Origin of the sequence: Aeromonas simiae (assembly GCF_014892695.1) — a bacterium.
GTDB lineage: Bacteria > Pseudomonadota > Gammaproteobacteria > Enterobacterales > Aeromonadaceae > Aeromonas > Aeromonas simiae.
The window spans coordinates 247,501-303,001 of the sequence record NZ_CP040449.1 but is presented as its reverse complement, the minus strand read 5'-3'; the positions used below and the strand labels follow the sequence as shown (position 1 = coordinate 303,001).

At 61.7% G+C, this 55,501-nt stretch carries 52 protein-coding genes, 9 tRNA genes, 2 rRNA genes and 1 riboswitch (2 of these 64 running past the window's edge); of the genes, 23 read left to right on the top strand and 40 right to left on the bottom strand.

The features are described from left to right. The 4 genes from FE240_RS01425 to rplU form a co-directional block, all read right to left on the bottom strand. Positions 1 to 7: the beginning of a threonine/serine exporter family protein gene (locus FE240_RS01425; RefSeq protein WP_042044988.1), read on the bottom strand. The gene continues 791 nt to the left of window position 1, outside the view; 7 of the gene's 798 nt are visible here — the first part of the coding sequence; the start codon lies at positions 5 to 7; the stop codon falls past the left edge of the window. Between the two features lie 111 nt (positions 8 to 118). Next, positions 119 to 1,303: an Obg family GTPase CgtA gene (cgtA, locus tag FE240_RS01420; protein ID WP_193003088.1), complete on the bottom strand. Its 1,185-nt coding sequence runs from the start codon at positions 1,301 to 1,303 to the stop codon at positions 119 to 121. A 141-nt stretch (positions 1,304 to 1,444) separates the two neighbouring features. Further along, a complete protein-coding gene (gene rpmA, locus FE240_RS01415; protein ID WP_005345817.1) occupies positions 1,445 to 1,702 on the bottom strand; it encodes a 50S ribosomal protein L27 in 258 nt (85 codons plus the stop codon). Positions 1,703 to 1,720: 18 nt separating this feature from the next. Continuing rightward, the gene (gene rplU, locus FE240_RS01410; RefSeq protein ID WP_042044986.1) at positions 1,721 to 2,032 is read right to left on the bottom strand and encodes a 50S ribosomal protein L21; all 312 of its coding nucleotides are present in this window, start codon (positions 2,030 to 2,032) and stop codon (positions 1,721 to 1,723) included. 242 nt (positions 2,033 to 2,274) lie between these two features. Here rplU and ispB point away from each other — a divergent pair, with 242 nt between their 5' ends. Beyond that, on the top strand, positions 2,275 to 3,246 hold the full coding sequence (ispB, locus tag FE240_RS01405) for an octaprenyl diphosphate synthase (RefSeq protein ID WP_193003087.1): 972 nt from the start codon (positions 2,275 to 2,277) through the stop codon (positions 3,244 to 3,246). Between the two features lie 44 nt (positions 3,247 to 3,290). Here ispB and FE240_RS01400 read toward each other — a convergent pair whose 3' ends face one another. From FE240_RS01400 to FE240_RS01355, 10 genes are all read right to left on the bottom strand, one after another. Further along, the gene (locus FE240_RS01400) at positions 3,291 to 3,479 is read right to left on the bottom strand and encodes a DUF2065 domain-containing protein (RefSeq protein ID WP_193003086.1); all 189 of its coding nucleotides are present in this window, start codon (positions 3,477 to 3,479) and stop codon (positions 3,291 to 3,293) included. Between the two features lie 55 nt (positions 3,480 to 3,534). Next, complete coding sequence (gene hflC, locus FE240_RS01395; RefSeq protein ID WP_193003085.1) at positions 3,535 to 4,416, bottom strand: protease modulator HflC; 882 nt, start codon at positions 4,414 to 4,416, stop codon at positions 3,535 to 3,537. Between the two features lie 4 nt (positions 4,417 to 4,420). After that, positions 4,421 to 5,575: an FtsH protease activity modulator HflK gene (gene hflK / locus FE240_RS01390; RefSeq protein ID WP_193003084.1), complete on the bottom strand. Its 1,155-nt coding sequence runs from the start codon at positions 5,573 to 5,575 to the stop codon at positions 4,421 to 4,423. A 47-nt stretch (positions 5,576 to 5,622) separates the two neighbouring features. Continuing rightward, entirely contained in the window at positions 5,623 to 6,909 is a 1,287-nt protein-coding gene (gene hflX / locus FE240_RS01385) for a ribosome rescue GTPase HflX (RefSeq protein ID WP_193003083.1), read from the bottom strand. Between the two features lie 53 nt (positions 6,910 to 6,962). Next, the gene (gene hfq / locus FE240_RS01380) at positions 6,963 to 7,232 is read right to left on the bottom strand and encodes an RNA chaperone Hfq (protein WP_042044979.1); all 270 of its coding nucleotides are present in this window, start codon (positions 7,230 to 7,232) and stop codon (positions 6,963 to 6,965) included. A gap of 74 nt (positions 7,233 to 7,306) precedes the next feature. Beyond that, positions 7,307 to 8,224: a tRNA (adenosine(37)-N6)-dimethylallyltransferase MiaA gene (miaA, locus tag FE240_RS01375; RefSeq protein WP_404800071.1), complete on the bottom strand. Its 918-nt coding sequence runs from the start codon at positions 8,222 to 8,224 to the stop codon at positions 7,307 to 7,309. 1 nt (position 8,225) lies between these two features. Next, a complete protein-coding gene (gene mutL / locus FE240_RS01370) occupies positions 8,226 to 10,076 on the bottom strand; it encodes a DNA mismatch repair endonuclease MutL (protein ID WP_193003082.1) in 1,851 nt (616 codons plus the stop codon). A 3-nt stretch (positions 10,077 to 10,079) separates the two neighbouring features. Continuing rightward, positions 10,080 to 11,738 (bottom strand): N-acetylmuramoyl-L-alanine amidase, encoded by a 1,659-nt coding sequence (locus FE240_RS01365; protein ID WP_193003081.1) that lies wholly within the window; start codon positions 11,736 to 11,738, stop codon positions 10,080 to 10,082. 3 nt (positions 11,739 to 11,741) lie between these two features. Then, positions 11,742 to 12,200, bottom strand: coding sequence for a tRNA (adenosine(37)-N6)-threonylcarbamoyltransferase complex ATPase subunit type 1 TsaE (tsaE, locus tag FE240_RS01360; RefSeq protein ID WP_193003080.1), 459 nt, complete (start codon positions 12,198 to 12,200; stop codon positions 11,742 to 11,744). Positions 12,201 to 12,205: 5 nt separating this feature from the next. Continuing rightward, complete coding sequence (locus FE240_RS01355; protein ID WP_193003079.1) at positions 12,206 to 13,714, bottom strand: NAD(P)H-hydrate dehydratase; 1,509 nt, start codon at positions 13,712 to 13,714, stop codon at positions 12,206 to 12,208. Between FE240_RS01355 and queG the strand changes: the two genes are divergently transcribed. Beyond that, positions 13,713 to 14,861, top strand: a complete 1,149-nt coding sequence (queG, locus tag FE240_RS01350; protein WP_193003078.1) for a tRNA epoxyqueuosine(34) reductase QueG — start codon at positions 13,713 to 13,715, stop codon at positions 14,859 to 14,861. The genes FE240_RS01355 and queG overlap by 2 nt on opposite strands. A gap of 73 nt (positions 14,862 to 14,934) precedes the next feature. Beyond that, entirely contained in the window at positions 14,935 to 15,693 is a 759-nt protein-coding gene (gene ppgK, locus FE240_RS01345; RefSeq protein WP_193003077.1) for a polyphosphate--glucose phosphotransferase, read from the top strand. Between the two features lie 51 nt (positions 15,694 to 15,744). On the opposite strand, the gene FE240_RS01340 is transcribed toward ppgK, so the two are convergent. From FE240_RS01340 to orn, 9 genes are all read right to left on the bottom strand, one after another. After that, positions 15,745 to 16,200 carry a hypothetical protein gene (locus tag FE240_RS01340; RefSeq protein ID WP_193003076.1) on the bottom strand — a complete coding sequence of 152 codons (456 nt, stop codon included), beginning with the start codon at positions 16,198 to 16,200 and terminating at the stop codon, positions 15,745 to 15,747. Between the two features lie 173 nt (positions 16,201 to 16,373). After that, a tRNA-Gly gene (locus tag FE240_RS01335) sits at positions 16,374 to 16,449 on the bottom strand. A 25-nt stretch (positions 16,450 to 16,474) separates the two neighbouring features. Further along, positions 16,475 to 16,550, bottom strand: a tRNA-Gly gene (locus FE240_RS01330). A gap of 25 nt (positions 16,551 to 16,575) precedes the next feature. Further along, positions 16,576 to 16,651: transfer RNA gene (locus FE240_RS01325), tRNA-Gly, on the bottom strand. 25 nt (positions 16,652 to 16,676) lie between these two features. Then, positions 16,677 to 16,752: transfer RNA gene (locus FE240_RS01320), tRNA-Gly, on the bottom strand. A gap of 23 nt (positions 16,753 to 16,775) precedes the next feature. Beyond that, positions 16,776 to 16,851 (bottom strand) — tRNA-Gly (locus FE240_RS01315). 22 nt (positions 16,852 to 16,873) lie between these two features. Further along, positions 16,874 to 16,949, bottom strand: a tRNA-Gly gene (locus tag FE240_RS01310). Positions 16,950 to 16,973: 24 nt separating this feature from the next. Then, positions 16,974 to 17,049: transfer RNA gene (locus FE240_RS01305), tRNA-Gly, on the bottom strand. A gap of 141 nt (positions 17,050 to 17,190) precedes the next feature. Further along, entirely contained in the window at positions 17,191 to 17,736 is a 546-nt protein-coding gene (orn, locus tag FE240_RS01300) for an oligoribonuclease (RefSeq protein ID WP_193003075.1), read from the bottom strand. An 80-nt stretch (positions 17,737 to 17,816) separates the two neighbouring features. Here orn and rsgA point away from each other — a divergent pair, with 80 nt between their 5' ends. Genes rsgA through FE240_RS01275 form a run of 5 tightly spaced genes read left to right on the top strand, consistent with a single transcriptional unit; the run spans position 17,817 to position 20,662 of the window. Continuing rightward, positions 17,817 to 18,857, top strand: coding sequence for a small ribosomal subunit biogenesis GTPase RsgA (gene rsgA, locus FE240_RS01295; protein ID WP_226798930.1), 1,041 nt, complete (start codon positions 17,817 to 17,819; stop codon positions 18,855 to 18,857). A gap of 23 nt (positions 18,858 to 18,880) precedes the next feature. Next, positions 18,881 to 19,747 carry an archaetidylserine decarboxylase gene (gene asd, locus FE240_RS01290; protein ID WP_193003073.1) on the top strand — a complete coding sequence of 289 codons (867 nt, stop codon included), beginning with the start codon at positions 18,881 to 18,883 and terminating at the stop codon, positions 19,745 to 19,747. Positions 19,748 to 19,750: 3 nt separating this feature from the next. Continuing rightward, positions 19,751 to 19,987: a VF530 family protein gene (locus FE240_RS01285; RefSeq protein WP_193003072.1), complete on the top strand. Its 237-nt coding sequence runs from the start codon at positions 19,751 to 19,753 to the stop codon at positions 19,985 to 19,987. Between the two features lie 15 nt (positions 19,988 to 20,002). After that, complete coding sequence (locus tag FE240_RS01280; RefSeq protein WP_042044966.1) at positions 20,003 to 20,254, top strand: DUF2960 family protein; 252 nt, start codon at positions 20,003 to 20,005, stop codon at positions 20,252 to 20,254. Positions 20,255 to 20,257: 3 nt separating this feature from the next. Beyond that, positions 20,258 to 20,662 (top strand): hypothetical protein, encoded by a 405-nt coding sequence (locus tag FE240_RS01275; protein ID WP_193003071.1) that lies wholly within the window; start codon positions 20,258 to 20,260, stop codon positions 20,660 to 20,662. 69 nt (positions 20,663 to 20,731) lie between these two features. Here FE240_RS01275 and FE240_RS01270 read toward each other — a convergent pair whose 3' ends face one another. Continuing rightward, positions 20,732 to 21,229: a hypothetical protein gene (locus tag FE240_RS01270; RefSeq protein WP_193003070.1), complete on the bottom strand. Its 498-nt coding sequence runs from the start codon at positions 21,227 to 21,229 to the stop codon at positions 20,732 to 20,734. Positions 21,230 to 21,397: 168 nt separating this feature from the next. On the opposite strand from FE240_RS01270, the gene FE240_RS01265 reads away from it, so the two are divergent. Next, a complete protein-coding gene (locus FE240_RS01265) occupies positions 21,398 to 23,362 on the top strand; it encodes a sensor domain-containing protein (RefSeq protein ID WP_193004395.1) in 1,965 nt (654 codons plus the stop codon). Positions 23,363 to 23,409: 47 nt separating this feature from the next. Here the strand turns inward: FE240_RS01265 and rraB are convergent, their stop codons facing one another. After that, complete coding sequence (rraB, locus tag FE240_RS01260) at positions 23,410 to 23,757, bottom strand: ribonuclease E inhibitor RraB (RefSeq protein ID WP_042044963.1); 348 nt, start codon at positions 23,755 to 23,757, stop codon at positions 23,410 to 23,412. A 187-nt stretch (positions 23,758 to 23,944) separates the two neighbouring features. Between rraB and FE240_RS01255 the strand changes: the two genes are divergently transcribed. The 4 genes from FE240_RS01255 (at position 23,945) to FE240_RS01240 (ending at position 28,523) form a co-directional block, all read left to right on the top strand. Then, positions 23,945 to 24,020, top strand: a tRNA-Phe gene (locus FE240_RS01255). 7 nt (positions 24,021 to 24,027) lie between these two features. Beyond that, positions 24,028 to 24,103: transfer RNA gene (locus tag FE240_RS01250), tRNA-Asn, on the top strand. Between the two features lie 139 nt (positions 24,104 to 24,242). After that, on the top strand, positions 24,243 to 25,508 hold the full coding sequence (locus FE240_RS01245) for an alpha/beta fold hydrolase (RefSeq protein WP_404800043.1): 1,266 nt from the start codon (positions 24,243 to 24,245) through the stop codon (positions 25,506 to 25,508). Between the two features lie 132 nt (positions 25,509 to 25,640). Continuing rightward, entirely contained in the window at positions 25,641 to 28,523 is a 2,883-nt protein-coding gene (locus tag FE240_RS01240; RefSeq protein WP_193003069.1) for an HD domain-containing phosphohydrolase, read from the top strand. Positions 28,524 to 28,578: 55 nt separating this feature from the next. Here FE240_RS01240 and FE240_RS01235 read toward each other — a convergent pair whose 3' ends face one another. The 4 genes from FE240_RS01235 to trmB form a co-directional block, all read right to left on the bottom strand. Continuing rightward, positions 28,579 to 29,880, bottom strand: coding sequence for a rhodanese-like domain-containing protein (locus tag FE240_RS01235; RefSeq protein ID WP_193003068.1), 1,302 nt, complete (start codon positions 29,878 to 29,880; stop codon positions 28,579 to 28,581). Between the two features lie 25 nt (positions 29,881 to 29,905). Then, positions 29,906 to 30,820 carry a glutaminase B gene (gene glsB / locus FE240_RS01230; protein ID WP_193003067.1) on the bottom strand — a complete coding sequence of 305 codons (915 nt, stop codon included), beginning with the start codon at positions 30,818 to 30,820 and terminating at the stop codon, positions 29,906 to 29,908. A 63-nt stretch (positions 30,821 to 30,883) separates the two neighbouring features. After that, a complete protein-coding gene (locus FE240_RS01225) occupies positions 30,884 to 31,216 on the bottom strand; it encodes a YggL family protein (RefSeq protein WP_193003066.1) in 333 nt (110 codons plus the stop codon). A gap of 18 nt (positions 31,217 to 31,234) precedes the next feature. Further along, the gene (trmB, locus tag FE240_RS01220) at positions 31,235 to 31,948 is read right to left on the bottom strand and encodes a tRNA (guanosine(46)-N7)-methyltransferase TrmB (protein ID WP_193004391.1); all 714 of its coding nucleotides are present in this window, start codon (positions 31,946 to 31,948) and stop codon (positions 31,235 to 31,237) included. A 380-nt stretch (positions 31,949 to 32,328) separates the two neighbouring features. On the opposite strand from trmB, the gene FE240_RS01215 reads away from it, so the two are divergent. Together FE240_RS01215 and FE240_RS01210 are read left to right on the top strand one after the other, a co-directional pair. Beyond that, a complete protein-coding gene (locus tag FE240_RS01215; protein ID WP_193003065.1) occupies positions 32,329 to 33,408 on the top strand; it encodes a M28 family metallopeptidase in 1,080 nt (359 codons plus the stop codon). 158 nt (positions 33,409 to 33,566) lie between these two features. Next, the gene (locus FE240_RS01210; RefSeq protein ID WP_193003064.1) at positions 33,567 to 34,748 is read left to right on the top strand and encodes an aminotransferase-like domain-containing protein; all 1,182 of its coding nucleotides are present in this window, start codon (positions 33,567 to 33,569) and stop codon (positions 34,746 to 34,748) included. Positions 34,749 to 34,803: 55 nt separating this feature from the next. Here the strand turns inward: FE240_RS01210 and FE240_RS01205 are convergent, their stop codons facing one another. From FE240_RS01205 to FE240_RS01180, 6 genes are all read right to left on the bottom strand, one after another. Next, entirely contained in the window at positions 34,804 to 36,321 is a 1,518-nt protein-coding gene (locus tag FE240_RS01205; RefSeq protein ID WP_193003063.1) for an EAL domain-containing protein, read from the bottom strand. Between the two features lie 107 nt (positions 36,322 to 36,428). After that, positions 36,429 to 36,923 carry an acetolactate synthase small subunit gene (ilvN, locus tag FE240_RS01200; RefSeq protein WP_193003062.1) on the bottom strand — a complete coding sequence of 165 codons (495 nt, stop codon included), beginning with the start codon at positions 36,921 to 36,923 and terminating at the stop codon, positions 36,429 to 36,431. After that, positions 36,923 to 38,641, bottom strand: coding sequence for an acetolactate synthase 3 large subunit (locus FE240_RS01195; RefSeq protein WP_193003061.1), 1,719 nt, complete (start codon positions 38,639 to 38,641; stop codon positions 36,923 to 36,925). The genes ilvN and FE240_RS01195 overlap by 1 nt, the downstream gene beginning before the upstream one ends. Before the next feature lie 362 nt (positions 38,642 to 39,003). After that, positions 39,004 to 39,156, bottom strand: a complete 153-nt coding sequence (locus tag FE240_RS01190; protein ID WP_156991857.1) for a hypothetical protein — start codon at positions 39,154 to 39,156, stop codon at positions 39,004 to 39,006. A 48-nt stretch (positions 39,157 to 39,204) separates the two neighbouring features. Then, entirely contained in the window at positions 39,205 to 40,314 is a 1,110-nt protein-coding gene (locus FE240_RS01185) for an MJ1255/VC2487 family glycosyltransferase (RefSeq protein ID WP_193003060.1), read from the bottom strand. Between the two features lie 315 nt (positions 40,315 to 40,629). Next, positions 40,630 to 41,259 (bottom strand): TetR/AcrR family transcriptional regulator, encoded by a 630-nt coding sequence (locus tag FE240_RS01180; RefSeq protein ID WP_193003059.1) that lies wholly within the window; start codon positions 41,257 to 41,259, stop codon positions 40,630 to 40,632. Between the two features lie 415 nt (positions 41,260 to 41,674). Between FE240_RS01180 and leuA the strand changes: the two genes are divergently transcribed. From leuA to FE240_RS01155, 5 genes are read left to right on the top strand one after another with little or no spacing between them, the layout of a single operon-like run. Beyond that, on the top strand, positions 41,675 to 43,237 hold the full coding sequence (leuA, locus tag FE240_RS01175; RefSeq protein WP_193003058.1) for a 2-isopropylmalate synthase: 1,563 nt from the start codon (positions 41,675 to 41,677) through the stop codon (positions 43,235 to 43,237). 2 nt (positions 43,238 to 43,239) lie between these two features. After that, positions 43,240 to 44,325, top strand: a complete 1,086-nt coding sequence (leuB, locus tag FE240_RS01170; RefSeq protein WP_193003057.1) for a 3-isopropylmalate dehydrogenase — start codon at positions 43,240 to 43,242, stop codon at positions 44,323 to 44,325. A gap of 28 nt (positions 44,326 to 44,353) precedes the next feature. Beyond that, a complete protein-coding gene (gene leuC / locus FE240_RS01165; RefSeq protein ID WP_193003056.1) occupies positions 44,354 to 45,751 on the top strand; it encodes a 3-isopropylmalate dehydratase large subunit in 1,398 nt (465 codons plus the stop codon). 10 nt (positions 45,752 to 45,761) lie between these two features. Then, positions 45,762 to 46,361 carry a 3-isopropylmalate dehydratase small subunit gene (gene leuD, locus FE240_RS01160; RefSeq protein ID WP_193003055.1) on the top strand — a complete coding sequence of 200 codons (600 nt, stop codon included), beginning with the start codon at positions 45,762 to 45,764 and terminating at the stop codon, positions 46,359 to 46,361. Between the two features lie 55 nt (positions 46,362 to 46,416). Beyond that, complete coding sequence (locus FE240_RS01155) at positions 46,417 to 47,346, top strand: transglutaminase domain-containing protein (RefSeq protein WP_193003054.1); 930 nt, start codon at positions 46,417 to 46,419, stop codon at positions 47,344 to 47,346. On the opposite strand, the gene FE240_RS01150 is transcribed toward FE240_RS01155, so the two are convergent. Continuing rightward, positions 47,310 to 47,600 carry a PilZ domain-containing protein gene (locus FE240_RS01150; protein ID WP_193003053.1) on the bottom strand — a complete coding sequence of 97 codons (291 nt, stop codon included), beginning with the start codon at positions 47,598 to 47,600 and terminating at the stop codon, positions 47,310 to 47,312. The two genes, FE240_RS01155 and FE240_RS01150, sit on opposite strands and share 37 nt — an antisense overlap. 61 nt (positions 47,601 to 47,661) lie before the next feature. Next, positions 47,662 to 47,752: riboswitch (TPP riboswitch) on the top strand. Between the two features lie 42 nt (positions 47,753 to 47,794). Here FE240_RS01150 and thiB point away from each other — a divergent pair. From thiB to thiQ, 3 genes are read left to right on the top strand one after another with little or no spacing between them, the layout of a single operon-like run. Further along, positions 47,795 to 48,781, top strand: a complete 987-nt coding sequence (thiB, locus tag FE240_RS01145; protein WP_193004389.1) for a thiamine ABC transporter substrate binding subunit — start codon at positions 47,795 to 47,797, stop codon at positions 48,779 to 48,781. Further along, on the top strand, positions 48,781 to 50,379 hold the full coding sequence (gene thiP / locus FE240_RS01140; protein WP_193004390.1) for a thiamine/thiamine pyrophosphate ABC transporter permease: 1,599 nt from the start codon (positions 48,781 to 48,783) through the stop codon (positions 50,377 to 50,379). Before thiB ends, thiP begins: the two co-directional genes overlap by 1 nt. Further along, a complete protein-coding gene (gene thiQ, locus FE240_RS01135) occupies positions 50,363 to 51,079 on the top strand; it encodes a thiamine ABC transporter ATP-binding protein (protein WP_193003052.1) in 717 nt (238 codons plus the stop codon). The genes thiP and thiQ overlap by 17 nt, the downstream gene beginning before the upstream one ends. Positions 51,080 to 51,118: 39 nt before the next feature. Here thiQ and FE240_RS01130 read toward each other — a convergent pair whose 3' ends face one another. From FE240_RS01130 to FE240_RS01115, 4 genes are all read right to left on the bottom strand, one after another. After that, positions 51,119 to 52,489, bottom strand: a complete 1,371-nt coding sequence (locus FE240_RS01130) for a PhoH family protein (RefSeq protein WP_193003051.1) — start codon at positions 52,487 to 52,489, stop codon at positions 51,119 to 51,121. A gap of 246 nt (positions 52,490 to 52,735) precedes the next feature. Then, the gene (locus FE240_RS01125) at positions 52,736 to 53,176 is read right to left on the bottom strand and encodes a pullulanase (RefSeq protein WP_042048762.1); all 441 of its coding nucleotides are present in this window, start codon (positions 53,174 to 53,176) and stop codon (positions 52,736 to 52,738) included. A 364-nt stretch (positions 53,177 to 53,540) separates the two neighbouring features. Then, positions 53,541 to 53,655 (bottom strand): 5S ribosomal RNA (rrf, locus tag FE240_RS01120). Between the two features lie 104 nt (positions 53,656 to 53,759). Further along, a 23S ribosomal RNA gene (locus tag FE240_RS01115) occupies positions 53,760 to 55,501 on the bottom strand (it continues 1,148 nt past the right edge of the window).

The window sequence follows — 55,501 nt, the reverse complement described above, 5'->3', positions numbered from 1 at the left end:
GTTTCATCTTCCCTGAAGTCCTTGCCAGTAGAGAACGCTCATTCTACGTCAGCCAGCGCGAGGGAGGATTGCACTAAAACAAAAAAGCCGCCTCATGAGAGGCGGCTTCTGGTGAGGATCAGTCTCGAACGTAGATGATTTCGACCCCGTCATCATCCTCATCGTCCCAGTCATCATCATCAAGGTCGTCAACGGCGGCCGCCTCTTCGATCTGGGCGAGCTGGTTGCGATGATAGTCATCCCACTTGAACTCGGCCTTCTCGATGGCGTCACGGGCATCCTGCTCCATCTGGCGCGGCATGGTGTCCAGCAGATCCATGATGTCGTAGCAGACCTTCTGGGTCCCTTCCTTGCTGATGGCGGTGATGGCGTAGGTGGGGCCTTCGTGACCGAGTGCCGCCTTAACGCGATCCATCACTTCCTGCGCCTCTTCCTCGAGGATGAGATCCAGCTTGTTGAACACCAGCCAGCGCGGCTTGGCGGCCAGCTCGGGGCTGTACTTCTCCAGCTCCTGGACTATGGTCACGGCATTTTCGGCCGGATCCGAGCCATCGAACGGGCAGATATCGACCAGGTGCAGCAACACGCGGCAGCGCTCAAGGTGCTTGAGGAAGCGGATGCCCAGACCAGCCCCTTCGGCAGCCCCCTCGATCAGCCCCGGAATATCGGCGATGACGAAGGAGCGGCTATTCTCCCCACGCACCACACCGAGGTTCGGCACCAGGGTGGTGAAGGGATAATCAGCCACCTTGGGCTTGGCGGCAGAGACGGCGCGGATGAAGGTGGACTTGCCGGCATTGGGCAGGCCCAGCATCCCAACGTCGGCCAGCAGCAGCAGCTCAAGGCGCAGATTACGCACTTCACCCGGGGTGCCGTTGCTCTTCTGACGCGGGGCTCGGTTGACCGAACTCTTGAAACGGGTGTTGCCGAGGCCATGGAAGCCCCCCTTGGCCACCAGCAGCTTCTGTTCATGACGGGTCAGATCGCCCAGCAGTTCGCCGGTATCTTCATCCGTCGCACGGCTACCGACCGGGACGCGCAGGATCAAATCCTTGCCACGACGGCCAGTACAGTTGGCGCCCCGACCATTTTCCCCGCGCTCGGCAGCGTGGAAACGCTCGAAACGGTAGTCGATCAGGGTGTTGAGGTTCTCATCGGCCATCAGGTAGACGTCACCGCCATCCCCGCCGTCGCCACCATCTGGCCCGCCGTTGGGGATGTACTTCTCACGACGGAAGCTCACGCAACCGTTGCCACCGTCACCGGCGTCGACCCGAATCAGGGCTTCATCAACAAACTTCATGGATAACCATCACCTCAACTCGAAAACCGATACGCCATTATAGTAATGCCCGCTGTCAGGGGAGAACCCTTCGCGTTCCGTTTTCCTGCACAAACAAAAGCCCCGCCAGTTGGCGGGGCCTCGGGTCCTTGCGGTCCGTAATTACTCAGCAACGATGCTGACGTACTTACGGTTCTTCGGACCTTTAACTTCGAACTTCACCTTGCCGTTCGCGGTAGCGAACAGGGTGTGGTCCTTGCCCAGACCAACATTGTCACCAGCGTGGAACTTGGTACCACGTTGACGAACGATGATGTTGCCAGCCAGAACAGACTCGCCACCGAAACGCTTCACGCCCAGGCGTTTGGCTTCGGAATCGCGACCGTTGCGGGAAGAACCGCCAGCTTTTTTGTGTGCCATTTATCGGACTCCTTAAGATTAAGCGCTGATGCCAGTGATCTTGACTTCAGTGAACCACTGACGATGGCCCATCTGCTTACGATGGTGCTTACGACGACGGAACTTGATGATCATGACCTTGTCGCCACGGCCGTGGGCAACGACTTCAGCCGTTACCTTGCCGCCTTCTACGAAGGGAGCGCCAACCTTGAAAGTGTCGCCTTCGGCAACCATCAGAACTTTATCGAACTCGATGGCAGCACCGGTCTCGACGTCCAGCTTTTCCAGACGAACGACTTGACCTTCGGCTACACGGTGTTGTTTTCCGCCGCTTTGGAATACCGCGTACATTTTTTAACTCCGTATAGGCACATCTTTTGCTCTTGGCAGACGTGCGCAAAAACTGAATAACAATGGGCCGGCATTTTACGCAAATTGATCCTCTCAAGCAAGGTCAATTTAAAAGAAAGTTTATTTTGTGCGCACCTCTGCCGGCACACCAAACGCTTAACTGTAACCCATAGTGAATTCGTGTAAAATCCCCGCAACCGCAATCTAGGGCAGTCACGACTGCCGTCAAGACAACGAGAACTATGGACCAACAGGGAATTCGCGCGCTGGCCGATGCCGACATGACGGCGGTCAACGCTTTGATCATCGACCGGTTGCAGTCTGATGTCAGCCTGATCAACCAGCTCGGCTACTACATCATCAGCGCTGGCGGAAAACGGATGCGTCCCCTGCTTACCGTACTCGCCGCCCGCGCCCTGGGTTATGACGGCAATGACCATATCAAACTGGCCGCCATCATAGAGTTCATCCACACCTCCACCCTGCTGCACGATGACGTGGTGGACGAGTCCGATCTGCGCCGCGGTCGGGAGACCGCCAACGCTATGTTCGGCAACGCCGCCAGCGTGTTGGTGGGGGACTACCTCTACAGCCGCTCGTTTCAGATGATGTCAGAACTCTCCAATCTGCGCATCATGGAAATCTTGGCCGACGCCACCAACACCATTGCCGAGGGAGAGGTGTTGCAGTTGATGAACTGCAATGACCCGGATACCACTGAAGCGAGTTACATGACGGTCATCTACTGCAAGACCGCCAAGCTGTTCGAGGCGGCAACCCGCCTCGCGGCCGTGCTCACCCATCAGTCGCCGGATATCGAGCAGGCCATGACCGATTACGGCAAGTATCTCGGCACCGCCTTCCAGATCATCGATGACGTGATGGACTACTGCTCCGACAGCAAGGACATGGGTAAGAACGTCGGCGACGATCTGGCTGAAGGTAAGCCGACGCTGCCACTGCTGCACGCCATGGCCGTCGGCAATGCAGAGGAGCGCCAGCTGATCCGCGATGCCATCGAGCTGCGCAACGGCATGGATCATCTGGAGCGCGTTCTGGCCACGCTGGAGCGCACCGGCGCCCTCGATTACTCCCGCCAGCGGGCCCGTGAGGAGGCCGACAAGGCCATTGCCGCCCTCGCGCCGCTGCCAGCCGGCCCTCATCGTGAGGCGTTGGAGATGCTGGCTCATATGGCGGTGCAGCGCAGCGCCTGATCCGCCGCTTCCCCATAAAAAAAGAGAGCCTCGGCTCTCTTTTTTTATTCCCGCATGACCATCCAGAGGATCACCAAGCCGCTGACCACCAGCGCGCCACCCAAGCGGTGCAAGCTGGCCGCAGGCCACCCCCCTATCTGACGCAGCACCCGCTGCCACAAGCGGGGAAACAGCAGAGGGCCAAGCCCTTCGAACAGCAGCATCAACCCAAAACCAATAAGCAGACTCTTCATCCATGGCTTCCATAAAAAAAGGGGCCTGACATGCAGGCCCCCATCACAGGTTCGATTACTGAGCGCCTTGCGGCTGCTTGAGGAAGCGGAAGAACTCGCTGTCGGGCTTGATGACCATGATGTCATCGCCCCCAGAGAAGCTCTTGGTGTAGGCCTCCATGCTGCGCACGAAGTTGAAGAACTCCGGGTCCTTCTTGTAGGTTTCGGAGTAGATCTTGGCTGCCTCGGCATCCCCTTCACCACGCAGTTGGCGTGACTTGCGCTCAGCCTCGGCGATCATCACGGTGACCTTGCGATCGATATCGGCACGCAACACCTCCGCCTTCTCGCGGCCCTGGGAGCGATGCTCACGAGCAACGGCGTTACGCTCGGCACGCATCCGCTGATAGATGGAGTTGGAGACCTCAGTCGGCAGGTTGATTTGCTTGATACGCACATCCACCACCCGAATACCCAGCTCGGCAGAGCGGGCGGAGTTCTTCAGCGCCTCTTCCATCACGGTGCCACGGGAGCCAGAGACGATATCCTTGATGGTGCGACCACCAATCTGGGAGCGCAGACCGTTGTTGATCTGACGGCGCAGCAGGGATTCGGCTTGCGCCTGGTTACCACCGCCGGTTGCCAGATAGAACTTGGCAAAGTCATCGATACGCCACTTCACGTAGGAGTCGATGATGAGGTCTTTCTTCTCCGAGGTGACGAAACGGTCAGCCTGACCATCCAGCGTCTGGATGCGGGCATCGAGGCGGCGTACCCCATCGATGAAGGGCACCTTGAAGTGCAGGCCCGGCTCGTAGATACGCGGCAGCCCTTCGCCATCACGCTTCACCTTACCAAACTGCACGACGATGCCGCGCTGACCTTCCTTGACCACGAATACCGAGGTGAAGCCCATCAGGGCAACCAGGGCAACCAGCCCAATAGCCAGTTTCTTCATCAGATCAATTCCTCCCCGTGAAACGATCCCCGCCACGCAGCGGTACAGGAGCACTGTTGCCCCCCTCTACCACGGTCTGGCTGGTCGGGGTGATATTCTGTACCGCATTCGACGCATCGGCACTCTTGGCAGCCTTAGGCGTTTGCCCCAGCTTGTCGAGCGGCAGATAAATCATGCTGTTGCTGCCATTGGGCAGATCCACAAGCACCTTGTTGGCCTGCTGGTAGATCTTCTCCATGGTCTCGAGATAGATACGGTCACGCGTCAGCTTAGGCGCAGCCTGATACTGAGGCAGCAGCTCGTTGAAACGGGAGACCTCACCGGCAGCACGCAGTACGATCTGCGACTTGTAGGCTTCGGCTTCCTCTTCCAGGCGCTTGGCCTGACCACGGGCCTTCGGCTCTACTTCACGGGCATAGGCTTCCGCCTCACGGATGAAGCGCTGCTCATCTTCCTGAGCCGAGATGGCGTCATCGAATGCATCCTTCACCTCCTCCGGCGGACGAGCCGGCAGGAAGTTCACGTCAACAACCTGCAAGCCCAGGTGATAAGGCTCGATGATCTTCTCTAGGTTGTCCCAGGTCTCACGGCGCACCTTCTCACGACCCGTGGTCAGGATGTCATCCATGGTGCTGTGGCCCACTACATAGCGCAGGGCGCTGTCAGTGGCCTGGCTCAGGCTCTCGTCGGCATTGGTCACGCTGAACAGATACGCCTGCGGATCCACCACCCGGTACTGCACGTCCATCTCGACGCGCACCAGGTTCTCATCCTGAGTCAGCATAAAGCCGGAGGCCGGCAGGGAGCGTACCGACTCCACATCGACCGGATAAACCTCGTCGATGAAGGTGGGCTTCCAGCGCAGACCCGGCTCGACAGAGTGGGAGTAGTTACCAAAACGCAGCACCACGCCACGCTCCGCTTCCTTGATGGTGTAGAAACCGCTCACCACCCAGACGACGACCCCCACCGCCAGCGCGATGGAGAGACCCGCCTTACCCATACCGCTGCCACCGCTGCGATTGCCACCGAACAAACCGCCCAGGCGGCGATTCAGATTGCGCAGGAGATCATCCAAATCGGGAGGTCCCTGATTCTTGCCGTTGTTCCCCCAGGGGTCACGGTCTTTGCCGTTATTTCCAGGCTCATTCCAAGCCATCAGCGTCTCCAATTAAGTCATGCAGATGGAAAATGGTCTTTATCGGCTCAATGGCTGATAAAGCGTTGTAACAAATCGCCCTCTTGCTTGAGCAGCCGATTCCAGTCGGCCACCGCGAGGCGTACTTCCAGCAGGCAGTCCCCCTCTTCACTGAAGCTCTCCTGCTCAATGCCCTTGAGCCGGTAAAACAGGCTGCGCAGACGGGCCTCCGAAGGAGGCAGACGCAACAGGTGATGCACCATGGTACCCGAGAGCAGTTCGCTCAGGGCCTGCTGAAGCAACTCACAGCCTGCTCCACTCTGTGCCGACAGCCAGACCCGCACCGGTTTGCCGGTGTCGTCTCTCTCGAGCGCGACAGGTCGATCAGCCAGTTTGTCGATCTTGTTGCAGATCATCAACTGCGGACGGTCATCGGCCTCAATCTCGGTCAACACACTCTGTACCGAGTCGATGTTGTCCTGCATCTGCTCATCAGCGCAGTCCACCACATGCAGCAACAAGTCGGCCTCACGGGTCTCTTGCAGGGTTGCCTTGAAGGCGGCAACCAGATCATGGGGCAGATGTCGGATGAATCCAACCGTATCGGCCAGAATCACATCCCCGACATCTTTTATCTCGAGGCGACGCAGGGTCGGATCGAGGGTGGCAAAAAGCTGGTCGGCAGCATACACGCTGGCAGCTGTAAGTTGGTTGAACAAAGTAGACTTGCCGGCATTGGTGTAACCCACCAAAGAGACCGTCGGTACCTCGTTGCGATTGCGGGCGCGGCGCCCCTGTTCACGCTGCTTGGCCACCTTATCGAGCCGGCGCAGTATGTACTTGATGCGCTCACGCAGCAGACGACGGTCGGTTTCAAGTTGGGTTTCACCCGGGCCACGCAGGCCAATCCCCCCCTTCTGGCGTTCAAGGTGGGTCCAGCCGCGCACCAGACGGGTTGAGAGATGACGCAATTGAGCCAGCTCAACCTGCAACTTACCTTCATGGGTACGGGCCCGCTGGGCAAAGATATCGAGGATCAGGCCGGTGCGGTCGACCACGCGACACTGCACCAGTTTTTCCAGGTTACGTTCCTGGGCGGGGGTCAGGGCATGGTTGAAGATCACCACATCGGCACCGAGCATGTGTACCTGATCGGCGATCTCTTCGGCCTTGCCACTGCCTACGAAGAATTTGGAACTGGGTGCACCCCGGCTGGTAGTGATGACGGCCAGGGTATTGACCCCGGCCGAGCTGACCAGCATTTTCAGCTCTTCAAGGTCTTCCCTTTCACCCTCATCACTGAAGTTGACGTGCACCAAAACAGCCTGTTCGCCTGCTTCATAACGGTCAAACAAGCGTTGACTCCTTCAATGTCCTTGGGCTATCCAAGCGGATAGCCCGGTTAGGGTCAGGCTTCACTGTCACCCTGCGGCTCGTCGGACTGGCCGGCCGGGGCAGCTTGCTGGTGATGGTTGACGGCGCGGGCCGGCACCACGGTGGAAATGGCATGCTTGTAGACCATCTGGCTCACGGTGTTCTTGAGCAGGATAACGAATTGGTCAAAAGACTCGATCTGGCCTTGCAACTTGATGCCGTTCACCAAATAGATAGAAACCGGAATACGCTCACGGCGCAGCGCATTCAAAAACGGGTCTTGAAGAGATTGCCCCTTAGCCATCTTTCTTTCCTTCATTTTGTTTGTAGTTGTAAATCGTCTTTCGCCGATATAACAACCTGATTATACAAGGAGTGTCAAGCCGCACCAACGGCCTCAACCACTCGTTGTACATTATCCTTGGCGCCCGAGGTCAGCCAGGTGACTTCAGGCCAGCCACGTAACCAGGTCATTTGACGCTTGGCCAGTTGGCGGGTGGCCACTATGCCACGGTAACGCATCTCATCATACCCGACCTCACCGGCGAGATAATCCCACATCTGGCGATATCCCACGCAGCGGATAGAAGGCAGATCCGGCGTCAGATCACCCCGCTGGTAGAGCTGGCGTACCTCCTGCTCGAACCCACCTGCCAACATCAGGTCAAAGCGCAGCTCGATACGCCGGTGCAGCTCACCACGCTCTTCGGGGGCGATGGCGAACTGACTCACCCGATAGGGCAACGCCTCCCCTTGAGTCTGGGTCAGCTCGGTCAAGGTCTTGCCGCTGATCCGATAGACTTCGAGCGCCCGACTCAGCCGCTGTGGGTCGTTGGGGTGGATGCGCGCCCCCGCCACCGGGTCGATGCGTTTGAGCTCGTCATGCAATGCCTGCCAGCCAAGGCGCGCAGCCTCATCTTCCAGTTGGCGACGCACCTCGGGATCAGCCGAGGGGAGCGGCGACAGCCCTTCAAGTAGCGCCTTGAAATAGAGCATGGTGCCCCCCACCAGCAGCGGGATACGGCCACGCCCAGCGATGTCGGCCATCTCGCGCAGGGCATCACGGCGAAAATCCGCCGCCGAGTAGCTCTGCGCCGGATCGAGGATATCGATCAAACGGTGCGGCGCTGCCGCCAGTTCAGCCTGACTCGGCTTGGCGGTGCCGATGTCCATGCCACGGTAGATCAGCGCCGAATCGACGCTGATGATGTCACAGGGCAGCGCCCTGGTGAGCGCAATCGCCAGATCCGTCTTGCCCGAGGCGGTCGGCCCCATCAGAAAAATCGCGTGCGGCAACTCAGCCACGATCCAGCTCCTCCATCAGGGGGGTCAGGGAGACCCGGCGCATCAGGCGCACGTCCTCCAGTTGGCCTGGCACTTGTGCCAGCTCCAGCAACAGCCGGCTGGCGGTCGCAAAATCATATACCTTGGCCACCGCGATACCGTGCTCGAGCAACCAGCGACAGAGCACCTCGACCTCCTGTTCCCCTAGCACCTCGGGCTGGCTGGCCAGCAGTTGTAGCAACTCGGGGAAGAGGCGGGCCAGATCGCTGCTACGCAGCAGCGCCGGCACCCGGGTCAGGATCATGGTGTCGCGGGCACCGCTTTTCAACTCAAAGCCCATGCGGCGCAGCTGCTCCCCCCTCACAGCAACCTGCTCGAGCAGGGAATCCGGTAACTTGAGGGAGACCGGCAGCAACAAGGGCTGGCTGGTCAGCCCCTGCCCCCACTGCTCACGCAGGTGTCCCAGCAGCAGTGCGCACTCGGCCCGGCGTAACGAGAGCAGGGCCAGCTCGCCCCCTTGCTCCCACAGCAGATGGCGGCCGGCCACCAGAGTGAGGGCGCGCAGCGGCGCCTCACTCGTCGTCTCGGTAGGCAAAGAGGGCTCGGCGCCAGTCGCGGCCGGCGGCAGGGTGGTAAGCAGCGCCTGCATGCCGCGCACCGCCCTGGGATCGATCTCCTCCCGCTCCGCACGCCCACCATAGCCAGCACGCCCCACCGATGCCGGCGCGCCTTCTGCCAGCGCGGGGGCCGGTTTGTAGGCGTGCTCAGCCCCATACCAATCGGCGCGGGGGGCCTGCCCGGGATAAGAGGGCGCCGGCGCAGCGGGGAGCTCAACCTGGCTCTCGGCGAGCGGCAGCTCAGGGTCTCCGTGCTGACGCAAGGCGGTGTAGAGGGCCTGGAAGATGAAGTCATGCACCAGCCGCGCCTGGTGAAAACGCACCTCGTGCTTGGCCGGATGAACGTTGACATCCACCTGGCGCGGATCGAGTTCGATGTAGAGCACATAAGCAGCATGCTGCTCTGCGGGCAGCAGCTCGTCGTAGGCCTGACGGATGGCGTGATTGATCAGCTTATCGCGCATCATGCGGCCATTGACGTAGGTGTATTGCAGATCGTTTTGCGGCCTGCCCCCCTGCGCCGAGCAGATCCAGCCGCGCAGATGCACGTCGCTGTGCTCGCTCTCGACCGCCAGTGCATGATGCATGAAGGGGGAACCACAAACGGCGGCCAGACGCCGCTCCTGCTCCTGCACCGTCTGGGCGGCGCGGTACTGACGCACCGCTTTGCCGTTGTGACGCAGGATCAGGGTGACATCGAAGCGGGCCAGCGCGATACGGCGGATCAGCTCATCGATGTGGGCGAACTCGGTCTTCTCACTACGCAGGAACTTGCGCCGGGCCGGGGTGTTGAAGAAGAGATCCACCACCTCTACCGTGGTGCCGACCGGGTGGGCGGCAGGGCGCACCGTCACCGCCATCTCACGCCCTTCGGCCTGGGCCTGCCAGGCTTCGCTCTGGCTCTCGGTGCGTGACGTGAAGGTGAGCCGCGACACCGAACTGATGGAGGCCAGCGCCTCGCCGCGAAACCCAAGGCTCATAATGCCTTCGAGATCGTCCAGGGTTTCCACCTTGGAGGTGGCGTGGCGCGACAAGGCTAGCACCAGTTCATCCTGAGGCACACCGCAGCCGTTGTCGCGGATGCGGACCAGCTTGGCCCCCCCTTTCTCGATGTCGATTTCGATGCGATCGGCACCGGCATCCAGACTGTTTTCCACCAGCTCCTTGACCACGGAGGAGGGGCGTTCCACCACCTCGCCGGCCGCGATCTGGTTGGCCAGCATAGGGGGCAGGATTCGGATCGGCATGGCTTACTCCTGCGGGATCTTCAGCACCTGGCCGACCTGGATCTCCCGCGACTTGAGGTTGTTGTATTCAACCAGCCGCGCTTGGGTCACCCCATAGCGTTCGGCCAGCCGAGACAGGCTCTCGCCACGCTTGACCTGATGGCGCAGCGGGGATTTGGCCGCCACCGGCGCGACCCGCGCAGCCGGCACCTTGAGGATCTGGCCCACCTGGATTTCACGGGACTTCAGGTTATTTAGCTCAACCAGCGCCGACTGGGTGGTGTTATAGCGAAAGGCCAGCAAGGAGAGGCTCTCACCGCGCTTGACCACGTGGCGTCCGCTCGCCCCCTGGCCCGCCGCACTGGCGGCCGGGCGGCTCGGGGTATTGGCCACCTCGCGGTAGGGCTTGATCACCCCGGCGCCAGAGGCACTGGCCGCGCCACTTCCTGAGCGAGTCGGCGCGACGGTCGCCGGAGCCTGGGCGGCAGGGCGAGCCGTGGACGCCGTGCTTTGACTGGCCGCCGGCCGCCCCTTACCGGTCAGCATCGGCCCCTTAGTCGGGTGGCTGCGATAATAAGTGCGGATCCCCTGGAAGATGGCGCGGGCGATCTTCTCCTGATAGGCGCCGGAAGCGAGTTGTTTCTCCTCCTCATGGTTGGAGATAAACCCGGTTTCGACCAGCACAGAGGGGATGTCGGGGGATTTGAGCACCGCCAGACTGGCGTGCTGCGGCACCTGCTTGTGCAGTCGTGCGACCTGACCCAATTGGCGCAGGATCTGCCGGCTCACGTCATAACCTTCGGCCCGCGACTTATCCATCGACAGATCGAGGAAGGTGCGCGCCAGATAGGGGTTGGGGTCCGATTCGGAGATCACCTTGCCCACCCCGCCGAGCAGCTCGGACTGCTTCTCCTGCTGCTCCAGCCAACGGCCCATCTCTCGGTTGGCCCTGTTGGTCGAAAGCACCCAAACCGAGGCGCCACGCGGACGCGAGTCATTGAAGCTGTCGGCATGCACCGAGATGAGCAGATCCGCCTTGGCCCGGCGGGCGATGTCGGAGCGGCGGTTGAGATCGACAAAGTAGTCGCCGCGCCGGGTCATCACGGCGCGCAGGCCGGGCTCGCGATCGATGAGGGCCGCCAATTTCTGGGAGATCCCCAGGGTCACCCGCTTTTCAAAGGTGCGGCGCGGGCCGATGGAGCCGGGGTCTTCCCCCCCATGGCCAGCATCGATGGCGATGACGATGTCGGGGTGGCCGTTGCGATTGACCGGCTTGTTGGATGCCTGCGCCGCCCCCTTCTCCTCGAAGGGGAGATCGATCACCAGACGGTGGCCATAAGGCCCTGCCGGCGCCAGCGGAAAGACCACCGGCTTGATGGCACTGCTGAGATCCATCACCAAGCGCATTTCCCCCTTGTTGAGGGGAGAGCTCTCACGGATTTTTCGCACCAACTGGCTCTTGTTCTCGACCCGGGCCAGATTGGTGCCGTTGCTGGTATTCTTGATATCGATCACCAGCCGATCCGGGCCGGTCAGGGTGGAAAAGGAGTAATCGGGGGCGCTGGCCATATCCAGCACCACCCGGGTGCTGTCGGGCGACGGCCAGATCCGCACCCCCTTGAGCTGGTTGGCCCAAGCGGGGAAAACGGTCAGAGTAAGCAAAAAGGCGACAAGAAAACGCACGTATCAGATCCGTTGTAGCAAGGCTTCACCGACGGCAGAGCGGGCGACCAGTTCGGCCTCCCGCTGCTCGCCCACATAACGCAGGGTGATCTCAAGATCCGGGGCTGGCAACCACCCCTCCCCCCTCTCGGGCCACTCCACCAGGCACAGGGTGCGCTCGGCGAAGTAGTCACGAATCCCCATGAACTCCAGCTCTTCAGGATCGGCAAGGCGATAGAGATCGAAGTGATACACCTGCCAACCGGCCAATTCATAAGGTTCAACCAGGGTATAGGTCGGGCTCTTTACCTTGCCCTGATGGCCCAGCCCCTGCACCCAGCCACGGGTCAGGGTGGTCTTGCCGGCGCCAAGGTCGCCGTGCAGGAAGACGGTGGTCGCCACGCTCAAGGCCTGGGCCAGACGCCCACCGAGGGCCACGGTCGCCGCCTCATCGGACAGCGACAGTAACAACTGTTTTGTCATGTTCTCTATCGTTCTTGTGATATTTGCGGATTAACCAGACGGCGCACCCAGGGCAGCAGATCCGAGGCCAGCATGCCTCTCTCCCCCTCGGTGGCAGCCAGATCGCCGGCTTCGCCATGCAGGGCCACCCCGAGTGCGGCGGCCTGAGCGGCCGGCAGCCCCTGGGCGAGCAGGGCGGCGATTATACCAGATAACAGATCGCCCATGCCGCCACTGGCCATGCCGGGATTGCCCTCATTGCACAGCCGCAGTTGCTCCCCATCGTGGATCAGGGTGCCAGCCCCCTTGAGCACTACCACACCGCCATAGCGCTGCTGTAGCGCCGTCACGGCGGCGAGGCGATCGGCCTCCACCTCGGCCACGCGGCAACCGAGCAGACGCGCGGCCTCGCCGGGGTGAGGGGTGAGCACCCAATTATCCCGATGAAGGGGGTGCTGCGCCAGCAGGTTGAGGCCATCGGCATCGATCACCAGCGACTCGTTCTGACACAGGGCAGCGGCAAAGCAGCGCCGCGCCCACTCATCCTGCCCCAGACCAGGGCCGATGACCCGCACCGAATCCCACCCCAGCCCCAGCTCGGACGGGTCAGCCTGCATCAATTCGGGCTGGCTCAGACTGGGCGCTGGCAACGAGGGGTGCTGGCAGACCCGCACCAATCCGGCACCAGCGCGCAAGGCGGCGCGGGCCGCCAGCAAGATGGCGCCCTGCATGCCGGCATTGCCCCCCACCAACAGCACCCGGCCGTGATCCCCCTTGTGGGCGGTGCGCCGGCGCGGCGCCAGATGCGAAGCCAGAGCGGGGTAGTCGATGCGTTGCGCCACCGGCGCCCCCCAGTGGTCAATGGCGAGCCCCAGCGGCGCCAGGCTCAGCCGCCCGCACCAGTTGGGCCCGGCGCCGGTCAGCAGACCGGGTTTGAGACCGATGAAGGTGAGGGTCTCGCTGGCCTGCACCACCTCGCCCAGCACCAACCCGGTATCGGCCTGCAAGCCGGAGGGGAGATCCACCGCCAGCACAGGGGTTCCCTCTTGCTGCCAGTGGTTGATACGGGCGATGAGCCGTGCCGGGTCGCCCTCCACCGGCAGTGCCACGCCGGTGCCGAGCACGGCATCGATCACCAGATCCGGCGCCGGTACTGGAGCATCAACCCCCAGCACACTGCCCCCTGCTGCCAGCCAGCTACTGGCGGCGCGGCCGGCATCCCCCTTGAGCCGAGCCGGCTCACGGGTCGCCAACACGGTGACCATCAGCCCCTTTTCGCGCAGGCGACGCGCCAGCACATAACCATCGCCGCCGTTATTGCCGGCGCCGCAGCAGATAAGAACCCGCCGCGCACCCGGCCAGCGCTGCAAAATATGTTGCTCGAGCGCGCCGCCAGCCCGCTCCATCAGTGCATAGAGGGAGATACCCGCGGCGGCAGCCAGCGCGATCTCAGCCTGGCGTATCTGTTCGGCACGCCACAGGCTGTGTGGTAAACTTGCGTCTGTTTCCCTGCTGACCTGTTTGATCTCACCCATGACGGCTCCCGATCTGCCCGATCCCGCGTCGGATCTGCACGCTCTGGCCCACCATATCAAGCTATGGGCACGCGAGCTAGGTTTTGACCAGGCCGGTATCACAGATACCGACCTGCGCCTCGAAGAGCCGCGCCTGCAAGCTTGGCTCGATGCCGGCTATCACGGCAGCATGGAGTACATGGCGCGCCACGGCATGTTGCGCGCCCGCCCCGACGAACTGCTGCCGGGCACCCTGCGGGTCATCTCGCTGCGCATGAACTATCTCCCCTTCGAGGCGGGCTTTGCCGCCACCTTGCGCGATCCGCGTCTTGGCTACATCAGCCGCTACGCCCTCGGCCGCGACTACCACAAGGTGCTGCGCAGCCGCCTCAAGCAGCTTGGCGAGCGGATCGAACGGGCCTGCGGCGAGCTGGGTTTTCGCCCCTTCGTCGATTCGGCCCCCCTGCTTGAGCGCCCACTGGCCGCCAAGGCTGGCCTCGGCTGGGTGGGCAAGCACTCCCTGCTGCTCAATGCCGAGGTGGGCTCCTTCTTCTTCCTCGGGGAGCTGCTGGTCAATATCCCCCTCCCCCTCGACACTGCGCAGGAGAAAGAGCAGTGCGGCAAATGCACCGCCTGCCTCACCCTCTGCCCGACCGGCGCCATCGTCGCCCCCTATGTGGTGGATGGGCGGCGCTGCATCTCCTACCTCACCATAGAGAGCGACGAGCCGATCCCGCTCGAGCTGCGTCCGGCGCTCGGCAACCGTATCTATGGTTGTGACGACTGCCAGCTTATCTGCCCGTGGAACCGCTACGCCGCCGCCAGCCCGGAGCCGGACTTCGCACCGCGCCCCACCCTGCACCGGCCGCCATTGCTGCTGCTCTGGTCATGGGATGAGGCGGCGTTTCTCACGCACACCGAGGGGAGCCCGATCCGCCGCATCGGCTATCAGCGCTGGCGCCGCAACCTGGCGGTCGCGCTGGGCAATGGCCCCGCCGACGCCGAGGTGATCGCCGCCCTTGAGCAGGCATTGCCCGACGCCTCTTCTCTGGTGGCCGAGCATATCGAGTGGGCACTCGCCACCTTGCACCTGCGTGCCGATACGGAAAACAAGAAGACGCAGCGATTGATCCGCTGCATCGAAAAAGGTCTGCCGGATCACGCCTAGGCAAGCTGCCCCTTGCGCAGCCTCTTCCGGTTTTTCATTCTGTGCCGCCATGGGCGCAGACAAGGAGTCAAGCATGCAAATATTGGGTGTCGATATCGGCGGTTCCGGCATAAAAGGGTGTTTGGTCGATACCACGACCGGTGAGCTGATCGGTGAGCGTCACCGCATCCAAACCCCGCAACCCGCCACGCCGGCGGCCGTCGCCCATACCCTCAAGGCGCTGGTCGAACACTTCGAATGGAAGGGGCCGATCGGCTGCGGCTTTCCCGCCACCATCCAGCACGGGATCGCCAAAAGTGCCGCCAACATCGACTCAAGCTGGGTCGAGACCGATGTCGAGCATCTGTTTCGCGAGATCACCGGCCTGCCCTGCTTCGTGCTCAACGACGCCGATGCCGCCGGTATCGCCGAGATGCGCTTTGGTGAAGGAAAGGCTCGGCAGGGCGTGATCATCCTGGTCACGGTCGGCACCGGGATCGGTACCGCCGTGTTCGTCAACGGCCAACTGCTGCCCAACACCGAGCTGGGCCATCTGATGCTGGAGGGGATGATCGCCGAGCGCTACTGCTCCGATGCGGCCCGCAAACGCGAGGATCTCAGCTGGAGCAAGTGGGGTAAGCGCTTCAACCAATATCTGGCACGCCTCGAGTTTCTCTTCTCCCCCGATCTGTTCATCCTCGGCGGCGGCAGTGCCGCCAAGATGGACAAGTTCATCGACAAGATTGCCACCCGGGCGCCGCTGGTGCCCGCCGCCAGCCTCAACCAGGCCGGCATCATCGGTGCGGCGCTGCATGCCGCTGCCCGCCAAAGCCCTGCGCGCAAGCGTAAATAGGCCGGGCGCAAAAACGAGCAGGGAGGCCCGAGGCCTCCCTGTTTTTTTAGGTCACATGTCGTCAAAGCGATGCACGCCGTGCACGAAGCGGGTCAAGCGCTGCTGCTCGAGGCTGGCCAGGGCATCGAGCAAGGCGGCAGTGCCGTCGGTCGGGCACTCGCGCGCCATGCGTGATAACTCCTCGGTCAACTGCCGCTCAAACCCGGTGACCAGCGCAATGATGGCCTCCCCGTCCATGTCGGCAGGCAAGGTGGTGCTGTTGATGGTCGCCAGCATGTCGTGGGAGATCCCCTGCTCAAGCCAGGTCTCGGCCACGCTCTCACCGAGCTGGCTGGCATACTCGTGCAACTGGCCGGTGGCGGCATCCTCCCTGCCCCGCAGATAGGCCAGCAACAACCGGCTGCGTTCGGCATCGGCCTGACGCTCGAGGCGGCCATAGAGACGAGAAAGCATCTGGTGTACCTGCTCGATATAGAGCAGCAAATCCTTGATCTGCTGGAAGCGCATGACGGTCTCCTCCCTTTTTCATCCCATCCCAGTATAAAAAAGGCAGGAGGGCCGCCAAACAGGCAGGGGCAGGCCGATTGCGGCAGGTCAAGGCAACGGCGAATAAAGCGACAAGAAGAGAAAAGAGGAATGTTTTCTGCTTGGCAGAATAGGAACGACTTGAGAAGAAAATTTGGAGCGGGAAACGAGACTCGAACTCGCGACCCCGACCTTGGCAAGGTCGTGCTCTACCAACTGAGCTATTCCCGCAACGGAGGGTCATCTGCAAGATGCTTGGAGCGGGAAACGAGACTCGAACTCGCGACCCCGACCTTGGCAAGGTCGTGCTCTACCAACTGAGCTATTCCCGCAACGGAATGGCATCTGCAAAAGATTTGGAGCGGGAAACGAGACTCGAACTCGCGACCCCGACCTTGGCAAGGTCGTGCTCTACCAACTGAGCTATTCCCGCAAAACAGATTGTCATCGCAGTGGATTGGAGCGGGAAACGAGACTCGAACTCGCGACCCCGACCTTGGCAAGGTCGTGCTCTACCAACTGAGCTATTCCCGCAACGGAGTGCCACCGGCGATGTTTGGAGCGGGAAACGAGACTCGAACTCGCGACCCCGACCTTGGCAAGGTCGTGCTCTACCAACTGAGCTATTCCCGCAACAGATTGTCACCGTGATGATTGGAGCGGGAAACGAGACTCGAACTCGCGACCCCGACCTTGGCAAGGTCGTGCTCTACCAACTGAGCTATTCCCGCAACGCGGCATCATCAACGATATTTTGGAGCGGGAAACGAGACTCGAACTCGCGACCCCGACCTTGGCAAGGTCGTGCTCTACCAACTGAGCTATTCCCGCAACGCACAGCGGCGCGACTTGCGCTACTGCACGGGAGCCGAATTATACGAGGGGGCACTTCAATTGCAAGGGCTTTTTCGGTGTGCCTCGCACGACTGCCTAAAAGCTCGCCGAACTGGCGAGCCCCCCGCCAACCCCGACTCAGATGGTAAAGACGCGCTCACGGTAGAAACGCAGCTCGGCCACCGACTCGCGGATGTCGTCGAGCGCCTGGTGGGTGCCCTGCTTCGTAAACTCACCGAGGATCTCGGGCTTCCAGCGCCGCACCAGCTCCTTGATGGTGCTGACGTCCACGTTGCGGTAGTGGAAGAAGGCCTCCAGCTCTGCCATGTGCTTAACCATGAAGCGGCGATCCTGGCCGATGCTGTTGCCACACATGGGGCTGGTGCACTCGGGCACCCACTGGCGCAAAAAGGCGAGGGTTTCGGCCACGGCCGCCGCCTCGTCATAGCGGCTGGCCTTGACCCGCGCGATGAGGCCGGAGCCACCATGGGTGTTCTGGTTCCACTCATCCATCTTGGCCAGCTCGGCTTCGCTCTGGTGGATGGCAATCACCGGCCCCTCGGCCAGCACGTTGAGATCCTTGTCGGTGACGATAGAGGCGATCTCCAGCACCACATTCTCTTCGGGATCGAGGCCGGTCATCTCCATGTCGATCCACACCAGATTCTGCTCTGAAACGGTCATCTTGCTTACTCTTTGGCGGCATTTTGTGAATTTGCATGTATCATACTGGCTTTGTTTTTAGCAGCAAAACGGCGAATCGCGTGGCAAAGAGAGCGAAACTCAATCTGGGACAGCAGCGGCGGGTGCAAGCCAACCGCGACAAGCGCCTAAGCGACTTGAAAAAGGATCGGGCGCCACAGATCGACGACAGCCTGCTGGGCGCCCCCGAAGAGGGGATCGTCATCAGCCGCTTCGGCCAGCATGCCGATGTGGAGTCGCACGACGGCACCACCCGCCGCTGCAACCTGCGCCGTACCCTCGGCAGCGTGGTGTGCGGCGACAAGGTGATCTGGCGGCCGGGCAACGCGGAAGGGTCGCCCGGCGTCATCGAGGCGGTGCATCCGCGCCATTCGGTGCTGACCCGTCCCGACTTCTATGACGGGGTCAAACCGATCGCGGCCAACATCGATCAGATCATCATCGTCTCCGCCGTGGTGCCAGAGTTCTCCACCAACATCGTCGACCGCTATCTGGTGGCCGCCGAGGATGTGGAGATCCCGCCCCTCATCGTCCTCAACAAGGTCGACATGCTGAGCGAGGCCGAGCGCGCCACGGTCGAGGAGCAACTCGATGTCTATCGCCGGCTCGGTTACCCCGTGCTGCTGGTGAGCAGCCAAAGTGGCGAGGGGCTCGATGCCCTCAAGGCCACCCTGGCCGACAAGGTGAGCATCTTCGTGGGTCAGTCGGGGGTCGGCAAGTCGTCGCTCACCAACTCCCTGCTGCCTGGGCTGGACGTGCTGACCGGCGAGATCTCCGAGGTCTCAGGGCTGGGCCAGCACACCACCACCACGGCGCGCCTCTACCACTTCCCGAGCGGCGGCGATCTCATCGACTCCCCCGGCATCCGTGAATTCTCCCTCTGGCACCTCGAGCCGGAGCGGGTCACTTGGTGTTTCGTGGAGTTTCGCGACTACCTGGGTGGCTGCAAGTTCCGCGACTGCACGCACAAGGATGACCCTGGCTGCGTGCTGCGCGAGGCGGTCGAGCGGGGCGAGATCACCCGCGAGCGCTTCAGCAACTATCACCGGATCCTGGAATCGATGCAGGAAACCCGCCACGGCAGGCAGCAAGCCCGCCTCTGAATCTACCTGTGAAGACGAGCATCATGAGCATCACTGACAACCTGAAAATCGCTGGCCAGTACTGCCTGCCCAAGCATCTCCTCTCCCGCCTGGTGGGCAAACTGGCCGCCGCCGAAGCCGGCAGCCTGACCACCCGCATCATCGAAGCCTTCGTCAAGCGCTATGGCGTGAACATGAGTGAGGCACTGCACGAAGAGGCGTCCCACTACAAGAGCTTCAATGACTTCTTCACCCGGCCGCTGAAAGAGGGGATGCGCCCCGTGGTGGAAGACCCCATGACCCTGGCTCTGCCGGTCGATGGCACCGTCAGCCAGCTCGGCCCCATCCGCCAGGGGCGCGTCATCCAGGCCAAGGGCCACGACTACAGCGCTCGCGAACTGCTCGGCGGTTTTGACGATCTGGTGGCCCCGTTCAAGGACGGTGACTTTGCCACCATCTATCTGGCGCCCAAGGATTATCACCGCATCCACATGCCGCTGGACGGCGTACTGGAGAGCATGGTGTTCGTGCCGGGGGATCTCTTCTCGGTCAACCCCTTAACCGCCCAGAACGTGCCTAATCTGTTTGCCCGCAACGAGCGGGTGGTCGCCACTTTCCGCACCGAGCATGGGCCACTGGCCATGGTGCTGGTCGGCGCCACCATCGTCGCCAGCATCGAAACCCGCTGGGCGGGCTGTATCGCCCCCTGTGGCCGCAAAGAGGTCAAGCGCTGGGATTACCCCGGCGAGCAGGCCATCACCTTGAAAAAAGCCGAGGAGATGGGGCTGTTCAAACTCGGCAGCACCGTCGTCTGCCTGTTTGGGCCGGGCATGCTCGAACAGTTCGAGCCACACCTGCAACCGGGCGTGGTCACCCGCATGGGCGCCCCGTTTGCCCGCCTCAAGGGGTAATCCATGAGCCAGCCGAACAACCCGTTGCACGGGATAACGCTCGCCACCATGGTCACCGAACTGGTGGAGCACTACGGCTGGCCCGAATTGGGTCGGCAGATCCCCATCCGCTGCTTTACTCAAGACCCCAGCATCAAGTCGAGCCTCACCTTCCTGCGCCGCACCCCGTGGGCCCGCGAGAAAGTCGAGGCCCTCTATCTGCTGACCCGCCAGCAGGCGGGTATCTGGCAAAAGTCATAAATTCAGAGAGCGATCATGGCATTCACCATTACCTACCGCTATCGTAAACAGCTCAAGTCGATTGGCTATGCCAATGACAAGCACCACAGCATTTACGATGCGATTGCCACTGCCGAGGGTATCGATCTGGCGCGTTACCGTGCCATGGAGGAGCAGGTGGTCAATATCAGCCGCCGCGACCGCAAGATGCTCAAGGAGTTTCGCGAGAACTACTTTCGCGAGCTGGGATTCAGCGACATCGCCATCGTGAGGGACGAACAGGAGTAAGCGATGCGCCGAGCAACAGGGATGGTTGTACTGATTACCGCACTGCAAGGATGCAGCCTGCTCCCCGACTGGGGAGAGAGCGCTCAGATCACCGATCGGCACGGCTGCGTGCGCAGCGAGGGTTATCGTTGGTCACAACTGATGGGGCAGTGCCTCATTCCGGCCGAACAGGCCGTCAAGCTCGGCGCCCTCAACCATGGCGATCCGCGCAGCGCCTGGGTACTGGTCGCCCGGGATCGCAGCGAGGCCGAGATCTATCTGCCAGAGCGCGACTCCATCATGCTGCCCCGTCAGAATCAGGGGGATAAGCCCAGCTGGAGCAGTGGCGACTGGTCACTGCTGCATGGCAGTGGTTACGTGCTGAGCGAAGATGGCTACGCCCGCTTTCACAACTACGGAGCCCGCTAGCGCTCTGCGGGCCTCAGACAGCAAAAGAAAAGCGGGGCTAGGCCCCGCTTTTCTTTTTCCCTTCCCGACTCAGTCGCCGAGCGAGGCAAACAGGCTGTTTTCCAGCTCGCCACGCGACACGCAGACCGGCGTGAGGGAGGGAGCTGGCACTCGGTCGCCAGAAGCCTCCACGTAGAAGAGCTGGGTGTTGCCCTTGACGTTGACGGTGGCCACGCTGCTATCACCGCTTTGGGTGATGATCAGGTTAACCTGCACATTGGGGTCCCCTGCGACCACCTTGGCCCCCATGGTGCCGCAGTCGAGCCACTTCAGGCCATCGGCAGCCTGTTGCAGGTTGGCGGTCATCAGACCGGCACCACGCTGGCTATTCTCGATTTGCAGACCGTGCTCCTGAAACCACTTCTCGGCACGGGACCAGACCAGATCAACCGGGATCTGCATGGTCTGGGTATTGTTGGTCGCCAGCGCCTGCGGTGCGGTGTAGCGGTAATCTTCGTTGCGGCCATCATTGCCGGCACAACCTGCCAGCAACGCAGCCAGCAGCCCGACTCCATATATCTTCTTCATCTCTTCTCTCACCAGAATCCATGGCCGAGCGGCCAAGGTGAGCATTATCACTCGGACGTCAGAAACTGTCAGCACCCCTCGCCACTGAAACGACAGGCTTTACAAAACAGGAGGGGGTGGCATAGATTGCCGCAAAGTCACCGCAAGAGTAACAGTGTGCCCGCCCCCATGATCCCCGACTGGCTGCAGCAGGTGCTCGACAGCCTACCACTCAGCCTTTTCTGTCGTGATCAGCAAGGGAACTATCTGTTTTGCAACCGTCAATTCGCCCATCAGGCTGGGGTAGATGACCCGCGCGACCTGCTCGGACGCAACGACAGTGAGCTGCCATGGGGAACCCGCTACCGGGAGGAAGATCTTCAGCTACTGCGCGAACGCCGGCCCCTCATCAGTCAGCATGTGCTCTGCGAGCAGAAAGGGGGGGAAATATGGATCCAGACCCACAAGGTGCCCTTCTACGATAAGGAAGGGAATCCGCTCGGCCTGTTTGGCCTCATCGAGGAGATCACCCACCTCAAGGGGCTGGAAGAGGCGCTGAATGCCCAGCAGCAGCTGCAACGCAAGCTGCTTGACGCCATCCCCGATCTGATCTTGCTCTCGCGGGCCGACGGCAGCTTGCTTGAGTACAACCAGGCCCTGCTCGACTTCCTCGATCTGCCGCGTGGCCACCGCGCACTGCAACGCCCCGATAACCTGACCGCCCCCCTCACCCGCGCCTCACAGGAGAGCCGCGAGTTCGTCTTGGCCGATGCACAAGGGCGCCGCCATCTGCTTGAGGTGACCCATCTCGAGGTGCCCAACCTAGGCGAGCCCGCCACCCTGACCCTGTGCCGTGATGTGACCCAGCAGCGCAGCGCCGAGCAGCAGTTGCACCAGGCTCGCCAGCTCGACAGCCTGACCGGGCTACTCAAGCTGACCACCTTTTTGGAGCGCGCCCAGCAGGGTGACGATCGCCCGGTCTGCCTGTTGATGGTCGACTTACAGCACTTTCACGAGATCAATGCCCGCTTCGGCATCCGCATCGCCGATCAGCTGCTTAGCGAGGTGGCCACTCGTCTGCAACTGCATGCCCCGACCGGGAGCCTGTTGTGCCGGATCGCGGCGGATGACTTCTGCCTGCTGGTGCCGCAAGATCTGCTCAGCACCGAGCGTCGATTATGGGGGGAGTGGCTACGCCGTCGCCTCGCCGCCCCCTACTTGGTGGCGGAACACCGCATCCAGATCGACTGCCACATCGGTATCGCTGAAGGAACCAGCCACGACGCCGAGAGCCTGCTGCGCCACGCCGAGGCCGCCTTGGTTGAGGCCAAGCAGACCCGTCAGCACTTCTTTAGCTTCGATGCCGAGCTGGAGGGACGGATCCGCCGCCGGCGCCTGCTTGAGCAGGCACTGCCACGGGTCATCCATGCCCGTCAACTGCATTTGGCCTATCAGCCCATCATCGCCAGCAGTACAGGCGCTCTGCTCGGCGCCGAGGTACTGTGTCGCTGGCACCATGATGAACTGGGGCCTGTTCCACCGGACGAATTCATCCCCCTGGCCGAACAACTCGGCCTCATCGGTGCCCTCGGCAGCCTAGTGATCCAGCGGGCCGCTCAGCAGTGCGCCGAGTGGCGCGCTCACCAGCCCGATCTATGCCTATCGGTCAACCTTTCACCGCTCCAGTTCCGCCAGCCGAGTCTGTGCAGTGAGCTGTTACAGGCGGTGCAGGCATGGCAACTGCCGCCGGCCGCACTCGAGCTCGAGATCACCGAAAGCGTACTGATGGAAAATGCCGACGAGATAGAGACTAACCTGCGCCAGCTGCTGGCCGCCGGCTTCCCGCTGGCCATCGACGACTTCGGCACCGGTTACTGCTCGCTGGCCTATCTGCCGCGCTTGCACGTGAGCAACCTCAAGCTCGATCGCAGTTTCATCCGCGAGCTGGAAAGCAATCCGGTCACTACCGCCATCGTCCGTTCCGTGATTGGCCTGGCACACGAGATTGGTATGCAGATCACCGCCGAGGGGGTCGAGACCGAGGTCCAGCGCGACTGGCTCATCGCCGCAGGCTGCCAGCGCCTGCAAGGCTACCTGTTTAGCCAGCCTCTGCCGGCAGAGGCGTTCGCCACCCGTTTCCTCGGCAAACGCTGAAAACACAAGAGGCCGCTCGATGAGCGGCCTCTTGCATGGGGGAGCACTTACTCCTGGAAGTAGGTGCCCCAGCCGTCGTACTCCACCCCGTGCTTGGCCACGATCGGCAGCATGGCGTCGATGTCGCCCATGATCGCCTCGACCTTCAGCGGGCGCTGGGTGATGGCATCGAAGCAGAGGATGGTGGCGCCGTCGTCGAGCTCCATCTCCTCGGCGTCGGTCACCTCGTAACCGGCCTTGAAGAGATCGACCGCCGCCTTCTCGAGCTGGTCAAAATCCTGGCTGGCAAAGTGGTGCTCAATCTCATACTCCGCCTCCGGATTGCTGCCATCGGCCAGCAGTTCGTCGATGATGGCAAGGGTCTCCTCGCGCCACTCTTGCGTGTTCAGGCTCATGTTGCCTCCAGGATAAAAAGTTGCGCGCCAGCATACCGCGAACCACGACCCCCGCTCAATCACGGTGAAGGGCCCGGTTCACTTTATCGCCTCTATGTGCAAAAAGACGGCAAACGCACCGTTTGTACGATAAAAATCGCGCCTGCGGTTGACAGAACCCGGAGGAAAGGGTTTAATGCGCGCCGTTGCCCAGATAGCTCAGTCGGTAGAGCAGGGGATTGAAAATCCCCGTGTCGGCGGTTCGATTCCGTCTCTGGGCACCACGACTCTTCCTCCGTAGTTCAGTCGGTAGAACGGCGGACTGTTAATCCGTATGTCACTGGTTCGAGTCCAGTCGGAGGAGCCAAATTTAGAAAAGCCCGCTCATCGAGCGGGCTTTTTGTTTTTCCTCTCCCACACAGTGGCCGGCTAGCAGCCCTCAAGCAGCCGGTGATCCTGCGTCCGGCTCCCGTTATCATGGTTTCCCCTCCAGTCAGGATGCAATCATGACCCCCTACACCCTCGATGGCATGCTGTGCCAACCCATGACCTTGTCAGTCCCCCTCGACCACCAGCAACCACAAGGGGCGCAAATCACCCTATTTGCCCGCACCCTGGTCGACAAAGACCGTCAGGACGACAACCTGCCCTGGCTGCTGTTTTTGCAAGGGGGGCCCGGCTTCGGGGCGCCGCGCCCGACCGCGCGCAGTGGGTGGCTGAAACGAGCACTGCAAGAGTTTCGCGTTCTGCTGCTCGATCAGCGCGGCACTGGCAACTCCACCCCGGTCAGCGCCCAGGCACTGGCCCACCTCACGCCTACCGAGCAGGCCGACTACCTGCGCCATTTTCGCGCCGACAACATAGTGCGTGACGCCGAGTGCTGGCGGGCGCAGCTCTCCCCCGAGCGCCCATGGAGCCTGCTCGGCCAGAGTTTTGGCGGCTTTTGTTGCCTCACCTATCTCTCCTTGTTCCCTGAGGCGCTGCGCGAGGTCTACATCACGGGCGGCATCCCGCCGCTTGGGCGCCGTGCCGACGAGGTCTACGAGGCGACACTGCGCCGGGTGGCCGACAAGCAAGACGCCCTCTGCACCCGCTTTCCCGCCATGCAGGGGCTGCTCGATCGCCTCGCCACCCACCTTCATCACAATGAGGTGTGCCTGCCTAACGGCCAACGCCTGACGGTGGAGCAGTTCCAGCAGCAGGGACTGGATCTTGGCGCCAGCGATGGCCCCGAGTCCCTCTACTACCTGCTGGAGGGTGCGTTCGACGGTGAGCAGCTCAATCCGGCCTTCCTCTACCAGTTGCAGGGGATGCAGCCCTTTAACAGCCACCCCATCTTCGCCATCTTGCATGAATCCATCTATGCCGAAGGGCTTGCCACCGCTTGGGCTGCCGAGCGGGTTCGCCAGCGCCATCCCGATCTCAACTGGGCACCGGGCAAGGCGCTGCGCTTCACCGGCGAGATGATCTACCCCTGGATGTTCGAGCAGTTCAGGGAGCTGCGCCCCCTGCGTGAGGCGGCCCACCTGCTGGCCGAGAAGCGCGACTGGCCTCCCCTCTACGATCGGGCGCGTCTGGCGGCCAATCTGGTACCGGTCGCCTGCGCCGTCTATGCCGAGGACATGTACGTGGAGTTCGACTACAGCCGAGATACCCTCAAGGGGCTCGGCAGCAGCCGGGTCTGGATCACCAACGAGTACGAGCACAACGGCATCCGGGCCGACGGGGAGCGTATCCTCGATCGCCTCATCACCCTCAACCGGGATCGCTGATCGGATGCCGCCCGAGCCGGGCGCAGGCCGGCTCGCCCCACCACCTCTCCTTACCGTGGCGCGATAGGGTGACGATCGAAACGGCTGGCGCCGGCTATAGTGAGTACGCGCCAGCCGTCCACGGAAAGTGATATGAAACGACACGGATCGATCCCCTTCTACCTGCACCTCTCCTATCTCTTCATCGGTTTGTTATTGGTTTTCGCTCTCGTCAGCGGCTGGTACCAGTACCGAGCAGCCAGTCGCCAATCCCTGCAAAGCGCCCACCAGCACTACCAAACCGTGGCCCAAAATACGGCCCGCGAGCTGCTGCACACCTATCAGGGGGGGCAGTTGAGCGCAGAGCTGCTGGCCCAGCAGGGGATCATGACCGCCACCTCGCTGCAAGAGCGGCTGGCGCACCTGCGTTTTTTCACCATCTCCCTTGCCAACAACCCCTCCCTGGTCTCCCTCTATATCGGTTACCGCAGCGGTGACTTCTTTCTGGTGCGTCGCTATCAAAGCGGCACGGCGCTGGCCCACAGCCTAGGTGCCCCGAGCGGCTCAGCCTGGATCGTCCAGAGCATGGCGGGCGCACCGCAACGCGGTGAGTTTCTCTTCTTCGACGCCGAGTTACAGCTGCTGGAGCGGCGCAGCATGCCCGATTACCGCTACGATCCGCGCCAGCGCTACTGGTATCAGGCCGCCATCGTCTCCCACTCACCCGTGATGACCGCCCCCTACGCCTTTGCCACCAACGGCCTGCTCGGCATCACCCTAGCCCAGCGCACCGCCAATGGCATGGGGGTCGCCGCCAGCGACATCCAACTGGAGCAGTTCGGTCAGTTGTTACAGCGAGCTCGCACCACGCCGGGCAGCCAGCTGGCCCTGCTCAGTGACACAGGCCAGGTGCTGGCCACCGCCACCGAAGGGGAGCACAAAGTGGCCCACCTCCCCACCCTGCGTGAGCTGGGCGAAGGGGTATTGCTGGCGCTGCTGCAACAGCGGGAGAGCGGTGAGCCGGTCTCCTTTCGCGCCCCAGAGGGCACCCTCTGGGAGGGGATGCGCCAGAGCATCGCCGTACAGGGGGAGCCACCGCTCACCCTACTGATGGCCTCTCCCCATACCGAGCTACTGGCTGACGCCATGCAGGCGAGCCGCCAGACCTTGCAGATCTCATTGCTGCTGCTCGGCGCCGGACTGGCCGTCGCCTTCTGGCTGTCGCGGCTGGCATCGCGCCCCCTCAATATCCTGCAAGAGGAGGTTCGCAAGATTGAGCAGTTCAAGTTTGGCGAGCCACTGGCCATCGATACCCGCATCGTCGAGATAGAGCGGCTGGCCAGCGCCATCGGCAACATGAAAGAGAGCATTCACCACTTCATGGAGCTGTCACTTGCGCTGGCAAGTGAGACCCGCTTCGAGACCCTGCTGGCCAGGGTTCTCGGAGAGCTCGGCTCGCAGGCCCGCGCCGAGGGGGGGATCCTCTACCTGTGTGAGCAGGAGCTGTTGCAGGAGGCGCAGCGCTTCTGGCAAGGCCCGCCGACGACGGCCGAGCCCCATCCCCCGATCGCGCTGGCGGGCGATCACCTGCTGGCTCGCCTGCTGCGCGAAGGGCGCCTGACCTGTCCGCTGGAGCCCGCACTGCGCCAGGCGAGCTTTCCCCTGCTGCCGGCCTACCCACAGCCGCTGACCCTGCTGACCCTGCCACTGCGCAACCGTGACGGCGAGCTGCTCGGTGTGCTGGCGCTGCAACTGGACGAGCGGCGCCAGCCCATCAGCCCGGAGTGGCTCGCTTTTGCCCAGGCGCTGGCCGGCTCCGCCGCCGTCGCTCTCTCGACCCAGCGCCTGATCCAGGAGCAAAAACAACTGCTCGAATCCTTCATCCAACTGATTGCCGGCGCCATCGATGCCAAGAGCCCCTACACGGGAGGTCACTGCCAGCGGGTACCCGAGCTGACCAAGATGCTGGCGCAGGCCGCCTGCGCCGAGCAGGAGGGGCCGTTTGCCCACTTTGGATTGGATGAAGAGCAGTGGGAGGCGCTGCACATCGCCGCCTGGCTGCATGACTGCGGCAAGGTAACCACCCCCGAGTATGTGGTGGACAAGGCGACCAAGCTCGAGACCCTCTACGATCGCATCCACGAGGTGCGGATGCGCTTTGAGGTGCTCAAGCGCGATGCCGAGATCGCCTGCTGGCAAGGGATCGCGGAAGGGGGGCACAGGGCCACCCTGGAAACGGAGCGGGATCGCCAGTGGGCACAGCTCGACGAGGAGTTCGCCTTCGTCGCCAGTTGCAACGAGGGGAGCGAGTACCTCTCGCCCGAGAAGCGGGAGCGGCTACAGCTCATCGCCCAGCGCACCTGGCTGCGCACCCTCTCCGATCGCATCGGCATCGCCCACGACGAGCTGACCCGCAAGCTGCAAAGCCCGGCCATGACCCTGCCGGTACGCGAGCCACTGCTGGCCGACAAACCGGAACACCTCATCCACCGCAGCCAGCGGGAGCGCATCCCTGAGCACAATCCTTGGGGTTTTCGCATGCCGGTGCCAGGGCTGCTCTACCACCGCGGCGAACTGCACAACCTCGACGTGCAGCGCGGCACCTTGAGCGAGGAGGAGCGCTTCAAGATCAACGAGCACATCATTCAGACCATCATCATGCTGGAGAAGCTCCCCTTCCCCCGCCACCTGCGCCAAGTGCCAGAGATAGCCGGCGGCCACCACGAGAAGATGGATGGCAGTGGCTACCCACGCGGCCTGACCCGGGAGCAGATGAGCATTCCGGCCCGGATGATGGCGATCGCCGACATCTTTGAGGCGCTCACCTCGGTCGATCGCCCCTACAAGCGCGGCAAAACCCTCTCCGAGGCGCTGCGTATCATGGCCATGATGCGCAGCGAGCAGCACATCGACCCGGATCTGTTCGAGCTGTTCCTGCGAAAGGGGATCTATCTCGAGTACGCCCAGCGCTACCTGCGCCCGGAGCAGATCGACGAGGTCGACATCCGCCCCTACCTGGTTTCAGCATCCCACTGACCCCAACAACGACGAGGCCGGACAATGTCCGGCCTCGTTTCACTCTCTCACCCCGTTATTGCGGCTTGCGCTCACCGCTGACTACCGGGTTCTTGGCATCCATGCTCCACTCGTACCAGCCACCATCGAAGACGCTGATCCGCTTCCAATCCATCAGCCAGGCATAGAAGAAGGCCTCGGAGGCGCGCCAGCCGGTGCCGCAGTAGAAGGCGGTCTGCTTGTCCGGCGTGATGCCCCACTGTTGCCACATGGCCAGCAGTTGGGCGGCGTCCTTCATGGTGCCATCCGGGTTGTGGTAATCGCTCATGTCGTTGGCATCCACCCCGGCATGCCCCCACTTGGCACCCTTGATATCCCCCTTGGGCTCGATGTAGCTGTAGCCCGAAGTCTCCCCGATGAACTCGGGCCAACTGCGCACGCTGACCAGCGCCCCGTCCCGCTCGGTCAGGATCTTCTTAGCCCCCGGTACATCGGTCAGGTACTCGGGGTGCTGCGGAAGGGTGACCCCGAAGCCCTTGGCCGGCTCGTAGCGCGTGGGCAGGCCGGTCTCGGTCGGCAGCATGCGCACATACTGGTTGGTCCAGGCATCGAAGCCGCCATCGAGCAGACGCACGTCTTTCACCCCGGCGTAGAGCATGAAGTGGGCAGCGCGGGCCGCCGCCATGGTGTTACGGCCATAGAGAATGACGGTGGTGTCATGGCGAATACCGTTTTCCAGCAGCAGCTTTTCGAGATCCTGATCGGAGACCTTGTTCCACAGCGGCTCAGATTCGAGGCGGTTGGTGTCGATATAGCCGGCCCCCGGTATGTGGCCGATGAGGAAGGCCTTGGGGGCGCCCCAACCCACCTCAAACAGCTTCCATTCTCCCTTGGGGGCGGCCACGACCTTCTCCCCCTTACGCAGGGCCTCGAGCCACTGGGGGTAAACCAGTTGCTGCCAGCGGGCGAGGCGCTCACGCGGCGCGCTTTGCCAGTCGCTCAGCTCATAGAGCTGGGTGAAGCCGTGCTGCTTCTCCAGCATCAGGGCGACTTCGGCCACCTGGCGCTTGTCGCCGTAGAGGGCGACCGGCTTATCCTTGGCCAAGCCCTTCTCGGCCAGGATGCGCGGCCACTGATCGTCATCGATCTTCCAGTCACCGGAGAGGTTAACGGCCCCCTTGACGTGCCCCCCCTGCGACTCGCCCTCCATCGGCCAGCCCTGATAGTAATTACTGGAACGCACGTCGATGAAGCGGGCGTGCTTGGCCTGCGCCTCCTTGAAGGTGAGGGTGAGCAGCTCGCTGGCGGCGACGGCTCCGTGCCACAGCAGGGCGGCACACCACAGGGTGGCCAGACGAATGATGCGCGAAGTGAACATGATGCTCCCGTTGAGTCGTAACAATTCAGAAAATCGAGCGGCCGAGGCGCTCGGCAAACCGTTCCAGTGCGGCGGTCCCCGCCAGCGAGTTGCCCGCCTTGTTGAGCTCTGGCGACCAGACGCAGACCGACAGCTCCCCCGGGATCACGGCGATGATGCCGCCCCCCACCCCGGATTTACCCGGCATGCCGACCCGATAGGCAAAATCCCCCGCCTCATCGTAGAGACCGCAGGTGGCGAGCAGAGCATTGACCTGCTTGGTGGTGCGGGTATCGAGCAGCGGCGCGCCGTCGAGGGGCGTGCCCCGGTTGGCAAGATAGACAAAGGCGCGCGCCAGATCGACGCAGCTCATGCGAATGGCACAGGCATTGAAATAGCTTTGTAGCACCTTGTCCACTTCGTTGTGGAAGTTGCCGTAGGACTTCATCAGGTAGGCGATCGCCGCATTGCGGGCCGAGTGCTGGTACTCGGAGCGGGCGACCACGCTATCGGCGATAACCGCAGAGTTACCCGACAGGCGGCGGGCCAGCTCCAGGGTACGCTGACGCGGGGCAGTGAGGCGGGTTTCGAGCAAATCGCTCACCACCAGGGCGCCGGCGTTGATGAAGGGATTGCGTGGTATCCCCTGCTCGAACTCAAGCTGCACCAAGGAGTTGAACGGCTGGCCCGAGGGCTCCTTGCCCACCCTGGCCCAGATCTCCTCCTCCCGGTAGAGCGTGAGCGCCAGCGTCAGGCTGAGCGCCTTGGAGATGCTCTGGATTGAGAAGGGTTCGTCGGCATCGCCGGCGGTGAACACCTCGCCTTGCACCGTGCATACCGCCATGCCGAGCCGGTTGGCCGGCACCTGGGCCAGAGCGGGGATATAGTCAGCCACCTTGCCCTGCCCGATGAGCGGGCGGACTTCGGCGAGAATGGCATCAAGCAGTTGTGACGACAGCATGCGCTTCCCTATCTTGCGAGACAAAAATCCCGCCGGCGGCGGGATTTTATCAGGCGATGGCGCTTAGGCCGGCTCGCCGTACCAGAGGTCAAACAGGGAAGAGGCCTTGACCTGCTCCATCCCCTTGCCCTTGAGCCAGCCCTCTATAACTTGGCGATCCTCTTCGGTGCACTTGCCGATAGCCTGGGTGCAGACCATCCCTTCCCACACCAGATGGCCGGAGCCGGCAAACGCCAGGGCGCGCGGTTCAACCACCTCATCGATGAAGGCATCGACCAGGGCATCGATCTGCGCCTCGGTAGTGCCAACGGGGAAATTCCAGTTGAGATCGAACCCCAGCTCCTGGAACTCGTCCACACGCAGCTTCTTGCGCAGGCGGCGGCTACGATTGGCCATGTCAGCACTCCTCTCTTATCAGTTGATTCGCTTAAAAATGAGATCCCATACACCGTGGCCGAGACGATGGCCACGCTGCTCAAACTTGGTCAGTGGACGCCACTCGGGACGCGCCACCCAGTTGCCGCTGCTGGCGGTATTTTCATACCCCTCGGCGGCGCTCATCACCTCGAGCATGTGCTCGGCATAGTTTTCCCAATCGGTAGCCATGTGGAAGACGCCACCCACGGCGAGCTTCTGGCGGATCTTCTGGGCAAACTCGGGCTGCACGATGCGGCGCTTGTGATGGCGCTTCTTATGCCAGGGATCGGGGAAAAACAGTTGCAGGCAGGCGAGCGAGCCATCCGGGATCATCAGATCCAGCACCTCGATGGCATCGTGACAGAAGACGCGCAGGTTGGTGACCCCCGCCTCCTGGGCTGCGCTCAGGCAGGCCCCCACCCCAGGGGTGTGCACCTCGATACCGATGAAGTTCTTCTCTGGCGCGTTCTTGGCCATCTCCACCAGGGAGGCGCCCATGCCGAAGCCGATCTCCAGCACCACGGGGGCCTCACGGCCGAACAGGGCGGCCAGATCCAGCATTCCGGGAGCGAAATCCACCCCCATGACGGGCCACAGGTCGGCCAACGCCTTCTCCTGCCCCTTGGTCAGGCGGCCTTCGCGACGGACAAAACTGCGGATCTTGCGCAGGAACTTACCGTCCTCGTTGAATTCGTCTTGGGTCACAGGCATTTCTGGCATAGGAAAAGGCTCGTCATTGCGGGTTCAGTCAAACAGGGTAGCGAATTATCCCAAGAACGCCCCCGAGTGCAACTGTTTCGCACACTTTATCCCCGTCCTCCTCCATCCAGGCGTATCACCACCCCCTCTCAATACTGCATATTCATTGCGCCTCGGGGCAGAAAGGGCGCATGTGGCCGCTATAAGAGACGTTTTGATGGCCACCAAAAGAATAAAAACACAAAATTATTGACTTTTAATTCCATTAACAACAATTTGCAACCGAAGGAAAAGCCGGAAATATCGCACAAATCACATACCGTCATGGGCAAATGGCGCATTGTGCCGATGTTTTAAGCGGTAATACCCATAAAAACGAAAGGAAGCTCAAAATGCATAAGACGCTACTCGCCTTCTCACTGGCCGCTCTGCTCGCCGGCTGTAACGACGCCAGCAACGACTCCAAGGCCCCCACACCCAATCCGGGCGAACACGCCTATGAATTCCTCACCCAGCTCAGCTCGGGGGCCGAGGGGATCGGCGCCCGCCCGACCGGCACCGCTAGCGAGACCGAGGCGGCCAACTGGATCGCCGACAAGCTGACCGGCTGGGGCTATGACGTGACCCGCCAACCCTTTAGCTACCAGAAGAAGGGGGTGGAGATGCACTCCCAGAATCTGATCGTCACGCTGCCCGGCAAGAGCGACAAACTGATCATCGTCGGCGCCCACTACGACAGCACCGGGGAGCAGAAGGGATCGGAAGGCGCCACCGACAACGGGGCCGGTGTCGCCGCCATGCTGGCAGTAGCCGAGACCCTCAAGGGGCAGACCCTGCCCTACACAGTGCGGCTGGTCTTCTTCGGGGCCGAGGAGAACGGCATCAACGGCGCCAAGGCTTATGCCGCCAGCCTGAGTGCCGACGAGGTGGGCGCCACCCTGGCCATGGTGAACAACGACACCATCGCCGGCGGCGATATTCTCTATGTCCATTCGGCCCACTCCGACGTGGCCGAGTACAACTGCGCCGACCCGAGCCGCTACAGCCATGACCCCAAGGTGCGTGACCGCCTGCTGGCGCTCTCCCGCCAGGGCGACATGACCCCCTTCGAGCTGCACCCCGCTTTCCCCGGCTATCCGGCTGGTGAGACCGGCGCCTGGTCCGATCACGCCAGCTTCGCCTGCCTCGGCATCCCCGTCGCCTATCTGGAAGCCACCAACTTCACCATCAACGGCGCCGATGGCTATGACGGCTACTCCCAGAGCACCAACCCGGCCCTGTGGGACTGCTATGACGCCACCACCAAGAGCGCTTGCGATCGGGAGAGCGAGACCCAGTGGGGCAAGATATGGCACACCCAGTACGACCGCCTCGACAAGTTGCAGGAGATCTTCCCCGGCCGCGTTCAGCAGCAGCTCAGCGACGGCACCACCCTGCTGATCCGCTTCCTGCGTGAACCGGGTCTTGAGTAGGAAATCTCGCCCATTGATGGATAAAAAATGGGTAGGTTCCACTCCTGCCCTTTTTTCTCTCAGAGCAAGCAGCGGTTGCCTCATTTTTTAAATCTGTTACAAACGAAAGACGTGGTGGCCCAATGGAAGGGTCACCCAGCAGTGCAGAGAGAGCCAACATGCAGCCGTTTTTTTCCCAACGTTTCGAGAAGGTCGAACCTTCCTTCATCCGCGAGATCCTTAAAGTCACTACCCGCCCGGACATCATCTCCTTCGCCGGCGGGCTGCCCAACCCCAACCTGTTTCCGGTCAAAGCGATCGAACAGGCCTGCCAGCAGGTGCTGAGCGAGCAGGGCGCCGCCACCCTGCAATACGCCACCACCGAGGGCTACGCACCGCTGCGCCAGTACATCGCCGAGCGTTACCAGACCCGCTGGGGCATGCAGGTCAATCCGGATCACATCCTCATCACCAGCGGCTCCCAGCAGGCGCTCGACCTGCTTGGCAAGGTGCTGATCGACGAGGGGCAGGATCTCATCATTGAGGAGCCGGGTTACCTGGGCGCCATCCAGGCCTTCTCCGTCTATCAGCCTAAGTTCCGGCCCATTACCCTGGGTGAGGAGGGGCTGGATCTGGCTGCGCTGGATGCCCTGCTGGAAAGCGGCACCACGGCCCGCCTGCTCTACGGTGTACCCAACTTCCAGAACCCGTCTGGGGTCAGCTACAGCCGCGCCAACCGTGCCGCGCTGGCCGAGCGACTGATCCGCCACAATCTGCTGATGGTCGAGGATGATCCCTACGGCGAGCTGCGCTTCGAGGGCGAGTCCATCGATCCGGTCGCCAAGCTGGCACCGGAAAATACCGTGCTGCTCGGCTCCTTCTCCAAGACAGTGGTGCCGGGCTTTCGCCTCGGTTGGATGGTGGTGCCGGCCTGGTTGCACAAGAAGGTCACCATCGCCAAGCAGGCAACCGACCTGCACAGCAACGCCTTCAGCCAACAGGTGCTGCACCGCTTCCTGACCACTCACTCCCTCGATGCCCACCTCGAGAAAATCAAGGAAGTCTATGGCCGCCAGCGCGCTGCCATGGAGGTCGCCCTGGCCCGCCACTGCCCGCCTTCGGTACGCTGGACCCGCCCCGAGGGCGGCATGTTCCTGTGGTTGACCCTGCCCGAATCGGTCTGCGCCATGGAGCTGTTTCAGGTTGCTATCGAGGAGAAGGTCGCCTTCGTACCGGGTGCCCCCTTCTACGTGCGCCCCGATATCAAGAACACCCTGCGCCTGAGCTTCTCCTGCGTGGATGAGGCCACCATAGAGGAAGGGGTGCAGCGACTGGCCCGCGCCCTGCGCAAGATGCTCTGAGCGCTGTCATCCCCCTATGAAAAAGGCGGCCATCGGCCGCCTTTTTCTTTGCCCCTCAGGGCAGTTTCGCCTCCAACCAGAAGTCGGCCAACGGAACCGGGCAACCATAGAGATAGCCCTGCTGGAAGTCGACCCCGCGCGCCATCAGGTACTCGGCCTGCTCCGGTGTCTCCACCCCTTCCGCCACCAGCGAAAGATCCAGGCGGCTGGCGAGATCGACCACATTGTCGACGATGTGGCGGGACAAGGCATCACTGCCGATCCGAGCCACAAAACTCTGGTCAATTTTGAGGAAATCGACCTTGAACTGTTGCAGATAAACGAGGCTCGAATGCCCGGTGCCAAAATCATCGATGGCAACAGAAACCCCCATCCGATCCAGCTCGTCGAACAGCTGTATGGTGGTCTCATCGGGCACGATCAACTCACGCTCCGTCAGCTCCAGCACCAAATTGACCGGATTGGCGGAGAAGGCCGCCAGGAAGGAGCGGCAATCCTCGATCAGGGAGAGATCGTGACAGTGGCTGGCCGCGATGTTGAAACTGAAGTGAAAATGCGGGGGTAAGGCCGCAGCGCGCGGCCCCATGGCCTCACGCACCTGACGCATCAGCTCTCGGGTCATGGGGACGATGAGGCCGCTATCCTCAGCCAGCGGAATAAAACGATCAGGCCGGATCAGACCGAGTTCCGGGTGCATCCATCGCACCAACACCTCGCACCCCGTCACTTGGGTCCCCTCCCGGTTCATCATGGGTTGCAGGTAAGCCACAAATTCGCCGGCATCCAGCGCCCGGTTCAGCTCGTGATGGAGGCCACTCTTGGTGCGCCGAAAGCAGGCCACACCGAAGAAGACACTCAGCACCAGAGCCAATGTCCCTTCAAGCAGGGCGTGTTCAAGCATGTAAGTTCTAAAAATAGCGGCATTGATGATGTCATTGACCCGATAGGCGTAGCGAGTAGAGGCCACACTCAACCGCTGCCCCTCGACCCAACCTCCGGCCTTGCGGATCCGCTCTTCTGCATCGAGCGTCAACCCGCCCACCTGGAGCCTGATCCCCCCGAGGAGCCCCAGCACATAGCTGAGATCATGACCATTTATACCCACCAGCACGCTGTACTCCCCGACATTCCTGCGGTAAATCAGCACGGACTGGTCGGGCGACAACAGATTATTTGCCTGAAGTGAGAGCTGCCCTTCTGCGTATGGTTGCATATTGACCAACTGCTCTCGATGGCCATAGACGGAGCTGCACAGCATGGTGCCATTGTGCTCAATACTGACCGAGCGGACATCAGGGGTTGACGCCACTATCTTGCGCAATCGCAACTCCTGCTCCCCACAAGAGTCAGTGAGCAGCGGCTCTACCGCAATCGCAACCTGATGAGCATGGTCAAAGACTAGGTCCAGCTTCTGTACCGCCTGCTGCAACCTATCTTGGGTCTGAGAGTGAAGACCTTGCCACCCCAACCAGAAAATCAGGCACAGGCAGAGCAGGAAAAGCAGGCCTCCTGCCGCTAGCGCAATAGCCAGACGCTGAGTGAGACTTCTGGACTTAAATTGAGAAGAATGCATGAGCACCTCATCAGAGCCGGTAGAAAAAATCCACAATAGCGGGGAAAAAAGGGGCCGCATAATAACAGAAAGGGGAGCCTATGGCTCCCCTTTCCATGACTTCAAACTCACGCCCGTAGCGTTTTATCGGCTCGTGAGATGCCGCATACGCCAGAGCGCACTACCTCCACCACCTCACTGCTCTGCACCACGGTCTTGATGAAGGCATCCAGCTTGTCGCTAGTCCCGGCCAGTTGCACCGTATAGAGCTCCGGTGTCACATCCACTATCTGGCCACGGAAAATATCGGCCAGTCGCTTGAGCTCGTCACGGGCAGCGCCCACCGCACGCACCTTGACCAGTGCCAACTCGCGCTCGACGTGTTCCCCTTCGGTGATGTCGCACACCTTGAGCACATCCACCAGCTTGTGCAGTTGCTTGTTGATCTGCTCGAGTACCCGCTCGTCTCCCATGGTGACGATGGTCATGCGCGACAGAGTCGGATCCTCGGTCGGCGCCACCGTCAATGTCTCGATGTTATAGCCACGCTGAGAGAACAGACCCACCACCCGGCTCAGGGCACCGGACTCGTTTTCCAGCAGTACCGATATGATGTGTCTCATCAGGTTCTCTCCGTCTTGCTCAGCCACATTTCATCCATGGCGCCAAACTTGATCTGCATCGGGTAGACGTGCTCGTCGGGGTCGACCGAGATGTCCATGAACACCAGCCGATCCTTCATGGCAAACGCACGCTCCATGGCGCTCTCCAGCTCGGCCGGATCGCTCACCGCGATGCCGACGTGGCCGTAAGCCTCGGCCAGCTTCACGAAGTCCGGCAGAGACTCCATGTAGGAGTGACTGTGACGGCCGCCGTAGAACATCTTCTGCCACTGCTTGACCATGCCAAGCGCGCGGTTGTTGATGGAGATGATCTTGACGGGCACGCCATATTGCAGGCAGGTAGAGAGCTCCTGGATGTTCATCTGCACCGAGCCATCACCGGTCACACAACAGACCACGGCATCCGGATTGGCAAACTGCACCCCCATGGCGGCCGGCAGGCCGAAGCCCATGGTGCCGAGGCCCCCTGAGTTGATCCACTGGCGCGGCTTGGCAAACGGGTAGTAGAGGGCTGCAAACATCTGGTGCTGACCCACGTCGGACGCCACGAAGGCCTCCCCCTTGGTCACCTTGTAGAGGGTCTCAATCACCTGCTGCGGCTTGATCATGTTATCGCTGCGCTGATAACTCAGGCAGTTGCGCTCGCGCCACTGATTGATCTGGCTCCACCACTCCCCAAGCGCCTGCTTGTCGTTATCAAAACCGTTCTCGGCAATCGCCTCCAGCATCTGTTCGAGCACCGTCTCCACCGAGCCGACGATGGGGATGTGTGCCTGCACTGTCTTGGAGATAGAAGTGGGATCGATGTCGATGTGCACCACGGTGGCATGCGGGCAGAACTTGGCGACGTTGTTGGTGACCCGATCGTCAAAGCGTGCCCCCACCGCCAGGATCAAGTCCGAGTGGTGCATGGCCTTGTTGGCTTCGAAGGTGCCGTGCATACCGAGCATGCCGATAGACTGCGGGTGGGTACCGGGGAACGCCCCCAACCCCATCAGGGTGGTGGTCACCGGCAGGTTGAAGCGCTCGGCCAACTGGGTCACCAGGCCGTTCGCGTTAGCAGCAATGGCCCCTCCCCCCACGTACATCACCGGGCAGGTCGCCTCGGCCAGCGCCTTAGCCGCCCGTTTGATCTGCCCCTTGTGTCCCGCCTTGGTGGGGTTGTAGGAGCGCAGGCTCACCGACTCGGGATAGTGATAGGGGAACTTCTCCTTGGGGTTTTGCACATCCTTGGGAAGATCCACTACCACTGGCCCCGGGCGGCCGCTGGCAGCGATGTAGTAAGCCTTCTTGATGGCCTCGGGGATCTCGCTGGCCGTCTTGCACAGGAAGCTGTGTTTTACCACCGGACGGGAGATGCCGATCATGTCGGTCTCTTGGAAGGCGTCCTCGCCGATCATGCTGGTCGGCACCTGGCCGGAGAGAATAACCAGCGGAATGGAATCCATGTAAGCGGTGGCGATGCCGGTAATGCAGTTGGTGGCGCCAGGGCCCGAGGTCACCAGCACGGTGCCCACCTGGCCGGTTGAGCGGGCGTAACCGTCAGCCATGTGCACGGCGGCCTGCTCGTGGCGCACCAGCACGTGTTCAATCTTGCTGTTTTCAAAGAGTGCGTCATAGATGTCGAGCACCGAACCACCGGGGTAGCCGAAAATGTGCTCAACCCCCTGATCCTCCAGCGCGCGAACCACCATTTGGGCGCCTGATAACATCTCCATGATAAAGCCCTCCAGGCTTTGCTCCGTTTTAGCGTGGATACCCCCGCCCGCTGCTTCCCGGCACGCCTCCGTCCCGCGAGTTGTTGATTATGTCGGGACGGGTACGAGTACGGCACGAGGGTACTATCGTCGATACTGCTCACACCCTATCAAAAGGGTTGAAAAAACAACTTAACCTGCGGGCAGAGGCTTGTCCATGGGTTTGTCGGTGGGATTAGTCAGATATGTTACCGTTTGTGCCGGTGACAGGAGGGAGGGTCGAGCAAACCGCCAAACTTTCCGATGTCGTGGCGTTTTAACAGCATAATTGACTGAATGTAGCGTGAATGAACACCGCCCGGCGAACCGGGCGGAGTGGGAATTTACTGCTCTTCGTCCGGTTCGGCCAGCCAGATTTGCTGATCCGGATCCGTTTCCTCACTGACCGAGATGCTCACCCCCATGTCGAGCAGTTCCTTGAGGGTGAGATTATCGGCAAGACTCATCGACTCGCCGTGTTCATTGGTAAAGCGCATGCCATCACTCCTTAGTGTCACTGAGTTGCCCCCGTTGGCCCTTCAAGCTTAGTCAACAACCGAGCGCAGCCACCAGCTGGCCGGCGCCCAGCTCGCAGCCCCCTCCAGTTCACATAAGCGCTCGGCCACCTCCTCGGGAAAGCGGGTGCGCCGCCACAGGCGGGCCGACAACTCACTCAGTGGCTCCTCCTCCCCGGCCAACACCCAATGCGCCAGCGCCTGCGCGACGTCAGGCCACGTCACCCTGCCCGGAGGCTCGCTATCTATCCAACCGCGCAGCACGGTGGGATCGAGTTCATCCATCAGCGTTGCCAACCCCATCAGTGCCAGCGTCTTGCCATTGCTCAACTGCTCGAACTGACCACGCAGCGGCTTGACCAGCAGCATCTTGCCGAGCGAAAGCGCCTCGCTTGCCAGCTCAAACCCGGCGTTGCAGATCACTCCGCGGCAACTGCGCAACACATCGAGAAACGGCTGCCGGGCAGGGGGGTAGAACACCACGTTCTGCCACTCCTGCACCTGTACTACGCCCGGGTGGAAACAGGCGAAGTGATGCGAAGAGAAGCGGCTCAGCAAGGCGTGGATCGCGGCAGGATGCTCGAACGGCAGATAGACCAGAAACCGCCCCCTCTCCCGCAGTGGTTCCAGGGGATCCACGATGGGAGGGAGCAGGGGAGCCCCGAAATGAAACCAGTGCAGCCCGATATGGCGCTGCACCGGTGCAAAATGGCGCATCAGCAGCCGCTCAGCCAGTCCCTCTCCCCAACGCGGCACCGGCCAGGCAAAGCTTGCCTGGTGGCTGATCCCCAGTGTCGGAACCCCCTGCCGGCGCGCCGCATGGGCCGTGAGCGGTTCAAAATCGCTCACCACCAGATCGTATTCCCGGCAATCGAGCGCCGAAAGTTCATTCCAAAAGACGCGCGGCCGGCACTTAAGCAGGGTTTGCAGGAGGGAGAGCCGGCCATCCCGACAGGAGAAGGTGAGCCCATGGCGGGTGCGATAGTGGCCGAAGGCCTCCATGTCGAAATAGGTGCCCTTGGGCCGGCCACTAAACAGGTAATCGACCTCGGCCCCCTGGTTAGCAAGGGCCCGCGCCAGAGTGCGCGAGCGAGCGATGTGGCCATTGCCAGTCCCCTGAACCCCGAACAGAATGCGCATGCTTAGCCTCCTCGCCAGGCCAGGGGCCGCAACGTGTAACAGGCGCAATACATCTCCAACGGATCATGGTATCGAGTCACAGGGCAAGCAGGGTGCCTGCGCCATCCCGGCCACCAGAGAGCAGCATCAGATGGCAGACTCGGGCCGGCAGACGGTGAGGAGGGGACGAAACCGATCCGCTCATCCCAGAGCCGTAAGCAACGCATGCGTGAACCTCCTGACAGTGACTGCAAGGAGCATGGGCGGCCGATGTGACAGGGGCTTGAACGGGGGATAACAGAAACATGAAGGGGCCGACGGCCCCTTCAACATGGATCAGTGGGTGAGGCGACTGCCGCGCAGCCCCGACGAGATGAGCCGGCAGTTATGCTCGGCCAGACGGGCCATGAAGTGCTCGTCCATGGTGACGCCGAACACCTGCTCGTAGAGTTCGCGCATCATCAGCGGCTGCCACATCAGGTTGAGGAAGGAGAGCCGCAGTAGGGCCGGATCGAGCGACTCATCGAGTTCGCCACTCGCCCTCAGATTGTCAATAAGGGCATCAAACTGGGGCAACTGGCGGTTGATCAGCTGATTCAGCACGAAGTCGCGCCCCGGATTGTGCTCAACCGAGAGGGCACTGGTCAGGGTGGAGTTGAGATCGCTGTCCGGTGCCATCACCTGATAGTGAGTCGATACCAGGCTCTCTAGGCTCAGCTGCCCCTCGTCGGATTTCCACACCTCGTCCAGTGGGCGGGCCAGATCGCCGAGCACGGCTTGGTAGAGACCCTCCTTGCTGCCGAAGTAGTAATGGATCATCGCCAGATTGGACCCGGCCATCTCGGCAATCTCGCGGGTCGTGACCTTGCCGTAGGGGTGCTGTCGAAAGCACTCGCGGGCAGCAGCCAGCAACTTGTCGCGGATGTCGGAACGGCCGACCGGTCGTCCAGGCCTACGCTTTTCCATTCTTGTACCTCACCTGTTCCTGAATTGTCTGTGCCGCCAGAGGCCTTCCCGGCTCCCGACAAGGCGGCTGGATGGTGTGCATCATCCCGCTGCAACCCGATCCGGGACAAGGAAATTTGCACACATTTACATTTCGATTAAATATCTTGGCCCCGTGTTAATCGCAAACAAAAGTTGACAATCTGCCCCATTCCCGAGTATTGCTAGTTGTGTTTCGACTGAAGGATTGAATTCGTCATGCGTATTGCCACCCCGCTACTACTAATCTCCCTAATCGCGTTCACTCGCGCGGGATCCATGTAGCCGGGCCGCAGGCATAACCGGAATTTACAGAAACCCGTGCGCCCCGCACGGGTTTTTTTATCGGTCGCCGTTGCAGGACGCACGCCCAAGCACTTAGGAAGAGGTAAGCGACATGTCTAATCGGGTCATCATATTCGACACCACTCTGCGAGATGGTGAGCAGGCCCTGGCGGCCAGTCTGACGGTCAAAGAAAAATTGCAGATTGCCCAAGCACTGGAGCGCCTCGGCGTCGACGTGATGGAGGTGGGGTTCCCAGTCTCCTCCCCGGGCGACTTCCAGTCGGTGCAGACCATCGCCCGCCATATCAAAAACAGCCGGGTCTGCGCCCTGGCCCGTGCCCTGCCCAAAGACATCGACGCGGCCGCCGAGGCCCTCAAGGTCGCCGAGGCGTTTCGCATCCACACCTTTATCTCCACCTCCGCCATCCACGTGGAGAGCAAGCTGAAAAAGAGCTTTGAAGACGTGCTGGAGATGGGGGTGAGCGCGGTCAAGCACGCCCGCCGCTACACCGACGATGTCGAGTTCTCCTGCGAGGATGCCGGTCGCACCCCGATCGATAACCTGTGCCGCATGGTTGAGGCCGCCATCAACGCCGGCGCCCGCACCATCAACATTCCCGATACCGTCGGCTACACCATTCCCACCGAGTTCTCCGGCATCATCCACACCCTGTTCAACCGCGTGCCCAACATCGACAAGGCCATCATCTCGGTACACTGCCACGATGATCTGGGCCTGTCGGTGGCCAACTCCATCGGCGCCGTGCAGATGGGGGCCCGCCAGATCGAGTGCACCATCAACGGCATCGGCGAACGGGCAGGCAACTGCTCGCTGGAAGAGGTGGCGATGATCCTGAAAACCCGCGCCGATCTGCTGGGGGTCGAGACCAACATCCGCCACAGCGAGATCCACCGCACCAGCACCCTGGTCAGCCAGCTGTGCAACATGCCGGTGCAGCCGAACAAGGCGATCGTCGGGGCCAACGCGTTCTCCCACAGCTCCGGCATCCACCAGGACGGCGTGCTCAAGGCCAAGAACACCTATGAAATCATCACCCCCGAGAGCATCGGCCTGACTCAGAACAACCTGAACATGACCTCCCGCTCCGGCCGCCACGTCATCAAGCACCGCATGGAGCAGATGGGCTATACCGAGAGCAGCTATGACCTGGACGACCTCTACACCCGCTTCCTGACCTTGGCCGATAAGAAGGGGCAGGTGTTCGACTATGACCTCGAGGCGCTGGCCTTCTTCAGCCAGATCCATGAAGAGCCCGAGCACTTCAAGCTCGAGTACCTCGGGGTGCAGAGCGGCAGCTCGGTGCTGGCCACCGCCTCGGTCAAGCTCAAGGTGGGCGATGAGGTCGTGAGCGAAGCCGCCACCGGCAACGGGCCGGTCGATGCGGTCTATCAGTGCATCAACCGCATCAGCGGCATCGATCTGCGCATCGACAAGTACGCCCTCAAGAGCAAGGGGGAAGGCAAGGACGCCCTCGGCCAGGTCGACATCGTCGCCGAATACAAGGGCCGCAAATTCCACGGCATGGGGCTGGCTACCGACATCATCGAGTCGTCGGCCAAGGCGCTGCTCCACGTCATCAACAGCATCTGGCGCGCCGATCAGGTCGCCGAGCAGATGGAACGCAACAACAAAATCAAGACGGAGACTGTATAAACATGACGAGCTATCGGATCGCGGTATTACCGGGGGACGGCATCGGCCCCGAGGTGATGGACGAAGCCATCAAGGTGCTGGGCAAGGTTCAGGCCAAGTTCGGCTTCCAGCTGGAGTATGAGTGGCACGACGTGGGCGGCATCGCTATCGATAACCACGGCACCCCGCTGCCGGCCTCCACCCTCAAGGGGTGCGAAGCGGCCGACGCCGTGCTGTTCGGCTCGGTCGGCGGCCCCAAGTGGGAGCACCTGCCCCCCAACAGCCAACCGGAGCGTGGCGCTCTGCTGCCCCTGCGCGCCCATTTCAAGCTCTTCTCCAACCTGCGCCCTGCCCGTCTCTACAACGGCCTTGAGCACTTCTCACCGCTGCGGGCCGACATCTCGGCGCGCGGCTTTGACATCCTCTGTGTGCGCGAGCTGACCGGCGGCATCTACTTCGGCCAGCCCAAGGGACGCGAAGGGGGTGGCGCCACCGAGAAGGCGTTCGATACCGAGGTCTATCACCGCTTTGAAATAGAGCGTATTGCCCGCCTGGCCTTCAACGCCGCCCGCGGCCGCCGCGGTAAGGTGACCTCCATCGACAAGGCCAACGTGCTGGCCTCCTCGGTGCTGTGGCGCGAGGTGGTCAATCAGGTGGCCACGGAGTTCCCCGATGTAGCGGTGAGCCACATGTACATCGACAACGCCACCATGCAGCTCATCAAGGACCCGTCCCAGTTCGACGTGGTGCTCTGCTCCAACCTGTTTGGCGACATCCTCTCCGACGAGTGCGCCATGATCACCGGCTCCATGGGCCTGCTCCCCTCGGCCAGCATGAGCGAGTCGGGCTTTGGCCTCTATGAGCCGGCCGGTGGCTCGGCCCCGGACATCGCCGGCAAGGGCATCGCCAACCCGGTGGCCCAGATCCTCTCCGCCGCCCTGCTGCTGCGCCACAGCTTGGGGCAGACCGAGGCTGCCGACGCCATCGAGCAGGCTGTCGCCGCCACCCTGGCCGAAGGCTGGTTCACCGGCGATCTGCACAGCGCCGCCGCCCACCACCCGGTGCAGAGCACTGCCGAGATGGGCTCTCAGATCGCCGCGCGCATCTGAACAGCACGCATAACAAGGACACAGAGCAATGGCTAAAACCCTTTATCAGAAAGTCTTCGACGCCCACGTGGTGCGCGAAGTGGACGGCGAGACCCCGCTCATCTACATCGATCGCCACCTGGTGCACGAGGTGACCAGCCCGCAAGCCTTCGACGGCCTGCGCGCCATGAACCGCCGCTTGCGCCGCCCGGATCTCACCTGGGCCACCATGGATCACAACGTCTCCACCACCACCAAGGACATCGCCGCCTCCGGCGAGATGGCCCGCATCCAGATGGAGACGCTGGCGACCAACTGCAAGGAGTTCGGGGTTCGCCTCTACGATCTCAACCACCAATATCAGGGCATAGTCCACGTGATGGGGCCGGAGCTCGGCATCACCTTGCCCGGCACCACCATCGTCTGCGGCGACTCCCACACCGCCACACACGGCGCCTTCGGTGCCCTGGCCTTTGGCATCGGCACCTCGGAAGTGGAGCACGTGATGGCGACCCAGACCCTCAAGCAGGGCCGGGCCAAGACCATGCGCATCACGGTGCGCGGCCAGCTCGCCGAGGGGATCAGCGCCAAGGACGTGGTGCTGGCCATCATTGGCAAGGTGGGCCACGCCGGTGGCACCGGCTACGTGGTGGAGTTCGCCGGTGAGGCCATCGAAGGGCTCACCATGGAAGGGCGGATGACGGTGTGCAACATGGCCATCGAGCTCGGCGCCAAGGCCGGCATGATTGCCCCGGATCAAACCACCATCGACTACATCCGTGGCAAGGAGTTCGCCCCCAAGGGCGAGGCGCTGGAGCAGGCCATCGCCTACTGGCAAACCCTCAAGAGCGATGCCGATGCAAAATTCGACGCCGAGGTGGTGCTCAACGCCGCCGATATCGCCCCGCAGGTGACCTGGGGCACCAACCCGGGCCAGGTGATCGACGTCAATGCGCCTATCCCCTCCCCCGAGAGCTTTGATGATCTCATCGAGCAGCAGTCCGCCCGCAAGGCCCTCGAATACATGGGGCTCAGTGCCGGCCAGAAGCTCACCGAGGTCGCCATCGACAAGGTGTTCATCGGTTCGTGCACCAACAGCCGCATCGAGGATCTGCGCGCCGCGGCTGCCATCGCCCGCGGCCGCAAGGTAGCCGCCGGAGTACAGGCCCTGGTGGTGCCGGGCTCCGAGCAGGTCAAGGCTCAGGCCGAGGCCGAAGGGCTCGACAAGATCTTCATCGAAGCCGGTTTTGAATGGCGCCTGCCCGGCTGCTCCATGTGCCTGGCGATGAACAACGATCGGCTGCAACCGGGGGAGCGCTGCGCCTCCACCAGCAACCGCAACTTCGAAGGGCGCCAAGGGCGCGCCGGCCGTACTCACCTGGTGAGCCCGGCCATGGCTGCCGCCGCCGCCGTGACCGGCCACTTCACCGACATCCGCACACTGTAAGGAGAGAGCGATGACTGGATTTAAGCAACACACGGGTCTCGCCGCGCCGCTCGATCACGCCAACGTGGACACCGACGCCATCATCCCCAAGCAGTTCCTGCAAAAGGTCACCCGCATCGGCTTTGGCAAGCACCTGTTCCACGACTGGCGCTTCCTCGATGACGCAGGGCAGCACCCCAACCCCGAGTTCGTGCTGAACCAGCCCCGTTACGCTGGCGCCAGCATACTGCTGGCCCGCGAGAACTTCGGCTGCGGCTCGAGCCGCGAACACGCCCCTTGGGCGCTGGCCGACTACGGCTTCAAGGCGATGATCGCCCCGAGCTTTGCCGACATCTTCTATGGCAACGCCATCAACAACGGCATGGTGCCGGTGCGGCTGCAAGAGGCGGAAGTCGAGGCCCTGTTTGCCCTGGTCGCGGCCCACCCCGGCCAGACCATCACAGTGGATCTGGAGGCATGTCAGGTGCGCGCTGGGGATCTCTGCTTTGGTTTCGAGATCGACGAGTTCCGCCGCCACTGCCTGCTCAACGGCCTCGACAGCATAGGCCTGACCCTGCAACACGATGAGGCCATCAAGGCCTACGAGGCCAAGCAGCCAGCCTGGCTCTGAGCCACATCACCACACTAGAATGGGAGCGCTCGCTCCCATTTTTTATGGACTGCCCATGCGTCTGATCCCCCTGCTCCTGCTGCTCCCCCTCTCCCTCTGCGCCAAGCAGCTCTCTTTCGTGCGCAGTGGCGACGAGGTGAGTGTGCGCTGGGAGCAGGGCCAAGAGGCGCAGGCGCTCACCTACCGACTCGAGCGCGGCACCCTGCCCCCCTTGCTCATCTTCTCGCCCGAGCGGCTGCGCCGCGATACGCTGCAAACCTTGTTGCAGCAGGGTAAGGAGCAGTTCCCCGGGGTGCGATTTAGGTTAGGCCCCGGCGGTGAGCTGGCCCTGCAAGCCCGCACCCAGCAGGCTGTCGATGCGGCGATGGCGTGGCTCGCCACGACCAGACCCAAGGTCGAGGACGAGTGGCTGCTGGCCCGCTACTTCCAGCGCTTCACCGACCCCGCCGGGGGCGAGGCGGTCAAGCAGGATCATGTGCGCATCGCACTGGAGAGCCGCGCCGAGCTGGCGCCGCTGGCAGAGCAGTTCAAGGAGGAAGGGGGCAGTGAGGAGGAGGCCAGGCGCAAGAGTACGGCAGCGGTGCTCGCCTTCGTGCAGGCGATCCCCTACGCCCCGCTCGATAACAGCGGGATCCGTGGTGGGCGCGGCTTTCTGGCCCCACGCCAGGTGCTGCTGCAAAACCGCGGCGACTGTGACAGCAAGGTCACCCTGATGGCGGCCCTGCTCGGCCAGATCTATCCGAACCTGAAACAACTGATGATCTTCACCCCGGATCACGCCCTGCTCGGGGTCGAGCTGGCCGCCAGCGGCGAAGAGCAGACGCTGGAGTGGGCAGGAACCCGCTATCTGTTGATGGAGCCGACCGGGCCGGCCGAGCTGCCGTTGGGGGCGCTGGCGCGCCCCAGCCAGGTGATGGTTGAGAGCGGCCAGTTTAGGGCTCAGCCGGTTCAGGCGACGGAGACGAACTCCACCGCCACCTGGTAGCCGCCGGCCTCCTCGCCGATACGGATGATGCGAGCCTGCGCCTCGAAGGGGGGCAGCAGGTTGCTGCCGGTCGCCAGGCTGACGCTCAGCGGCAGTGACTCATCGAGCCCCGACTCTTCGATGAAGATCCCCATGCCGTTGGCGCTCAGGTCACGGCAGATGCCAACTTGGCGCAGCGCTCCCTGATGCAGGGTCACGGGGGCATTGATGATCATGCGCTGAAACGCTCTTCGTTCCTTGGTCGTGGTAATCACACCCGATCTCCTCCCTGGTCTGAATCTGCTGGCCCACCCCAGCCAAGATGACTACAATGTGCCCGCTCAAACGGGGTGCAGTCACCTGCTGAGAATATACCCGTAGACCTGATCCAGATAATGCTGGCGGAGGAATTTGAGGCCCGGCGCGCATTTCGCGGCCCTACCGCCGGCTCCCGACGAGGAGTCCCATGATGAAGCGCACCGCACTGGCCAGCTTGGCCCTGCTTTCCTGCCTGTCGGCGCCGCTGGCGGCCGAAACCCTGACCGTCTACACCTACGACTCCTTCACCGCCGAGTGGGGCCCTGGCCCCAAGATCAAGCAGGCCTTCGAGCAAGAGTGTGGCTGCACCCTCAACTTCGTCGCGTTGGAAGATGGGGTAGCCATCCTCAACCGGCTGCGCCTTGAGGGGCGCCACGGCAAGGCGGATCTGGTGCTTGGCCTCGATGACGGCCTGCTCGGCGAGGCTAAGCAGACCGGCCTGTTCGCCCCTCATGGCACCGATCTCACCCCACTGGCGCTGCCGGGTGGCTGGCGCGATGAAACCTTCCTCCCCTACGACTACGGCTGGTTCGCCTTCGTCTATGACCAGACCCGACTCAAGAACCCGCCGCGCAGCATGCAGGCCCTGCTGGCGCGCGACGATCTGAAGATCATCTATCAGGATCCGCGCACCTCCACCCCGGGGCAGGGGCTGTTGTTGTGGCTCAAGGCGCTCTATGGCGACCAGTCGGGCGCACAGTGGGAGACGCTGGCTAAGAAGACGGTCACCGTCACCAAGGGGTGGTCGGAGGCCTACGGCATGTTCCTCAAGGGGGAAGCCGACATGGTGCTCTCTTACACCAGCTCGCCGGCCTATCACCGTATCGCCGAAGGCAAGCAGCAGTACCATGCCGCCCTGTTTGACGAGGGGCACTACCGGCAGGTGGAGGTGGTGGCTCGGCTCGCAGCCAGCCAGCACCCCGAGCTGGCCCGGCGCTTCCTCGACTTCGTACTGACCCGTCCCTTCCAGGACGCCGTCACCACCGGCAACTGGATGTATCCGGTGACCGAGACCCCGCTGCCCGAACCGTTTGCCTCCCTGCCGCTGCCGGCCAAGACCCTGACACTCGCTCCTGCCGAGGTGAGTCAGCAGCGCAAGGGATGGATCCGTGAGTGGCTGCAGGCCGTGACCCGCTGATGCGTCGTTTCTGGTGGCTGCCGGGGAGCCTCTCTGGCAGCCTGATCCTGCTGCTCGGTCTGGCGCCGCTTTGCGCCCTGCTGTGGCAGGCCGGAGCGCTCGACCCCATCGGCCTTTTGCAAGACCCCTACCTGCGCCACGTCTTGCTGTTTAGCCTGAACCAGGCCGCCCTCTCCACCCTGCTCAGCCTTGGCCTCGCCATCCCGCTGGCGCGCGCCCTCTCGCGGCGCCACTTCCCCGGCCGCCGCCTGCTGCTGAAACTGTTTGGCCTCTCGTTGGTGCTGCCGGTCATCATCGCCATCTTCGGTATCGTCACCGTCCATGGCCAACATGGCTGGGTGGCACAACTGCTGCGCCCGCTCGGTATCGAGCCCGGCCAGTATCTCTATGGCCTAACCGGTATTCTCATCGCCCATGTCTTCTTCAACATGCCGCTGGCGGCGCGCCTGCTGCTGCAAGCCATCGAGGCTATCCCAGAATCGAGCTGGCGGCTGGCAAGCCAGCTCGGGTTGCGCTCACACCATCTGTTCAAAGTGCTGGAGTGGCCGGTGATCCGGGCCCAACTGCCGGGGCTCGCCAGCCTCATCTTCATGCTCTGCTTCACCAGCTTCGCCACCGTGCTGGCGCTCGGTGGTGGCCCCAAATCAACCACCCTGGAGGTGGCCATCTACCAAGCGCTGCGCCTCGACTTCGATCTCGCCACCGCTGGCACCTTGGCGCTGCTGCAACTGCTGCTGAGCGCCTTGATCCTGTGGGGTCAGCACAAGCTACAGCGTGCGCCAGCCAGCCGCATTGGTCTGGCCCGCCGGGCTGAACGCCCCGACCGTGACCAGTGGCTGACCCGGCTGGCCGATGCGCTGGTACTGACCCTAGCTCTGGCCCTGTTTCTGCCCCCTCTGCTGGCCATCGTCAGCGCCGGGCTACGGCCTGAGCTGCTCGATGCCCTGCACAGTACCCCCTTGTGGCAGGCGGCCGGAACATCGCTCTGGATCGCCGTCGTGGCAGGCCTGTTGGCCCTGCTGCTTGGCAGCGGCCTGCTCATCACCAGCCGCCACGCCAAACTACGCCGCCATGCTCGTCGTCAGGCGGCGCTGTGGGAAGCGAGCGGTTCACTGATCCTGATGCTGCCAGCCGTGGTGCTGAGCACGGGGCTGTTCATTCTCTGTATGCCCTGGGTCGACGTCTTCGCCATCGCCCCCTGGCTGGTGATCCTGGTTAATGCCTTGATGGCACTTCCTTATGTGCTGCGCACCCTGTCGGGGCCGATGCAGCTGGTGGCCCGTCAGTATGACCGGCTCGGCGATAGCCTGGGCCTCACCGGCTGGCACCGGCTGCGCCTACTTGAGTGGCCCCTGCTGCGCCGCCCGCTGGCACTGGCGCTGGCCCTGTCGATGATTCTCTCGCTCGGGGATCTCGGTGCCATCGCCCTGTTTGGCAGCAGCACCATGGCCACCCTGCCTTGGTTGCTCTACCAGCAACTCGGCAGCTATCAACTGGGGCCCGCCGCCGCTACCGCCCTGTTACTACTGCTGCTCTGCCTGGCCCTGTTTACCCTGGTCGAGCGCGGCATTGGAGGTAAAGATGCTCATTCTGGATAAGCTCACCGCCCATTACCCGGAGTGGAGTGTCACCTTCACGACGCGAGTCGCCCAAGGTGAGATCGTCGCCCTGATCGGACGCAGTGGGGCCGGCAAGTCGACCTTGCTCGGCATGCTGGCCGGCTTCGTACCCGTCACCTCGGGAGCACTCAGCTTTGCGGGCCAGGATCTACTCCCCTTGCGCCCAGCCCTGCGCCCCATCACCACCCTGTTTCAAGATCACAACCTGTTCTTGCACCTTTCGGTCTATGACAACATCGCCATCGGCCTGCACCCCGGCCTGCATCTCACCCCAAGCCAGCAGCAGCAAGTGCTGCAAGCCGCTACGCGCGTGGGGCTGGGGGATATGCTGGATCGCCTGCCCGAGCAGCTTTCCGGTGGCCAGCAGCAAAGGGTGGCGCTAGCCAGGGCATTGGTGCGCGATCGCCCGCTGCTGCTGCTCGATGAGCCCTTCTCAGCCCTCGACCCGGCCCTGCGCAGGGAGATGTTAGCCGAGGTGGCCCTGCTGGCCCGCAGCCGGGGCACCACAGTGCTGATGGTCTCCCACAACCCGGAGGATGCCGAGTTGATTGCCGACCGGTTGTTGTTTATTCACGAAGGGGGGATCGCCTTCGACGGCTCGCCGAGTGAGCTGGCCAAGCCGACACTCCCTGCGCTGGCCGCCTATTTGGGCATGGGACAAGGCGCCGTCGCACCATGAAAAAGGGGAGCCGAAGCTCCCCTTGTGACATCTGCCCGCCTAAAGATTCTCTTCGGCAAACGAGGCCAACTTGCTGCGCACCACACCGTTGAGGTAGATGTTGGCGCTACCGTCAAAATCTTTGAAACGCTCGACGATGTAAGTCAGCCCAGATGTGACCGGGCTCAGGTAGTTGGAGTCAATTTGCGCTAGGTTGCCAGAGCAAACAATCTTAGTGCCCTCACCGCAACGGGTGATGATGGTCTTGATCTGGGAGGCCGTCAGGTTCTGGCACTCGTCCAGCAGAACAAAGGCGTTTTGAATGCTACGCCCGCGCATGAAGTTGATCGATTTGAACTGGATGTTGGCCTTTTCCATGATGTAGCTGAGCGAGCCGCTCATGTTCTCATCCTGCTTGTGCAGCACCTCCAGAGTGTCGGTGACGGCGGCCAGCCAGGGCATCATCTTCTCCTCTTCCGTACCGGGCAGAAAACCGATGCTCTCGGCAATTTCCGGCGTGTTACGGGTGACGATCACCTTGTCGTAGATCCCCTTTTCCACCACCAGTTCCAGTGCCGCAGCCATGGCGAGCAGGGTCTTGCCACAACCGGCGGGGCCGGTGAGGATCACTAGATCAAGATGTGGATCGAGCAGGGCATCGAGCGCCATTCCCTGATAGACATTCTTTGGATGCACGCCCCACGCCTTGCGCCCCATCAGCCGCTCACGACCTATGTCTTTGAGGTGGATCTTTCCCGCCTCATGACTGAGAACCCGGGCTGCGAAGAACTGCTCTTCATCGAGAAGGTACTGATTGATATGAACCGGCTCAATCAGCTTGTCATCGATGATATGGACTGTGTCACGGCCGTGGGTTTCACTCTCGCACTCCCCCACCCGCTCCCAGAAGCTGCCCTGTACCACCTGAAAGCCCTTGGCCAGCAGGCGAATATCATCGATGAGCTGGTCGCTGCGATAATCCTCAACGCGCGCCAGCCCGGCGCCCTTGGCCTTGAGACGCATATTGATGTCTTTAGTCACCAGCACCACCTGACGACGCGACTCGTGCTTTTGCAGGTAAAGGGCCGCATTGATGATGCGGTTGTCCGCCTCTTTGTCGGTAAAGAGCTCGGCATCCTGAGGTAGATGGTGATCACTGAAGATACTGATGGTGCCAGTGGCCTCACCGGCCAGGGGAACCCCTTGGGAGATCTGCTCGGGCGTCGCATCGCGGAACACGTCTTCCAGCGCCCGGATGGCGACGCGAGCATCACGGCTCACGTCCTTGTTGCGATCCTTGATGTTGTCGAGCTCTTCGAGCACCGTCATGGGAATGAGCACGTCGTGCTCTTTGAAGGAGTAAATGGCAAGGGGTTCGTGCAAGAGTACGTTGGTATCCAGGATAAACAGCTTCCGATCGGCGTTATCCATAAGCATCCTCCTTGGCTCGCATGGCCATGTCGAGTGATTCAGATACTATTCAAACCATACCGACATGGCACTTTTATTTCCATCCAAGCTACGCCCTAAATCCGAGCCCTGCAACACGTCCTAGTAAGAGCCCATCGCACCGTGTCCATTTGCTTGACTCGATGCTAACCCCCAAATGACAACCAGAAAAAGCAAGACCCCCGGTTTTTAGGCGGGGGTCTTATGCATGCACACTAGAAAAGGCGATCAGGGTTTCTTAACGTAGACAGTCGGTTGCTCACCGTTGAGATCGAGATAGAACTCGTATACCCCATCAGCATCCGGAGAGAACTTCAGGTCTTCAAACTTGGAGCAAGGGTTAACCGGTACCGGTTCACCATCCAGGCTGGCTACACCATCACTCGGGCTCTTATAACCAAAGTTGGTGCCGCAGCTCCAGTTCGCATCACCAAACTTAAACTTGTAGGGAGCCCATTCTTTCTTCAGAGTGCCCTTGGCCATGTACAGCTTATCGCCAACCTTAGTCACCTTGGTCTCATCGTTGGCTTGCCAATCGTTCATCTCACCACGCAGGAAGACGCTCTTACCGTCAAAATCGCCAGATGCATCGGCACCACCGCCGGCACTGCATCCGCCCAATACCAGGGTTCCCGCCGCCAGTATCATCGCTACAGTTTTCTTGAACATGTGTCCTTTCCTCGGATCCTAGTTGTTGTATCGCCGCTTCTTGCGGCATTAACATTTAACCAAAGAGTGAAAGGAAAGAGGGTTAACAATGTCACATTCCCTCGATTTTCCAAGGTTTGGACATACGGTGAATGTACTAAGAGTGACGAAAGAACCCCTTTATAGGGACTTTCGCATAATTGCGCTGGCGCGCAAGGTGGGGTTCGAGGTCTCGGTGTCGCAGGAGGACAATCTGGTGAGCATGGTGTTACCGCTCACCTAGGGGTGGGGATATAACAAAGACGTGTCGCGTGGCGATGACTTACGATTCAATAGCAAAAAGGCCATCTCGTTAGAGATGGCCTTTGCTTTCTTCAAATTGGGTGCCTGGCAGTGTCCTACTCTCGCATGGCATCTGCCACACTACCATCGGCGCTACAGCGTTTCACTTCTGTGTTCGGCATGGGAACAGGTGGGTCCACCGCGCTATGGCCGCCAGGCAAAATCGTAATCCGAAAAGCTGATTGCACTCACGATTCTCATCACAAGCACTAAAGTCGTTCTCACTTCGTCACAAGCGCTCAAAACACTTCTTGGGTGTTGTATGGTTAAGCCTCACGGGTAATTAGTACGGGTTAGCTCAACGCATCGCTGCGCTTACACACCCCGCCTATCAACGTTGTGGTCTCCAACGGCCCTTTAGGACCCTCAAGGGGTCAGGGATGACTCATCTCAGGGCTCGCTTCCCGCTTAGATGCTTTCAGCGGTTATCGATTCCGAACTTAGCTACCGGGCAGTGCCACTGGCGTGACAACCCGAACACCAGAGGTTCGTTCACTCCGGTCCTCTCGTACTAGGAGCAACTCCCTTCAATCATCCAACGCCCACGGCAGATAGGGACCGAACTGTCTCACGACGTTCTGAACCCAGCTCGCGTACCACTTTAAATGGCGAACAGCCATACCCTTGGGACCAACTTCAGCCCCAGGATGTGATGAGCCGACATCGAGGTGCCAAACACCGCCGTCGATATGAACTCTTGGGCGGTATCAGCCTGTTATCCCCGGAGTACCTTTTATCCGTTGAGCGATGGCCCTTCCATACAGAACCACCGGATCACTATGACCTGCTTTCGCACCTGCTCGACCTGTCCGTCTCGCAGTTAAGCTGGCTTATGCCATTGCACTAACCTCCTGATGTCCGACCAGGATTAGCCAACCTTCGTGCTCCTCCGTTACTCTTTGGGAGGAGACCGCCCCAGTCAAACTACCCACCAGGCACTGTCCGCGATCCCGATTCAGGGACCTGCGTTAGAACATCAAACATACAAGGGTGGTATTTCAAGGTCGGCTCCACGACAACTAGCGTCATCGCTTCAAAGCCTCCCACCTATCCTACACATGTAGGTTCAATGTTCAGTGCCAAGCTGTAGTAAAGGTTCACGGGGTCTTTCCGTCTAGCCGCGGGTACACCGCATCTTCACGGCGATTTCGATTTCACTGAGTCTCGGGTGGAGACAGCATGGCCATGGTTACACCATTCGTGCAGGTCGGAACTTACCCGACAAGGAATTTCGCTACCTTAGGACCGTTATAGTTACGGCCGCCGTTTACCGGGGCTTCGATCAAGAGCTTCGTGTTACCACTAACCCCATCAATTAACCTTCCGGCACCGGGCAGGTGTCACACCCTATACGTCCACTTTCGTGTTTGCAGAGTGCTGTGTTTTTGATAAACAGTCCCAGCCATCTGGTCACTGCGACTCCCAACAGCTCCGTGAGCAAGTCACTTCACCATCAAGAGCGTACCTTCTCCCGAAGTTACGGTACTATTTTGCCTAGTTCCTTCACCCGAGTTCTCTCAAGCGCCTTGGTATTCTCTACCCGACCACCTGTGTCGGTTTGGGGTACGATGACATGCAATCTGAAGCTTAGAGGCTTTTCCTGGAAGCAGGGCATCAATGGCTTCACCACCGTAGTGGCTTCGTCTCGTGTCTCAGTGTTGTGTCTCCGGATTTGCCTAGAAACACCACCTACGCACTTTCACCAGGACAACCGTCGCCTGGCCCACCTAGCCTTCTCCGTCCCCCCATCGCAATTACATGCCGTGCAGGAATATTAACCTGCTTCCCATCGACTACGCCTTTCGGCCTCGCCTTAGGGGTCGACTCACCCTGCCCCGATTAACGTTGGACAGGAACCCTTGGTCTTCCGGCGAGGAGGCTTTTCACCCCCTTTATCGTTACTTACGTCAGCATTCGCACTTCTGATATCTCCAGCATACCTCTCGATACACCTTCGCAGACTTACAGAACGCTCCCCTACCACTTGCACTGAGTGCAAATCCG

Coding starts and splice junctions, on each gene's coding strand:
- cgtA (WP_193003088.1), bottom strand. CDS start 1,303: ATGAAGTTTGTTGATGAAGCCCTGATTCGGGTCGACGCCGGTGACGGT.
- rpmA (WP_005345817.1), bottom strand. CDS start 1,702: ATGGCACACAAAAAAGCTGGCGGTTCTTCCCGCAACGGTCGCGATTCC.
- rplU (WP_042044986.1), bottom strand. CDS start 2,032: ATGTACGCGGTATTCCAAAGCGGCGGAAAACAACACCGTGTAGCCGAA.
- ispB (WP_193003087.1), top strand. CDS start 2,275: ATGGACCAACAGGGAATTCGCGCGCTGGCCGATGCCGACATGACGGCG.
- FE240_RS01400 (WP_193003086.1), bottom strand. CDS start 3,479: ATGAAGAGTCTGCTTATTGGTTTTGGGTTGATGCTGCTGTTCGAAGGG.
- hflC (WP_193003085.1), bottom strand. CDS start 4,416: ATGAAGAAACTGGCTATTGGGCTGGTTGCCCTGGTTGCCCTGATGGGC.
- hflK (WP_193003084.1), bottom strand. CDS start 5,575: ATGGCTTGGAATGAGCCTGGAAATAACGGCAAAGACCGTGACCCCTGG.
- hfq (WP_042044979.1), bottom strand. CDS start 7,232: ATGGCTAAGGGGCAATCTCTTCAAGACCCGTTTTTGAATGCGCTGCGC.
- mutL (WP_193003082.1), bottom strand. CDS start 10,076: ATGCCGATCCGAATCCTGCCCCCTATGCTGGCCAACCAGATCGCGGCC.
- tsaE (WP_193003080.1), bottom strand. CDS start 12,200: ATGACAAAACAGTTGTTACTGTCGCTGTCCGATGAGGCGGCGACCGTG.
- queG (WP_193003078.1), top strand. CDS start 13,713: ATGACGGCTCCCGATCTGCCCGATCCCGCGTCGGATCTGCACGCTCTG.
- FE240_RS01355 (WP_193003079.1), bottom strand. CDS start 13,714: ATGGGTGAGATCAAACAGGTCAGCAGGGAAACAGACGCAAGTTTACCA.
- ppgK (WP_193003077.1), top strand. CDS start 14,935: ATGCAAATATTGGGTGTCGATATCGGCGGTTCCGGCATAAAAGGGTGT.
- FE240_RS01340 (WP_193003076.1), bottom strand. CDS start 16,200: ATGCGCTTCCAGCAGATCAAGGATTTGCTGCTCTATATCGAGCAGGTA.
- orn (WP_193003075.1), bottom strand. CDS start 17,736: ATGACCGTTTCAGAGCAGAATCTGGTGTGGATCGACATGGAGATGACC.
- asd (WP_193003073.1), top strand. CDS start 18,881: ATGAGCATCACTGACAACCTGAAAATCGCTGGCCAGTACTGCCTGCCC.
- FE240_RS01285 (WP_193003072.1), top strand. CDS start 19,751: ATGAGCCAGCCGAACAACCCGTTGCACGGGATAACGCTCGCCACCATG.
- FE240_RS01280 (WP_042044966.1), top strand. CDS start 20,003: ATGGCATTCACCATTACCTACCGCTATCGTAAACAGCTCAAGTCGATT.
- FE240_RS01275 (WP_193003071.1), top strand. CDS start 20,258: ATGCGCCGAGCAACAGGGATGGTTGTACTGATTACCGCACTGCAAGGA.
- FE240_RS01270 (WP_193003070.1), bottom strand. CDS start 21,229: ATGAAGAAGATATATGGAGTCGGGCTGCTGGCTGCGTTGCTGGCAGGT.
- FE240_RS01265 (WP_193004395.1), top strand. CDS start 21,398: ATGATCCCCGACTGGCTGCAGCAGGTGCTCGACAGCCTACCACTCAGC.
- rraB (WP_042044963.1), bottom strand. CDS start 23,757: ATGAGCCTGAACACGCAAGAGTGGCGCGAGGAGACCCTTGCCATCATC.
- FE240_RS01245 (WP_404800043.1), top strand. CDS start 24,243: ATGACCCCCTACACCCTCGATGGCATGCTGTGCCAACCCATGACCTTG.
- FE240_RS01240 (WP_193003069.1), top strand. CDS start 25,641: ATGAAACGACACGGATCGATCCCCTTCTACCTGCACCTCTCCTATCTC.
- FE240_RS01235 (WP_193003068.1), bottom strand. CDS start 29,880: ATGTTCACTTCGCGCATCATTCGTCTGGCCACCCTGTGGTGTGCCGCC.
- glsB (WP_193003067.1), bottom strand. CDS start 30,820: ATGCTGTCGTCACAACTGCTTGATGCCATTCTCGCCGAAGTCCGCCCG.
- FE240_RS01225 (WP_193003066.1), bottom strand. CDS start 31,216: ATGGCCAATCGTAGCCGCCGCCTGCGCAAGAAGCTGCGTGTGGACGAG.
- trmB (WP_193004391.1), bottom strand. CDS start 31,948: ATGCCTGTGACCCAAGACGAATTCAACGAGGACGGTAAGTTCCTGCGC.
- FE240_RS01215 (WP_193003065.1), top strand. CDS start 32,329: ATGCATAAGACGCTACTCGCCTTCTCACTGGCCGCTCTGCTCGCCGGC.
- FE240_RS01210 (WP_193003064.1), top strand. CDS start 33,567: ATGCAGCCGTTTTTTTCCCAACGTTTCGAGAAGGTCGAACCTTCCTTC.
- FE240_RS01205 (WP_193003063.1), bottom strand. CDS start 36,321: ATGCATTCTTCTCAATTTAAGTCCAGAAGTCTCACTCAGCGTCTGGCT.
- ilvN (WP_193003062.1), bottom strand. CDS start 36,923: ATGAGACACATCATATCGGTACTGCTGGAAAACGAGTCCGGTGCCCTG.
- FE240_RS01195 (WP_193003061.1), bottom strand. CDS start 38,641: ATGGAGATGTTATCAGGCGCCCAAATGGTGGTTCGCGCGCTGGAGGAT.
- FE240_RS01190 (WP_156991857.1), bottom strand. CDS start 39,156: ATGCGCTTTACCAATGAACACGGCGAGTCGATGAGTCTTGCCGATAAT.
- FE240_RS01185 (WP_193003060.1), bottom strand. CDS start 40,314: ATGCGCATTCTGTTCGGGGTTCAGGGGACTGGCAATGGCCACATCGCT.
- FE240_RS01180 (WP_193003059.1), bottom strand. CDS start 41,259: ATGGAAAAGCGTAGGCCTGGACGACCGGTCGGCCGTTCCGACATCCGC.
- leuA (WP_193003058.1), top strand. CDS start 41,675: ATGTCTAATCGGGTCATCATATTCGACACCACTCTGCGAGATGGTGAG.
- leuB (WP_193003057.1), top strand. CDS start 43,240: ATGACGAGCTATCGGATCGCGGTATTACCGGGGGACGGCATCGGCCCC.
- leuC (WP_193003056.1), top strand. CDS start 44,354: ATGGCTAAAACCCTTTATCAGAAAGTCTTCGACGCCCACGTGGTGCGC.
- leuD (WP_193003055.1), top strand. CDS start 45,762: ATGACTGGATTTAAGCAACACACGGGTCTCGCCGCGCCGCTCGATCAC.
- FE240_RS01155 (WP_193003054.1), top strand. CDS start 46,417: ATGCGTCTGATCCCCCTGCTCCTGCTGCTCCCCCTCTCCCTCTGCGCC.
- thiB (WP_193004389.1), top strand. CDS start 47,795: ATGAAGCGCACCGCACTGGCCAGCTTGGCCCTGCTTTCCTGCCTGTCG.
- thiP (WP_193004390.1), top strand. CDS start 48,781: ATGCGTCGTTTCTGGTGGCTGCCGGGGAGCCTCTCTGGCAGCCTGATC.
- thiQ (WP_193003052.1), top strand. CDS start 50,363: ATGCTCATTCTGGATAAGCTCACCGCCCATTACCCGGAGTGGAGTGTC.
- FE240_RS01130 (WP_193003051.1), bottom strand. CDS start 52,489: ATGGATAACGCCGATCGGAAGCTGTTTATCCTGGATACCAACGTACTC.
- FE240_RS01125 (WP_042048762.1), bottom strand. CDS start 53,176: ATGTTCAAGAAAACTGTAGCGATGATACTGGCGGCGGGAACCCTGGTA.